This is a genomic window from Mycobacteriales bacterium (assembly GCA_035533475.1).
Taxonomy (GTDB): Bacteria; Actinomycetota; Actinomycetes; order DATLTS01; family DATLTS01; genus DATLTS01.
Genome location: DATLTS010000021.1, coordinates 1 through 40761, shown reverse-complemented (window position 1 = coordinate 40761; position 40761 = coordinate 1). Strand labels below are relative to the sequence as shown.

Here is a 40761-nt window from a genome sequence, read left to right as displayed (position 1 = left end):
GGCCGGTCGCGCGCGGCCCAAACATCCCGCCCGGCCACTCCCAGGCCAAAACACAGCCCGTCCAGCCCCACGCCAGCGCCCCGCCCGAAAATGTCACACCCTTCGGTGAACATGAACAGGCGACTTCGGTGAAGACGTCTTGGTGGGCGAGAGAGGACTCGAACCTCCGACCTCATCCGTGTCAGGGATGCGCTCTAACCAACTGAGCTACCCGCCCGGGTTTGCGGTTCGCATCGATCGCGCTCTGTCCACCCTCCGATCCGTCGAAGCCGTCTCGAGGCGGGAGCGGGAATCGAACCCGCGTACAGGGCTTTGCAGGCCCTTGCCTAAGCCACTCGGCCATCCCGCCGCTCGGGGCCGGGGCCCCTGCGGACACGCCCCGAGCGGACGACGGGATTCGAACCCGCGACCCTCACCTTGGCAAGGTGATGCTCTACCAACTGAGCCACGTCCGCACGGCCGGACCGGGTCCGGCGCTTCCGCAGACGATACAGGAGGAGCCCGGCCGGCGGGTCGCGCTAGGTTCCGGTCATGCGCACGGTCACGGTCACCGGCGACCCGCTGACCCTTGACGATCTGATCGACGTGGCCCACGGTCGGGCCCGCGCCGAGCTGGGCCCGGATGTGGCGGCCCGGATGGCCGCGAGCCAGGCTGCCGTCGCGGAAGCGGTCGCGGCCGATGCGGTGGTGTACGGGGTCACGACGGGCTTCGGTGCGCTGGCCGACACCCGGGTGGCCGGCGAGGACCTGATGGCCATGCAGCGCAGCCTGGTCCTGTCCCACTCTGCCGGGGTGGGGGCGGCGCTCGGGGATGCGGAGATCCGGGCGTTGCTGCTGCTGCGCGCCCGGACGCTCGCCGCCGGGCTCTCCGGGGTGCGGGTGGAGCTGCCGGCCCGGTTGCTGGAACTGCTCGACCGGGGCCTGCTGCCGGTCGTGCCCGGGCAGGGCTCCGTCGGTGCCTCCGGTGATCTGGCCCAGCTAGCCCACCTTGCGGCGCCGCTGATCGGGGCCGGCCGGCTCCGCGAGCCCGGCGGGGACCCGGCTGGTCGACCGGCGGCCGAGGTGCTCGCCGCGCACGAGATCGATCCCCTGGTGCTGGCCCCGAAAGAAGGGCTGTCGCTGCTCAACGGCACCGAGCCGATGCAGGCGCTGCTCGGGTTCTCCGTCCACGACGCGAACCTCCTGGTCACCGTCGCGGACCTGGCCTGCGCGATGTCCGTCGAAGCCTTGCTCGGGACCGACCGAAGCTACGACGCCCGGGTGCAGGCGCTCCGGCCGCACCCCGGGCAGCTCGAGTCGGCAGCCAACCTGCGGGCGCTGCTCGCCGACTCCCCGCTGCTGGCCAGCCATCGCGACTCCCGGCACGCGGTGCAGGACGCGTACTGCCTGCGCTGCGCTCCGCAGGTCCATGGGGCCGTCCGGGACCTGCTCGCCCACGTCCGGGGGGTCCTCGACATCGAGCTCGGGGCGGTCGTCGACAATCCGGTGATCATCGACGGCGAGGCGATGACGACCGGCAACTTCCACGGCGAGCCGCTCGCCTTCGCCGCGGACATCCTCGCGATCGGCCTGGCCGAGTTGGCGAGCATCTCCGAACGCCGGGTCGACCGGCTGCTGGACCCCGCGTTCAGCCGCGAGCTCCCGGCGTTCCTCGCCCGAGACCCGGGCATGAACTCCGGCTTCATGCTCGCCCAGTACACCGCGGCGGCGCTGGTCAGCGAGAACAAGGTGCTCGCGCATCCGGCGAGCGTGGACACCATCCCCACCTCGGGGAACCAAGAGGACCACGTGTCCATGGGATTCGGGGCGGTCCGGAAGCTGCGGGCCGTCGTGGCCAACGTGCGTCCCGTGCTGGCCATCGAACTGCTCTGTGCCGCGCAGGGCATCGACCTGCGGGCGGCCCTCGCCGGACCGGGGCCGGCCACCTCCGCGGTGCATGCGACGCTGCGCGCGGCGGTGCCGCCGATGGACGTCGACCGGGAGGTCGCGCCGCAGATCGAGGCGGTCGCCGCGTTGCTCCCCGACCTCTTGGCGGCTGCCGAATCCGTGACCGGTCGGCTGCGATGACCCTGCTGGCCTGGGTGGGGGGCGCAGTCACGCGCGGGGAGATCCCCTCGTTAAAGATCAACGACCACGGCGTGGTGGCCGGCGACGGGGTTTTCGAGACCGCAAAGGTCCTCGATCGCGTGCCGTTCGCCCTGACCCGGCACCTGCGCCGGCTCGAGCACTCGGCGGCCGGGTTGGGGCTGGTGGTCGACGCCGCCCAGGTAAGGGAGGGGATCGTGGCTGTCCTCGCCGATGTGGCGGCGCCGGACGGGCTGGCCCGGTTGCGGATCACCGTGACCGGCGGACCCTCACCGCTGTCATCGGAGCGCGGGGACGGCCCCGCGACCGTCATCGTCGGGCTTGCCCCCGCAGCGCCGGCGGCCCCCTTCGCCGATGTCGTCATCACTCCGTGGGTCCGCAACGAGCGCGCGGCGACCGCAGGGTTGAAGACGACGTCCTACGCCGAAAACGTTGTGGCGCTCCGGTACGCGCACGAGCGCGGCGGAACGGAGGCGATCTTCGCGAACACGGTCGGGATGTTGTGCGAGGGAACCGGCAGCAACGTGTTCCTCGGCCTCGACGGCCGGCTGGTGACACCGGCGCTGAGCACGGGTTGCCTGCGCGGGGTAACCCGGGATCTGTTGTTGGAATGGCTCGGCGACGTGGCCGAGGTCGAGGTTCCGTTGGACGCGTTACGGTCCGCGGACGAGGCGTTCCTGGCTTCGACTTTGCGGGACGTGCAGCCGGTGCGTTGGGTCGACGGGGCGGCGCTCGCCGCGACGCCGGGCGAACTCACGCGGCGGGCGGCCGAGGTCTTCGCGGAGCGAGCGGCGATCGATATCGACCCCTGACGGCATACCGTCGCGGGGACGGAGGGAGCGGGCCATGCAGGGAGCGCGGGTGGTGCGGGCGCCGCGCGGACCGGAGCGCTCGGCCCGAAGCTGGGGAGCGGAAGCGGCGCTGCGGATGCTCCAGAACAACCTCGACCCGGAAGTCGCCGAACGTCCCGACGACCTCGTCGTCTACGGCGGCTCCGGTAAGGCGGCTCGGGACTGGCGCAGTTTCGATGCCATCGTCGAGTCGCTTCGAACGATGGCCCCGGACGACACGCTCCTCGTGCAGTCCGGCAAGCCGGTTGCCGTCATGCGGACCCACGAGTTCGCCCCTCGGGTGTTGATCGCCAACGCGCTCGTCGTCCCGAAGTGGGCGACGCCGTCGTACTTCCGTGAGCTCGAGGATCTCGGCCTCACGATGTTCGGGCAGATGACCGCCGGGTCATGGATCTACATCGGGACCCAGGGCATCCTCCAGGGGACCTATGCGACCTTCGCGGAAGTGGCGGCCCGCCACTTCGGGGGCACCCTCGCGGGTCGGGTCGTGCTCACCGCCGGGCTCGGCGGCATGGGCGGGGCCCAGCCGCTCGCGGTCACCGGCAACGGCGGGGTCGCGTTGGTCGTCGAGGTCGACCCGGAGCGGGCCCGGCGCCGGTTGGCCGGCGGCTATCTCGACGAGATCGCGACCTCGCTCGACGACGCGCTGGGCCGGGTCGAGCGGGCGCGTGCCGCCGGCCGGCCCTTGTCGGTGGCGGTGATCGGGAATGCCGCCGAGGTCCTCCCGGACCTCCTCGCCCGGGGCTGGACCCCTGACGTCGAAACCGACCAGACCTCGGCGCACGACGCGCTGGCGGGCTACGTGCCGGCCGGCATCGACCTCGAAGCGGCGGTCGAGCTGCGCCGGGCCAAGCCGGGGGAGTACGTCGAGCGGGCCACGGCGTCGATGGCGGTGCACTGCCGGGCGATCCTCGAGCTGCAAGCGGCCGGCGCCATCGCCTTCGACTACGGCAACGGCCTGCGCGGCCAGGCCCTGGAAGCCGGGGTCACGGACGCCTTCGCCTACCCGGGCTTCGTCGTCGCCTACATCCGCCCGCTGTTCGCGCGTGGGGCCGGGCCGTTCCGCTGGGCCTGCCTGTCCGGCGACGACGCCGACCTCGCCGCGACCGACCGGGCGGTGCTGGAGGCGTTCCCGGACGACGACGGGCTCCAGCGCTGGGTCCGCTTTGCCCGCGAAAAGGTACGCGGTCAGGGCTTGCCGGCGCGGATCTGCTGGCTCGGGTACGGGGAGCGGCACGTCGCCGGGCTGGCCTTCGACGATCTCGTCGCCCGCGGTGAGTTGCGAGCGCCGGTCGTCATCGGACGAGACCACCTCGACGCGGGGTCCGTAGCGAGCCCGGAGCGGGAGACCGAGGCGATGCGGGACGGCTCGGACGCGATCGCGGACTGGCCGGTTCTCAACGCGCTGCTCAACACCGCGTCGGGGGCTTCCTGGGTTTCGGTCCACCACGGTGGCGGCGTCGGGATCGGGAAGTCGATTCATGCGGGGGTCGTGGTTGTGGCCGAGGGCGGCGCCGAGTCCCGGCGGCGGCTCGAGCTCGTGCTGACCAACGACCCGGGCACCGGGGTCGTTCGGCACGCCGACGCCGGCTACGACATCGCGCTGGACACGGCTCGCGGCGTCGGCGTCCGGATGCCGCTGGAGCCCGGCACGCACCCCCCGGCGTGGCAGGCCTGAGTCGGGTTTCCCCCCGGATCGGCGCTTCGGCCGACCCGAAACCGTCCGAACGGATGACCCCGAGTCGTCCGCAGATGAGGCCGTTTGACCGAATATCGGGGCCGATCGTCGAGTTACCGCGCGCCGGGTTCGTGCCGATAGTTGCCCTGACAGCAGCGAAGCTCCGCTCGGGAGGTACGCATGATTCGGGTCCAGGTGAGCCGGCCCGCGCCGCGCCCGAGTGCGCCGCCCATCGATCTGCGCACCCCCTCCGGTCGGCCGCTGCCGTACTGACGGGTGTCGCCCGCGTTGTGACTCCGGGGAATACGAAAGGCCCCCGCCGGTTGGCGGGGGCCTTTCGTATCGGGTTCGGTCAGCTCTCCTCGCCCCAGATCAGCAGGGCAAGCTCCGAGTCCAGGTCGACGAAGTCGCTTTCGCTGCCGGTAGGGACCGCGGCGTAGGTCTTGGTCAGGAACTCGACGAGCTCGGTGAGCGGCGCTTCGAACAGCGCCCGGCCGGACGGGCTGGACAGCGCGAGGCAGACGACCGGGCGCCCCTCCGCGTGCGACGGCCAAACCTGCACGTCGCCCTCGCCCACCGGGTGGGTGACCCCGTCGGTGAGCAGCTGCCGGGCGAACACCCACTCGACGATCTCTTCCTCGCCGGTGTGGAAGGCCACGTGGACCGCGTAGGGGTCGGCCGACTCGTAGGACATGTCCGCCGCGACCGGCAAGGAACCGCTGCCGGGGACGACGAGGCGCAGCTCGAGCTCTTCCTTAACGGACTCGGGTCGAGCGTTCATCGGGGCCTCGTCTTTCGTCGCGGTCGCGTGGTTAGTACTTCGACAACGACGATGCCCACCCTGCGGTTATGGCTAACTTAATTTCGGTCCGAAACACCCGCAAGAGCCCTGGAATGCCCGGGTTCTACCGGTTTTCCGGAGCCGGCGGCTCTGCCGGGCCCGAGCTGAACGCTAGACTTGCGCCGCCCGGCGTGAGTCAGCCGGGCCCGCGGGCGATTGGCTCAGTGGTAGAGCGCCTCGTTCACACCGAGGAGGTCACTGGTTCGAACCCAGTATCGCCCACCACTCTGAACTCCGGATTTCGGCCGGATATGGGACAGCCGTTTGGGAACAGTCACGTCAGCGCACCTCGACCACGTCGAGACCCGCGATCCGTCCGAAGTGACGTACGTTGGCCGTTGCCACTTGCCAGCCGAGGCTTATCGCGGTCGCGGCTACTATCCGGTCGTGTGGCCCGACGTCGGACCCGGTGTTGGCAAGGTCGGCCCACAGTCGCGCATGTGCTCGGGCCGCCAGCAGGTCGAAATCGAGAACGGGAACGACCGCGAGGATCGATTCGACAAAGGCCTCGCGTGTGGCGCGGTGTTTAGCGCTCGCGCGGTGTACGCCGTGGAGCAACTCGCTGGCGGTGATGGCCGCAATAGCTGCTTGTTCGTCAGGCCCGAGGCATTCCGTCAGGCGCTGGCCGATCAGTTCGGCGGAACGGGCGTGCCCCTCTCGCGAAGTTGAGCGCTCCAGGTCGATGAAGACCGTGGTGTCTACGACCGCTCCCACGGATCCTCCGGCGCGGGCCCGACGCTGTCCAAGACGGCGTCCATGTCCTTGGCGAAGTCCGGGTCGGGAGCGGGAGTTCCGGCGAGCAGCGCTGCGATCTCCCGTACTGCCCGACCACGACGCCGAGTGCCTAAGTGAGGCAGGTCGTCCGGGTGCACGATGGCGAGTACCGGCCGCTCCCTGTTGAGTACGACAACCTGTTCGTGGCGGGTCACCGCGTCCCGCACGCTCCGCGGAATCCTCACCTCGTCGGCGTTGATCGTGGCCATGGATCCAGTCTAGCGCGACCCGCACGGATTCGTACAGATCCGTACGGGTGTTGAATCTTGGGACTACCACTACGAGGTCCGGATTTTCGGCCGGCATGGGACAGGCACAGCAAGAAGCACGGCCCCCTCGGCTGCAATTACAGCTAACTGGTGGCGTGGTTCAGGTTGTTTTTAGCTGACCGCTGTCAGCGTCTGCTGCTCCGCCGAGGCGAGTGCCTCCAGCGGCACCGCAAGCGCCCGGGCCAGCGCTACGACGGTGAAGAACGCCGGGGTGACGATTCGGCCGGTCTCGATCTTGCGGAGTGTCTCGATCGCCACGCCCGAGACTGCAGCGACCTCGACCATGCTGCGGGGGCCTCGAACGGCGCGGAGGGCCGCGCCGAGTTGCCGGCCGCGTTCGCGTTCCTCCGGAGTCAGCATCGGTCGCACCATGCGTGCGATAGTAATACCGGGATAGAAATACCGGAAGGCGAAACGCGATGATCGAACTCAAGTCACCTGGCGAGATCGAGGCGATGCGCGCCGCCGGTGCCATCGTGGCCGACATCCTCACCACGGTCCGCGCCAAAGCCGCCGTCGGCGTGCGACTGGACGATCTGGACGGCCTGGCCCGGACCATGCTCGCCGCCGCGGGCGCCACCTCACCGTTCCTCGGCTACCAGCCCGCCTTCGCCCCCACGCCGTTTCCCGGCGTGCTGTGCCTGTCGGTCAATGACGCGGTCTTGCACGGGCCGCCGAGCCACTACCGGCTACACGACGGCGACATGCTCAGCGTCGACTGCGGCGTAACTCTCGACGGGTGGGCCGGCGACGCCGCCATCTCGTTCTGCGTCGGGCATTCCTGCGCTGACGATCTGGAGTTGCTGCGAGCCACCGAGCAGGCACTCCGCAACGGGATCGCCGCTGCGCAGCCCGGTGCTCACCTCGGCGATATCAGCGCCGCCATCGGTACCGTCGCCCGCGCAGCTGGCTACGGGCTGCACACCGACTTCGGCGGCCACGGTGTCGGCCGCACGATGCATGAAAGCCCCTCCGTGCCGAATGACGGCCACCCCGGACGCGGGCTACGCCTACGGACCGGCCTGACCATCGCCATCGAACCGTGGTTCCTCGGCGGCGGCCTCGACGCCTACCGCGTCGACCTCGACGGGTGGACCCTGCGCAGCACCGATGGCTCGCGCGGCGCCCACTTCGAACACACCATCGTCATCGCCGACGACGGGCCCGTCATCCTCACCGCGACCGAAGATCGATATCGGGACCCGCAGCCGTCACACGCCGGTTCGCATGCGGGTAAGTATCGCCCACCGGAAGTGCTGGGGGTCGAGCCCTGACGTCTGGTTGGCCAGCTCCGGCGCCCTTATGACGGCCGGCCCCCGTCCGCTAGTCGGGGTGTCCTGACCGCGTGCGTGCCCGAATGAGCCGCCCGCGGGGCCCTTGCGCTATTGCAGCGGCCCGGTGTCTTCGCCGATCGCGCCGTCGACCATCTCGCGGACGATGTCGAGGTGTCCGCAGTGGCGAGCGTATTCCTGCACGAGGTGCAGGAGTACCCGCCGAAGCGTCGCCGGCGGGTCACCATCCCAGCGCTCGCCCGGCTGCCCCACCTCGTCCAGACCGTGGTCCTCGACCACTCGCCGGCTCACCACCGCTTGCCGCTCCAGCTGTGCGGAGATTTCAGCGAAGTCCTCATCCGTGTGCCAGCGGTGGTCTCGGTGATCGGCCCACGGATCCGACATGGGGACCCCGCAGAAGCCCCACTCCAGCCAGCGCCGCTCCACATGACGAAGATGGTTGAGCAGCTCCAGCGGGGTCCAGCCCGAAGCCAACGGGCTGGCCGTCTGATCCTTCGGCGCCATGCCGGCGACCTTTGCCAATGCCACCTCGCGGAAGAAGTCCAGGTAGCCGAGCAGGACCTGCCGCTCGTCGCTGATCGGGATCGTCGGGCTCGGGAAAGCGGTTTCTGCCACGAGGTTGATCCTCTCGCGCCGCCGGGTCCGCGTCAGCCCGGCGCCAGCCACCCGCCCGACGCTGATTGACGGCCGACGTCCTGGCCTCCCAACCGTGCGTGCGCCAAGGTGGGGACCGGCGCGCGAACGATCCGCACCTGCTACGGGCAGGAGTTTCGTGGTCTGCGGCGAAACGGCATCGAGCTTGTCGAACGCAGCCCTGGAGGGCCCGTGGCAGAGTTCGTCGGAGATTTGCAGCGGGCACTGCTCTCCTGGCGGCGGCACCCTTTCCTTCCGCTGGTGACCGCGGCGGTTGCGGCAGCCAGCGGACTGTACCGGGCCTCGGCCGCGTCGATGACGCACGACTGCGTGGCTCCGGCGACATCTTGCGGTCATCACGCCGGCGTCTTGCTCGGTTTGAGCGAGCTGTCGTTCGGGGTCGGCGTGTTCCAGCTGGGGTACTTCGGTGCGGTCCGGTTGTGGTATCTGCGGATTTGGCGGGGCGCGTCGACGGGCCCCGCCCAGGTCTGGGTGGACAGCTGGGCCTACATCGGGCGATTCCTGCGACTCGGGGCCCTTGCGCTACTGATCGAGGTGCCGTTCTTCCTCGTGGTGGACCTGCTGGCCCGGCCGGTGCACGGCAATGCCCGACTAATCACGGCCGGAACCGTGTCGGCGGTCGTCCTTGACCTGATGTTGACCTTCGTCACTCCCGCTCTCGCTTACAGCACGGGCTCGGCGGTGACCGCGTTGCGCGACGGGCTGCGCATGTTGCGCCGGCACTGGCCCGCCGACGCCGGGTACGTTCTGGTGCCGCCGCTGGCATTGCAGGCGCTCGTGCGGCTCATTCGAGCAGTGCGCTCACTGGTAGCACCCTGGTAGCGCTTGTGGTCCTGGCCGGACTCGTCGACCTGACCGCCAAGGGGGCGATTGCTTCCTTCTACTTGCGGAACTGTTCGGAGCCCGTTCTCGAGCGGGGTTCGCTGTCCTTGCCTCCGGCTCCCAACTGGCCCGCTCCCTACCCCGGCTGGACGGCAGCCGACGCAAAGGTCGGCACGGCGCCGGCATGGCAGGGGCCGGCCGCGGACCCGCGTTTCGTCGGTTCGGCGGTGCGTCCAGCCAGGCGCAGGCACGACCCGCTCGGTCTGCCACGGGGCTCGTTCTCCGTGGAGTCAATGCCGGTCCCCGCGAGCGCGTCGTCGGGCACGACGTACGCGATCGCGATCCGCGGGCGCGCATTGTCCGGCGATCTGCGGCTCGGCGAGGAATTCGAGATGGCTGAGGGTCCCGTGGCGAGCTGGACCGGCTCGAGCGAGGACCAGCGTTCGATCCGGCTGCGCATCGCGGAGATCCGTATCGCCGACCATCTCGCAGCCGGGCTAAGCGTCGGCGAACTCGCCGAACTCGTCCTGGTCGGCGACGGCACGAGGATCGTCACCCGCGGCATGATCCTGCACTCGGCGCATCCGCAACGCTTCGAACAGGCGACACCGGACGTAGATCCCGGCAACCGCTAGGCGGGCGACCCGCGCCGATTCGTCGGATCACGGCTACCGGACTCCTTCGCGGAGATCGTTGGGCTGCATCGGCGCGCGAGGAACTGCTGGGCGGTGGCGTGCAGGCTATGGCCGACTCGCCCGATGACCTCCTGAGAATGCTCCGCTGAATTGCCGCGATTCCACGCGCGGCGCCACTGATGCGTTCGACACCGTGCGGGAGGGGACCCGGGGGGAGGCCCGTGCTGACCCTTGCCGGTATTGGGCAGGCGGATCCATGGTCATCCCCGGTAGATTAACGGCCCGTGGTGGTGGGCTTTCCGGATTTCCTGGAAGGGCGGAGGCATGCCCGCCGGATCGCGGAGCCCATCATCGCTTTCGCAGTTGTCGCCATGGCGTTTGCCATCGCGGTGACCTGGACGGTCGTGGGTCTTGCTCGCGAGCGCGATCTCGCCATGGCGCGGCCGACCTCCGCAGTGGTCGCCTCGGCCCGGCCCGGTGATGGGGGTTTCGGTTGCTCTGTGCGGGTGAAAGTGGTCGGCGTGACCGGGACCGTGCCCGTCGATTCGATCTGTGCCCCGGTGGGCACCCAGGTCGAACTCATGCTCAGCCCCCAGCATCGCGTACTCGTTGGGCCTGCCCCCAACCATGGCGAGCAGGTCGCCGCTGCGGCGTTCGACGGCGTACTCGCCTTTGGACTTGCGCTGGCCGCCGGGGTCCCGCTGGGTGTCGGAGCCGGACTGTGCATCCGCCGGCGTCGTTTCGGCTCCTACTGACGACGGGGCAACCGGTCGAGCCCCATGACCGGAACTGCGAGCCAAGGAGCCCGCAGCCGGGGCCGGCCAGCCTCGGCGCATTGCCGACCGACCTGCGCCCGCACACGGACCCAACGGTGCGCGCGTGGAGGCAGTGACGAGAACGGCGGATGGCCGGGGGTGGTTGTCCACCCCCGGCCATCCGCCGGGATCCCGTTCGCTCAGTTGGTGAACTTCGACGGGTTCGCAGCGGCGATGCCCTGGGCGAGCACCGCTCCGGTCCCGGCCATGTGCGATTCGGCCATGGCGAGGTCCGCCGACGTCGACGGGCTGTCCCCGACGATGTCGTTGATCGTGGCCTCGAGGGTCTGCACGTGACCCTGCAGGTCCGCGGCAACCGCGGACGCCGGCAGCTTCGTCGCAGAGCTGACGAACGCGGAGAACTGCGAGATGTAGCCGGACAGATCGCTCTGCGCCTGCGTCACCTGGCTGGCGTTCTTCGTCGCCTTGCCGAGCGTGTATTTGACGAAGAACCCGATGTGGGCGTTCCACAACTTGAGGAACTCCGCCTGCGCAGCGGGACCGTAGACGCTGCCGAGCGCCGCGCCGAGCTGGTTGGTGTTATCGGTAAGGGCCGAGATCGCACCCTGCACCTCGGGCGCCTTGAGGTTGCCGCCGTTGGCCACGGCGGTCTGGACGACGAAGGTGGTTGCCGCGACGTGCTGGATCAGCAGGCCGGTCAAGCCTTCACGAAGCGCGGCGCCCGCGCCGGTGGCGCTGCCGGAGATGTTCTTCGAGGTCGCGATGCCCTGGGCGAGAACCTGCGCGGTGCCGTCCATGTGCATGGCCGCCATCTCGATGTCCTTGCCGGCCTCGGGGCTCTTGGTCACGATCGCCTTGATCGCCGTTTCCAGGGTGGTCACGTGACCCTGTAGGTCAGCGGCAACCGCCGACGCCGGGAGCTGCGTCGCGCTGTTCACGAAGGCCGAGAACTGCGTGATGTAGCCGGCGAGGTCCTGGTTCGCGGTATTCACCATGGACGTGTTGTTGCTGGCCAGGCCGAGCGTGTAGTTGACGAAGAAGCCGATGTGTGCCCGCCAGAGCTTGATGAATGCGGTTTGGGCCGCCGGCCCGTAGACGCTGCCGATGGCCTGCCCGAGGCCGACCGTGTTGGCGTCGAGCGCGGCCAGGGCGTTCTTCGTGTCCGTCGACGACGGGCCCTTCGTGATGGCGGTCTCGACGACGTTGGCGGTGAGGTCGACATGCTCTCGGAGCAGTTGGTCGAGGCCGGCTTCGAGGGTGGCGGTCGGCGTCGCCGTGACGTCGGACGCCGTGGTGGCGGATGCCGGCGGCGGCGTCGACCCCGTGGTGGTGGTGGATGTCGGGGCGGCGGTGTTGCCGCCGCCGCAGGCGGCCAGGGCGAGGGCCAGGCTGGCCACCCCAACTCCGCCGCGAACCATTAGCGATGTGTGCATTTGCTTTCTCCAATCGGGAAGGGACTCGGGAAGGTCTTCGGACCGAAGGCCGAGGCGGTTCGCCTCACCCTCGAAAGTCTTTGGGATCGGGCCAAATCACAGCCAGGCAGGGAAATCTTCGACTCCTGGATCAGGAGACGACGAAGTCACCGACCATGCCGGCGCTGCTGTGGTAGTCGCACTTGAACGGGTACGTGCCGGCGTGGGGGAATGTCACGGTGAAGCTGGTTGAGGTGCCACCGGGATTGCCCGAGACCGAACCTGACGTCACCTTCAGCGACGGGATGTCGATGTTGTGCGGGTAGGCGCCCTGATCTGTCAGCGTGATCGTGACCGTTCCGGTATGCACGGCGATCGACATCGGGCTGAACCGGAACATCGAGTTGCCGTCGATGGTCACGTGCTGTCCGCCGGCCCCGGCCGCGGCCGGGGGGGCCACGTGAGATCCGCCGGAGCTCCCGCCGCAGGCAGTGGCGGCCGCCGCGAGCGCTACGGCCAGGGACGCGAGACGTAGTTTCATGGTGTTCCATCCTGTTGGCGTGCGACCGAACGGGCAGGTGTCCGCCGGCGTCTGAGTTGGGCGTCGGCCAGCCCGACCAGGGCGGCGGCTGAGGCCACGGCCTCCGCGATTGCGGAGACCGGCTTGCCGGTCGGGAACCAGCCGGGGTCGTACATGTTGGGGAGCGGGCCGAGCCGGCCGACGTCCGCGTATCGGTAGAGCAGCACGGCTCCAAGCGCGCTCGCCGCGACGAGGAAGGCCGCGGAGTAACCGACGCGACGCCCGACCACCAGGACGAGCAGCGCCACGGCGGCCGCAACTCCCGCCTCCGCCCGGAACAAATTGCCCTGGCTCACCGAGGCTCGGATCCCGTCATAGAGCGGCGCCAGCTTGGCGTGCTCGAAGGCGTCGACCGCAAGTGCTGCCGCGACGACGACTCGGAGCAGGATCTGCAGGGCGGAATTGACGTCCAGTGACCTGAGCCGATCCATGATCATCCCGCCCTTTCGAAGAGTGCCGGTGCCGTTGCCCAGCTGGGAGACGGCTGCTGACGGCCCGAGGTGACCGCGACGGGATACCGGGCGGTGGCCGGGACAGGTCGCCGGGCGTTGGTCGCCGCGAGTGCCGCGGCGAGCAGGACGAGCAACGGGCCGGTGTTCGGATCGGTGGCCTGTCCGGTCGAGATCCCGCCGAATGCCTGGCTAGAAGCCCACGCGGCCAGAGCGAGGGTGGCGCCCAGCGTCGCCGCGACAGTCCGGCAGCGGCCAGGCCGTAGGGCGAGGACCGCCGCCGCAATCCCGAGCGCGACGAGCACGGCCGCGACGAGGTGCCCGTGGGCGGAGGTGAATGTTGCCAAGGAGAGCACCACCGAGGCCACGGGCCCCGGCAGGCTGGCCAGATTCGAGGTGAGTTGCCCGGCGATGGAGCGTCCGTTGAACTGCCAAGGGAGCGCCCACAGCAGTGCTCCGAGGGCGAAGATGCCAGACCAGGCGGCCGGCAGCCAGCTCGCTGGAGCGGAGTCGCCGTCGCGTTGTGGCCAAGCCGCCGCCGCGAGCACCGCATAGATCAGTGCGGCGCCGGGGGCACCCAGCAGCAGGCTGGTGTGGCCACCGAAGACTCCGCCGAAGCCCTCGCCGAAGGCCCAGATCCCCAGTGCCCAGATAATCGACGCGGCGAGCGCGGGGCGAGCCGTCCGCCGGAGCAGAAGGCCGGCTCCGAGGGCCAGTTGCACGGTCGCGAAGAAGGTGTCCGCGAGGACGGGATGCAGGCCGATCAGGTGACCCGAGCCGGTGACCAGCAACCGCACCAAGGTGGGCTGACCGGCCGCCGCCGGGTCGATGACCTGGGTGGCGAAGCCTTTCCCGAACATGAACGGCTGAAGTTGCAGGGCGCCGTCGACCAGCCACAGGATCCCGAGCAGGATCTGCATACTTCGCCGGGTGATTCGCATGCGGGTCTTTCGCCCGGGGGCGGCTCGCGGTTCATTTATCGTCACGGGCCGGGTGACCCGGCCACTCCCCGGCAAGCGCACCGAAGCCGCCCCAGGAACTGGCCATGGGCGGCCGCCAGGCGACCGTCCCTCGGGCGCTTGGTCCCGCCCGGGCCGGGCAGACTTTCGGTAACCAGGCCCGAATGAACCGAACCGGCCCGGTGTCCGAACCAAGGTTGTGAGGTCGGTCCAGATGCTTTCGCGTCACCAGCCGGTCGCCGACGTCGGCGACCGCCCGGACGCACTCCTGATCGACGCGGTCACCGGAGGCGACCGGGATGCGCTGGGGGAGATATACCGGCGCTACGGCGCCGCCTGCTACGGCCTGGCCCGGCGCATCGTGGGGGACGAGGGGCTGGCCGAGGACGTGGTACAGGAGGTTTTCGTCGCGCTTTGGCGGCGGTCCTCCGGGTACGACCAGGCCAAGGCCAGCGTGAAGACCTGGCTACTCTCGATCACCCACCACAAGAGTGTCGACGCGGTCAGACGTGAGGACGTCCACCGGCGCCGGCGGGACAACTTCGACCTGCTGTACGAGGAGCCCGCGGGCGGCTCTGACGTCGCCGAATTGGCGGACGACAGCCTGCGGGCGAACCGGATACGAGCGGCGCTGCAGACCCTTCCCGAAGCGCAGCGGACCCCGTTGCTCCTTGCCTACTTCGGCGGCTACACGCAGCAAGAGATCGCGCAACTGATAGATGTGCCGTTGGGAACGGTGAAGACCCGCACGTTTGCCGGTCTGCGCCGGCTTCGTGATGCACTAGCCGGGGACGCCCCGGACTCCTTCGATTTTCTGCGAGGTGAACTCCGATGACTGGTCCAGCATCTCGCCACCATCAGGAGTGGGACGAACTGGCAGCGGGTTCCGCGCTGCACGCGCTCGAGCCGGCCGAGGAGAACGCCTTTCTCCGGCACCTGCTCGGTTGCCCGCAGTGCCAGCAGACCGTTGCCGGCTTCGAGGCGACCGTGACCGAGCTGGCGACGGTCGCCGAGCCGGCCCTTCCCCCGAAGTCACTGTGGGCTGCGATCGATGAGGAGATCGGACGTGATGCCCGGGCTGTGGTGGCGCCGGGTTCGGCCCTGGTCCGCCAGATCGGCTTCCGTCGGGGCGGTTACCGCAACTCGCTGCTCGCGGCGGCAGCCGGCGCAGCGGTAGCGGCGGCCATCAGCCTGCCGCTCACCCTGGGCGGCGGGTCGTCGAGCAATCCTTCGCTGCTCGCAAGCTCGCAGGTCCTCGGCTGTCTAGAGCAGACCGGTTGCCACACGGTCGTGCTGCACATCGCCGGCTCGGCGCAGCCCGCTGCGGCCGCCTTGCTGCGGGGGACCAGCGTGACCTTGGTCGCCGACCGGCTCAGTCCGACGACGGGGACCAGCATCTACGTGCTCTGGCGCATCGCGGACGGGGCCTTGCAGCCGGTCGGCGGCTTCCGGGTCACCGGAGCGGGACTGACGACGGTCGATGTCGGGTCGGTGACCGGGCTGGCGGGCACGTTTGCCATCACCGAGGAGAACGGGCCCGGGGTCCCGGCCCGCACGACCCGGACCCCGGTGGCCATCAGCGCCTGACGCTGAGATGGGCGGCCCGGCCAGGTGTGCCGCGACGGCCGCGACAGGGAGTCAGCGAGTCAGCGCGACCCGTCCGGCACCCAGCCCGGCCGGCGCCACCTCGGCCGCGGACCGGATCAACGAGACCGCGGACCACCGGCCAGGAACCTGGGCCGTCCAAACGCTCGCCGAGAGCCGGCGAACCGGAACCCGGCGACGGCTCAGGCCGTGCCAGCGTTGGAACCGCACCCACGGATCGCTCACTTCGGCGGCGACGAAGCCCCAGGCCCATGACAGGTCGTGACCGTCCTCGGACGAGACGCCGGCCAGCTGGACACCGTCGGTCCGGGGACAGTCCAGCCGGGTCACGCCGTCGGGGTGCAGGATCACCGGAGGGCCCGATGCGGCGTCGAGCAGCAGGGCCACCAGGAGGTCGGGGGGATGGGCGATCCACGACCTGGTCATGTGGGACATTCGCAGCAGCTACCCGGTCAGTTCACCGCGGCAACCGTCAGGGCGGGGAGGGATCAGGCCGCGACGGACGTTGGGTACTTGTCCAGGGCGCGGGTTACGAGCTGTAACCCGTCGAGGCCGGGGAGGCGGTCGATGTTGCGCTCGACGCGCTGGGCACAGCGGCGCCCAGCAGATCCCCCCATCAGGTAGTCGAGCAGGAAACGCGTTTCTACGGCAGGCATTACGGTGCTGCCGACCGGCGCCCAGAGCCGGCGGAGCGCCCAGCGGGTCCCGCGCTGTGCCTTCGCCGAGCGGGCCAACCGGCCCCGGGCCTGGGTGGCGTAGAACGCGATGTGCCGCGCCTCCTGCCGGGCGATCCTGCCGAGAAGTTCGGTGAGGACGGGATGTCCTTCGATTTCGGCGAGCCGGTCGTAGCCGGCCTGGGTCGACCACTCGTTGATGGCTCCCCAGGTCATGTGCAGCGCGACGAAGTCCTCACCCAGCAGGCTGGATCCGAGGGCGTGCACGAACGGCGCGAAGCGGTCCTTCGTTCCGAGCCGGGCCCGCATCGGTCCGATCCGCTCGGCCTCGGCGGGTTCCCCGTGCGCCTTGAGCACCCGGCCGAGGGCGACGCCGTGCCAGTACTCCTCGTAGTTCCACATGGTGAGGAAGGTCGTGATCTCCGGGTCCCGATGGCTGCTCGTCAGCAGGAGGTCGCGCAGATAGCAAACGGTGTGCGACTCCACGTCGTGCATGTAGCGCAGGCAGCGCAACGTGCCGGTGGACAGCGGCCGGTCGCGGAAGGCCCCGAAGTCGAGGTCATCCACCTGGACCGGCCGGACGGTTTGCCGATAGGCCGCTAGGTCGAAGCTCATGATCTGGTATTCGTCGCGCCGGCCGGTCCGGTTCGAACCATCCGTCAACGCCGAGGTGGCGCGCCCCGGTCCGGTGCCAGCAGGGCGGCGACTAACGCTGGGTCGACGTTGCCACCGGTGACGACGGCCACGACGGGCATCCCCAGCCCCCCGCGCAGCCCCGCAGCCACGGCGAGCCCACCGGTCGGCTCGGCGAGCAGCTTCGCGCCCATCCATAACCGGGGCAGCGCCTCCCGCAGCTCGTCGTCGCTCACCGTGACGATCGCGTCCACCAGCCCCTGCTCGAGCAGCACCTCGGCGGGCCGAGCCCCGATCTCCGGGGCGAGGGCACCGTCGGCGATCGTCGGCCCGGCGATCTGCCGCACGACCCGGCCGGCGGCGAGGCTCTGCCGGGCGTCGTCGGCCGCGGCGGGCTCGGCGCCCACCACCCGGACGTCGGGTCGGAGCGCCTTCGCCGCCATCGCAACCCCCGACAGCAGGCCGGCCCCGCTCACGGGGACGACGATCGTTGCGACCTCGGGCTGGTCGGCGAGGATTTCGAGCCCGATCGTGGCCTGGCCGTGGATGACCGACCAGTTGTCGAACGGGTGTACCGGGGCGAATCCGGTCTCCTCGACGACGGCGCGGAAACACTCCTCCCGGTTCTCCGGCGTGACGCCGTCGCTGACTACGCGCGCCCCCAGCCGGGTGACCGCGGCGACCTTCACCGGCGCCGCCGACGCCGGCATGACCACGACGACCGGGACGCCCAGGTTGCGGCCGGCATAGGCCAGCGCCTGTCCGTGGTTCCCCGAACTCACGGTCACCACCCCGGCGAGGTCCGGGCTCGCCGCGTGCAACTCCAGAAGGGCGTTGAAGGCCCCGCGGACCTTGAACGAGCCGGTCGGCTGGAGACACTCGGGTTTGAGCAGCACCCCCGCGAAATCAAGCGGGGCGAGCGTCGGGGTGCGCAGCACCCGACCGGAAATCCGCTCCGCGGCGGTCCGGATATCGGTCAGATGGTCGGCGAGGAAGAGCGGGTTCACGACGCAACGCTACGACCGCCCGCTGATTCCGCCATCCGGGTGAAATCCAGCGCTCCCCGGCAAACCGGGCGATCCGGACGGGTACCGTACCTGGACGATCAGCACACGACGAGAGGTGGCGCTGTGGGAGGCACCGATCCCGCCGGGGTGCGCCTCGACGCCGGCGGCGTAGCCGAGGTGCTCGAACTCCCCGGTGCCGGGGCCGTCCCCGTGCGCTACGAGCGCTGTCCGTCCGGCTGGTCCGCCCGCTTTACCCTGACCGACCCCGAAGTCGAGGACATCTCGGTCGTGCACCGGTTGGTGGCGTCGAGCCTGCGGGAGGCGCGGCGGGCGGTTCCGGCGGCCGTGGCCTTCCTCCGGGGTGAGCCGGTGGACCCGCGCGAGTTCGTCCGGTAGCGCCGCCCGCCCTTCGGCATGAACGCCGCCGGCTGTCGCCGGCCCGCTCGGTAGCATCGCGGCGACCCCCGCGTCTGCCCGAGGAGCCCTGCCGTGCCGGAGATCACCGTTGACCGCGAGGCGCGCAGCGTCCCGGCTGGGGCGACGGCCGCGGATCTCGTTGGCGGCGCGGAGGTCATAGCGGTCCGGGTCAACGGCGGGCAGCTCGCGGACCTGAGCTTCGTACCGGCCGAAGGCGACCGGTTGGAGTCGATCCTGCTCGGCTCGGCGGACGGGCGGGCGATCCTCCGGCACTCGACCGCACATGTGCTCGCCCAGGCGGTCACCGACCTGTTCCCCGATGCGAAATTCGCGATCGGACCACCGATCGAGAACGGCTTCTACTACGACTTCGATGTCGAACGCCCGTTCACCCCGGAGGACGTCGAGCGGATCGAGGCGCGGATGCGGGAGATCATCCGTGCCGACCAGCGCTTCTCCCGGCGGGTCGTCGAGCCGGCGGAGGCATCCCGGCTGTTCCGCGCCCAGCCGTACAAACTGGACATCATCGAGCGGGCCGCCGCCGGCAACGTCGAAGGCGACGAGGTGGTCGACGCGGCCGGCCCCGAGATCAGCGTGTACGACAACCTGGCCGACGAGGGGGCCGCGTTCACCGACCTCTGCCGCGGGCCGCATGTCCCGTCGACCGCCCGGATCCCGGCCTTCCGGCTGATGCGGACGGCCGCGGCCTACTGGCGCGGCGACGAGCACAACCGCCAGCTGCAGCGCATCTACGGCACCGCGTGGGAGAGCGACGATGCGCTCGCCGCCCACCTGCACCTGCTGGAGGAGGCCGAGCGACGCGACCATCGCCGGCTCGGAGCGGAGCTGGACCTGTTCTCCTTCCCGTCCGAGATCGGTTCAGGCCTCGCGGTCTTCCATCCGAAGGGCGGGATCCTGCGCCGGGTCATGGAGGACTACTCGCGGCTGCGGCACGAGGAGGCGGGCTACTCCTTCGTGTACTCGCCGCACATCACCAAGGGCCAGCTGTTCGAGACCTCGGGTCATCTCCAGTGGTTCGCCGACGGCATGTATCCGCCGATGCACATGGAAGGCGCGGACTACTACCTGAAGCCGATGAACTGCCCGTTCCACATCCTGGTGTTCCGGGCGCGCGGGCGCTCCTACCGTGAGCTGCCACTGCGGTTTTTCGAGTTCGGCAGCGTGTACCGGTTCGAGAAGTCAGGCGTTGTCCACGGGCTCACCCGGGTTCGCGGGATGACCCAGGACGACGCGCACATCTTCTGCACGCGCGAGCAGATGGCTGGCGAACTCAAGTCCCTCCTGCGGTTCGTGCTGGATCTGCTCCGCGACTACGGCCTGTCCGAGTTCTATCTCGAGCTGTCCACCCGCGACGACTCGGAGAAGTTCGTCGGCGCCGAGGAGGACTGGGTGGAGGCCACCGATGCGCTCCGAGCGGCAGCCGAGGGTGAGCAGCTCGACCTGGTCCTCGATCCGGGCGGGGCAGCGTTCTACGGCCCGAAGATCAGCGTGCAGGCCCGGGACGCGATCGGCCGGACCTGGCAACTGTCCACCATCCAGGTGGACTTCCAGTTGCCTCGGCGCTTCGAGCTGGAGTACCAGGCGGCTGACGGGGGCCGGCCATCGCCGGTGATGATCCATCGAGCGCTGTTTGGTTCGGTCGAACGGTTCCTCGGTGTCCTGACCGAGCACTACGCCGGCGCGTTCCCGGCCTGGCTGTCACCGGTCCAGGTCACCTGTATCCCGATCGCCGAACGCCACGTCGACTATCTCAGCGGGGTCGCGGACCGGCTGCGCAGCCATGGCATCAGGGTCGATGTCGATGACAGCGACGAGCGGATGCAGAAGAAGATTGTCAAGGCCCAGCAGGAGAAAGTGCCGTTCATGCTGATCGCCGGCGACCGCGACATCGAGGCCGGTGCGGTGTCCTTCCGCTACCGCAACGGGGTCGAGCGGCGCGGTGTGGCGGTCGACGAGGCGCTCGAGGAGATCCGCCGAGTCGTCGCCGAACGCCGCCCCGACCCCGACCCGCCGGCCGTCCCATGACGGTGGAGCAGCCCGCCCAGCAGCAGGGTGCGGGCAGCCCGGACGCCTTTCAGCGACTGTGGACGCCGCACCGGATGGCCTACATCCGGGGCGAGGGAAAGCCGACCGGGGCGGGCCCGGACGAGGGGTGCCCGTTCTGCCGGATCCAGCCCATGCCCGACGCCGAGGGGCTCGTTGTCGCCCGCGGCGATTTGGTTTACGCGGTGCTGAACCTCTACCCCTACAACGCCGGGCACCTCATGGTCGTGCCCTACCGGCACGTGTCGGACTACACCGACCTCACCGCGGAGGAGACGGCGGAATTGGCGGGTTTCACCAAGCAGGCGATGAGCGTTCTGCGTACCGCCAGCGGCGCGCAGGGCTTCAACGTCGGGATGAACCAGGGGGCGGTCGCCGGCGCGGGGATAGCCGCGCACCTGCACCAGCATGTGGTGCCGCGCTGGGGCGGTGACACGAACCTCATGCCCGTGGTCGGGCACACCAAAGTATTGCCGCAATTGCTGACCGAGACCAGACAGATGCTGGCGGCAGCATGGCCGAGTGGTTCGGCACCGGGGAACTTGCCGGGCTAGGCGTCGAGCCGCTCGGCCCGCACGATCCTTCCCGACCCGTCGTACCAGAGTCGCCAGCGCGTCCCGTCGACCAGTGCCGAAGGGCTGGCCGTACGGCCAGCCACCGTGAGTTGGGCTCGTGGCGCCAACGCCGCCTCGACCTGGCCCGGGCCGGCGGCCAAGACGATCTGCACACCAGTGAGGTCGGTCCGCACGGCGACGATCCGCCCAACGGTCGGTGCCTGACCGGGCACCGTGGCGCCGGCATTGACCGCAACGGCCAGCACCACCGCCGCCGCCAGCCCCAGTCCGCCACCCAGGACGACACGCACCGTGCGCGACGGATTGGCGGTGATGTCCACGAGGGAGCAGGGTCCCACCATCGAGCGGCCGAACCGCGCAGGCGCGGCGTCGGCGTGTCGCGGCCTACGGATTCTCCGCTAGAACCTTGGCGGCGACGTGTTGCGGCATCGGCTCGTAACGCAAGTAGTGACGGGTGAAAGTGCCCGTCCCGTGCGAGATCGACCGCAGGTCGACGGCGTAGCGGGTCACCTCGATCTCCGGCACCTCAGCCCGGATCAGCGTGCGTCCCGGGCCCAACGGCTCGGTTCCGGTGACTCGGCCGCGGCGCGACGACAGGTCGCTCATCGCCGCACCGACATATTCGTCTGCAACGAGCACCGCCACCGCCAAAACGGGCTCGAGCAGGTGGACCGTTGTTGCCTTGGCCGCATCCCGGAGCGCCAACCCGCCGGCCATCTGGAAGGCCATGTCCGAGGAGTCGACGGAGTGTGCCTTGCCGTCGACCAGGGTCACCTTGATGTCGACGACCGGGTAGCCGGCGACGACCCCGCGTTCCATCTGGGCCCGGACGCCCTTCTCGACCGACGGGATGAACTGATTCGGCACCGCGCCACCGAAGACCTTGTCGACGAATTCGAAACCGGCCCCGGACTCGTTGGGTTCGACGTCGAGGTCGCACACCGCGTACTGGCCGTGGCCGCCGGACTGTTTGACGTGCCGGCCGTGCCCGGTCGCCTTGGCGGCGAAGGTCTCCCGCAGTGGCACGCGCAGCGGTACCTGCGCGACCTCGACCCCGTACTTCGACCTCAAGCGGTCGATGAGCACATCCGTGTGCGCCTCGCCCATGCACCACAAGACCAGCTGGTGGGTCTCCGCGTTGCGTTCCAGCCGCACGGTCGGCTCCTCGGCGACGATCCGCGACAGCCCGGTCGAAAGCTTGTCCTCGTCGGCCTTGCTCTTCGCCTCGATCGCCACCGGAAGCAGCGGCTCCGGCATCTCCCAGGCGGCTACGAGCAGCGGGTTGTCCCTGTCGGAAAGGGTGTCCCCGGTCTCGGCCCGGGACAGCTTGGCGATCGTGCAGATATCGCCGGCGATGCACTGCGCGGCTGGACGCAATGTCTTGCCCAGTGGCGAGGAGATCGCGCCGAGCTTCTCGTCGAGGTCGTGGTCCTCGTGTCCGCGGTCGGCCAATCCGTGGCCGGATACGTGCACGATCGCATCCGCGCGCAGCGTTCCGGAGAACACGCGCACGACGGAGATCCGCCCGACGTACGGGTCGGTCGTCGTCTTCACCACCTCGGCGACGAGCGGGCCGTCCGGGTCGCAGCGCGGTGGTTCGACCGGGGCGCCGTCCGGGCTGGTGATCGTCGGCAGTGGGTGCTCGAGGGGGGAGGGGAATGCGCTGGCGAGTACCTCGAGCAGCTCGGCGCTGCCGAGGCCGCTGGGGGCCGCCGAGGCGAGGACCGGGTAGAAGCTGCCCCGCGCGACGGCCTTCTCCAGGTCGTCGATGAGCACCTTGGATTCGATGTCCTCGCCACCGAGGTATCGGTCCATGAGGGATTCGTCCTCGCTCTCGGCGATGATCCCCTCGATCAGGCTGTTGCGGGCGTCCTGGATGAGCGGCAGGTGCTCAGGGTCCGGCTCCCGGTCCGCGCGACTGCCCGAGGAGTAGTCGAAGACCCGCCGCGAGAGCAGGCCGATGAGCCCGGCCACGCCCTCCTCCGCATGCAACGGCAGGTAGAGCGGCAGCACGTTGTCGCCGAAACGTTGCTGGCAGGTCGCCAGGATGGCCTCGAAGTCCGCCCGCGGGGAGTCCAGCTTGGTGATGACGACCGCCCGCGGCATGCCGACGGTGGCGCACTCGTCCCAGATCATCTGCGTCGTCCCGTCGACCCCGTCCGCGGCGGAGACGACGAACAGCGCGGCGTCGGCCGCTCGGAGGCCGGCCCGCAGGTCGCCGACGAAGTCGGCGTAGCCGGGGGCATCCAGAAGATTGATCTTGATGCCGTTGTGCTCGACCGGGGCCACCGCCAGGGAGACCGACCGGTGTTGGCGGATCTCCGCTTCGTCGTGGTCGCTGATCGTGGTGCCGTCCTCGACGCGACCGGCCCGGGGGATCGTCCCGGTGGCGACGAGGAGGGCCTCGACCAGCGTCGTCTTTCCAGCCCCCGAGTGGCCGACCAGCACGACGTTGCGGACCGACGCCGGTGCCTCGGCCGCCGGTGCCCTGCCGGCGGCGGCTCCGGGGGTGCTCTTGTCAGCCATCTGGCTCGCCTCCTCGGTTCGGTGGCGATGACTCTCCACCCGGTATGCCGCTTCCGGCAAGGGTGTCCGGCTCGGCCGGCTCGGGCTGCACGTGGACGCCGGCGGCGGTCACGGTCTCGTACACTTGCACGATGGCGGCGGCGACGACGCTCCAGTCGAAGCCCTGCACGCGTTGCCAGCCCACCTCGGCGAACCAGGCCCGCGCCCCCGGGTCGTCGAGCAGCTCGCCGCAGGCGGCAGCCAGCGCCGCCGGGTCGCCGACCGGCACCAGCCGGCCGGCTCGGCCGTCGTCCAGGACCAACCGGAACGCGTCGAGGTCGCTGGCGAGGATCGGGGTCCGGGTGGCCATCGCCTCGAGCAGGATGATGCCGAAGCTCTCGCCGCCGGTGTTGGGTGCGACGAAAAGGTCGACGCTGGCATACACCTGGGCCTTCTCGGCCTCGGTCACCTGACCGAGCAGGACCACGTTGTCCCGAGCCGGGGCCGGGACCAGATCGCGGACCTCGTCGGTGTCGCCCGGGCCGGCGATCAGCAGCCGAAGACCCGGCGCATCCGCAAGCAGGCGGCCGAATGCCTCGAGCAGGACAGCCAGGCCCTTGCGTGGTTCGTCGATGCGCCCGACGAACCCGATCGCGCCCCCCGGTCCGGGCCAGCCGGGAAGCGGTTGGGCAGCGGAGAAGCGGGCGACCCGCACGCCATTGGGAATGATGACGGCGTCACCGCCGAGATGCTCGACGATGAGCTTGCGCGCGGCCGGTGACACCGCTATTCGCCCCTGCACCTTCTCCAGCTGGGTCTGCAACGGCGTCTGGAGCAGCGAGAGGATCCGCGACCGGGGCATCGCGGCGTGGAAGGTGGCGACGATCGGCCCGCGGGCGGACATCAGCGCGAGCAGCGACAGGGAGAACGTTTCCGGGGAGTGCACGTGCAGCACGTCGAAGTCGCCCTCCCGCAGCCAGCGGTACATCCGGGTTGCCGAGACCGGGCCGAAGATGAGCCTGGAGACCGACCCGTTGTAGGGAACCGGGACGCTGCGCCCGGCCCGGACGAGATAGTCGGGGACCTCCGCGTCCTCGTCGTCGACCGGGGACATGACCGACACGTGATGGCCGAGGTCGCGGAGCGCCTCGGCCAAGTCGCGGATGTGCGCGACCACCCCGCCCGGCACGTCCCACGGGTAGGGGCTGACCAGGCCGACCCGCACTCAGGGCCGTCCAGTCCGGGTGCTGGTGTCGGCCACCCACACGCGCTGGAGCATGTGCCAGTCCGCCGGGTGCTCGCTGATCGCTCCAGCGAACACGTCGGCCAGTTGCTGCGTCATCTCCGCGACCGCGTCGTCGCCGTTGGCGGAGGGGACGATCGGTTCGTGGAACCGGCCACGCATCGTCCGCGGTCCGTCGTACCAGAGGCTCACCGGGAGCAGGGTCGCCCCCGTGTCCAGCGCGAGTCTGACCGGACCGCCGGGCATGCGGGCTGGCTCGTTAAAGAGTTGAACACGTACTCCGGTGGTCGTCAGGTCGCGATCAGCCAGCAGCGCGAGCCCGCCGCCCGCGCGGAGTCGTTCGGCGAGAATCGCCGAGGGCGCGCGCTCGCCGCCGGTGAGCGGGATGACCTCCATGCCCATCGACTCGCGGAACGCGACGAAGCGATCGAACAGCTGCTCGGGGCGTAACCGCTCGGCGACCGTTGTGAACGGATGGCCGAGGTGGATCAGCCAGGCGCCCGCCAAGTCCCAGTTGGCGCTGTGCGGCAGGGCGAGGATGAAACCACGGCCGGCGGTGAGCGCCGCTTCCAACCGGTCCCTGCCGTCGAAGCTCACCCGGTCGAGGACCGTCTCGCGGCTCATCGCCGGCAGCCGGAAAACCTCGCACCAGTATCGAAGGTAGGAGTGCACGCCGGCCCGCGTGACCTCGTCGAGTTGGGCCGGGGGAGTGTCGGGGCCGAGGACGCGGGACAGGTTGGACCGCAGCCGTTGCACGCCGCGCCCGTCCCGGCGATAGGTCAGCTCGGCAATCGCGCCGAACTGTCGGTAGACCACCGATTCGGGGAGCGCGCGCAGGCTTGTCCAGCCGAGCCCGAACCCGGTGTCGACAGCGGTCTCGCGCAGGCTCACCGGGCTGGCTCGGGAGCATTGGCAGCCGAGCGGGCCGCCTGCCGGTGCACCTCGACGAGTCGCTGTCCGATGGTGATCGTCATCCCGGCGGCCAGGATCCAGAGCACAACCACCTGTAGCGCCGGCAGCCCGAGCATGCCGGTGAATCCGGTGGCGACGAGGATGGCGATCAGCCGTTCGGAGCGCTCGACGAGCCCGACGTTGCAAGTAAGGCCGAGCCCTTCCGCACGAGCCTTGATGTAGGAGGTGATCGCGGCGGCGGCGAGGTCGTAGAGGGTGACGCCCGCCATCAGGAAGGAGTGGCCGCCGCCGGCGAACCACAGCACCAGCCCGCCGAAGACCGCCGCGTCCCCGAACCGGTCGAGGGTGGAGTCCAGGAACGCGCCCCAGGGGCCGCTGCGGCCACCGGCCCGGGCGATCGCGCCGTCGAGGAGATCGCTCAGCACGAAGGCGGAGATTACGAACGAGCCAACGGTGAAACTGCCGCGCGGGTAGAAGCCGAGAGCCCCCCCCACCACGCCGAGCGTGCCGACGACCGTGACCACGTCCGGCGAGACACCGGCCCGCGACAGCCGGTGCCCAACCGGGTCGAGGACGTGGGCGAGGGCTGGGCGGATGTGGCTGAGCATGGCGGCCCCAGCGTACGGGCGGGCGGGCCAGCGGGCCCGCGGCGGCGGTTACCCTGCGCCGGTGGGTGCGGTCATCGGTGTTCTCGCGGCGATCGGCTTGCTCGGTCTCTACCTTTCGTGGACAGCCGGGCGGATCGACCGGCTGCATGCCCGACTGGAGGCCGCCGCGGCGACCCTCGACGCGCAGCTGGTCAGGCGGGCCGCCGCCGCCGCGGGGCTGGCGGGCTCCGGGCGGCTGCCGGTCGTCGTCGCCGAGCGGCTCGCGGCCGCCGCCCGCGCGGCGCAGGCGGTCGACGGGCTTCAGCCCGACCGGGAAGCCGCCGAGAACGCCTTGTCCCGCCGGCTCAACGCGTTGGCGGAGGAGACCCCCGAGGTGTTCGAGGCCTCGGCTGAGCTGGCCACGGCAAGCCTCAAGGTCGGGCTGGCCCGCCGATTCCACAACGACGCCGTCCGGGACACCCTCAACCTGCGCCGGCGGCGGATTCCCCGGCTGTTCCGGCTGGCCGGACGGGCCGCGTTGCCGGGATACTTCGAGATCGACGACAGCCCACTGCCTCCGCCCGGACGGTAGGATCGGGGGCGAGAGGAAGGTCGCCGTGCCCGAGCCCGAAGTTCCCGCAAGCCCCGCCGCCGGCGCTGTAGGTACTGCGCTGGTCAAGCGGGGGATGGCCGAAATGCTCAAGGGCGGCGTGATCATGGACGTCGTCACCGCCGAGCAGGCGAAGATCGCCGAGGACGCCGGGGCGGTCGCGGTGATGGCTCTGGAGCGCGTCCCGGCTGACATTCGAGCCCAGGGCGGGGTCGCCCGGATGAGCGACCCGGACATGATCCAGGGCATCGTCGAGGCGGTGACCATCCCGGTCATGGCCAAGGCCCGGATCGGTCACTTCGCGGAGGCGCAGGTCCTCCAGGCGCTCGGTGTCGACTACATCGACGAGTCGGAGGTGCTTACCCCGGCCGACGAGGCGCACCACATCGACAAGTGGCGCTTTACCGTCCCGTTCGTGTGCGGGGCGACCAACCTCGGCGAGGCGTTGCGGCGGCTGTCCGAGGGCGCCGCCATGATCCGGTCCAAGGGTGAGGCCGGCACCGGCAACGTTGTCGAGGCGGTTCGGCACATGCGCTCGATCACCGGCGAGATCCGCCGACTCGCCGGGCTGGACCCGGACGAGCTCTACGCCGCCGCGAAGGAGCTGCGCGCCCCGCTGGAGCTGGTCCGGGAGGTCGCCGCGAACGGCAAGCTTCCGGTCGTGCTGTTCACCGCGGGCGGAATCGCCACCCCGGCCGACGCGGCGCTGATGATGCAACTGGGGGCCGATGGCGTCTTCGTCGGGTCCGGCATCTTCAAATCCGGTGATCCTGCCCGGCGGGCCCGGGCGATCGTCGAAGCGACCACGATGTTCGACGATCCGCACGTCGTGGCCAAGGTCTCGCGTGGTCTCGGCGAGGCGATGGTCGGAATCAACCTGTCCGAGCTGCCCGCCGAAGCCCGCTACGCCGGCCGCGGCTGGTGACCCCGGCGCGCCCCCGGGTGGGCGTGCTCGCGCTGCAGGGTGACGTCCGCGAGCACCTGCGTGCCCTGTCGGCGGTTGGAGCGGACGGCCGCGCCGTCCGCCGGGCCGAGCAACTCGACGACCTCGACGGGCTGGTCATCCCAGGCGGGGAGTCGACCACGATCGGCAAGCTTGCGGCGACGTTCGGGCTCTTCGAACCGCTGCGCGAGTGCGTCCGGGAGGGATTGCCGGTCTTCGGCTCCTGCGCGGGGATGATCCTGCTGGCCGAGCGCATGACCGGCGGTCCGGACCAGCCGCGCATCGGGGGGCTCGACATGACGGTCCGGCGCAACGCCTTCGGCCGGCAGGTCGACTCGTTCGAGGGCCCGGTCGCGTTCGCCGGACTTGGCGACCCGTTCCACGCCGTGTTCATCCGAGCCCCCTGGGTCGAGGAGGTCGGACCGGCGGCCGAGGTTCTGGCCCGGCTTGGCGCGTCCGGACCGGGGTCCGACGCCGAGGCTGGCTCGGCGGGTAGGATTGTGGCGGTTCGCCAGGGCCACCTGCTCGCGACCGCATTCCATCCGGAGCTCACCGGGGACGTGCGCGTGCACCGGCTCTTCGTCGAGATGCTCAAGGGGCGGCGCACGAGATGAGCGGTCACTCGAAATGGGCGACCACCAAGCACAAGAAGGCGGTGGTTGATGCTCGCCGGGGAAAGCTCTTCGCCAAGCTGATCAAGAACGTCGAAGTCGCTGCCCGCACCGGAGGAGCCGACCCCGCCGGTAACCCCACCCTCGCCGACGCGATCGCCAAGGCCAAGTCGAGCTCGGTGCCGAACGACAACATCGATCGCGCGGTCAAGCGCGGCGCCGGTCTCGAAGCCGGCGGTGCCGACTACGAGCCGATCACCTACGAGGGGTACGGCCCGGGCGGCGTCGCAGTCCTCGTCGAGTGCCTCACCGACAACCGGAACCGAGCCGCCTCCGAGGTCCGGACGGCGATGACCCGGGGCGGGGGGACGATGGCCGACCCCGGCTCGGTGTCGTACCTGTTCAACCGGAAGGGCGTCGTCCTCCTCGCCGGCGACGGCTACACCGAGGACGACGTGCTCAGTGCCGTCCTGGATGCCGGCGCGGAGGAGGTCAACGACCTCGGTGACGGTTTCGAGATCGTCTGCGAGCCCGGCGGCACGCACGCGCTCCGGCTGGCCTGCGAGGCCGCCGGGTTGACCGTGGACTCGGCTGAGGTCGCCTGGTTGCCGAGCGTGAGCGTGCCGCTGGACGACGAGACCGGTCGTCGGGTGCTTCGGCTCGTCGAGGCGCTCGAGGACAGCGACGACGTGCAGAACGTCTGGGCCAATTTCGACGTGTCCGACGAGGTTCTGGCCTCGGTGTAGCCGTCGGCGCGTCGCGCGGCGGGGAACGTCGGGCGCTACTACGCTGTCCGAACAGATGTTCGGATGGAGGTGGCGGTGCGGGTCCTCGGCGTCGACCCCGGGCTCACCCGGTGCGGGCTGGGTGTCGTCGACGGTCGGAGCGGGCGCAAGCTCGGCTTGGTTGCCGTCGACGTGATCCGGACTCCCCCGGGCGCAGACGTGGCTCTCCGCCTGCTCGCGCTCGAGCAGGCGATCACCTCGTGGATCGCCGAGTACCGCCCGGATGCGGTCGCGGTCGAGCGAGTGTTCAGTCAGCACAACGTCCGAACCGTCATGGGGACCGCGCAGGCCGGCGCCGTGGCCCTGACCACCGCCGCCCGGGCCGGCCTGCCGGTCGCTCTGTACACCCCCAGCGAGGTCAAGGCGGCCGTTACCGGATCCGGTCGCGCCGGCAAGGCGCAGGTCGCGGCGATGGTCACCCGGCTGCTCGGCCTCCCCGCCGCGCCACACCCGGCGGACGCGACGGACGCGCTCGCGCTCGCCATCTGCCATGTCTGGCGCGGGGCGGCGGCCGCCCGGATCGCGGCCGCGCTGCTCCGGAGCAGCGCGTGATCGCCAGCGTGAGCGGGCGGGTCACCGCGCTGACCGCGGACGGGGCGGTGATCGAGGTCGGCGGCGTCGGCCTCTGCCTGGTCTGCACCCCGGCGACAAGGGCACGGTTGCGGATCGGCGAGCCGGCGCGACTCGCCACCTCGCTCGTGGTCCGCGAGGACGCGCTCACCCTCTTCGGTTTCCTCGACGATGACGAGCGGGCCGTCTTCGAGCTGCTCCAGAGCGCGACCGGCGTTGGACCCCGCCTCGCCCAGGCGGTGCTCGGCGTGCACGCCCCCGCGGCGGTCCGGGTCGCGGTCGCGACCGAGGACGTGGCCGCGCTCACCATGGTTCCCGGAATCGGTCGCAAGGGTGCGCAGCGGATCGTGCTCGAGCTCAAGGACCGGCTTGGTGCCGGGCCAGCCGCCCCCGCCGGTGGCCTGCCCGGTGCGCCGGGTCCGATCTGGCGTGAGCAGCTGCGCGGGGCCCTCACTGGCCTCGGCTGGACCAGCCGCGAGGTCGACGAGGCTTTGATCGCGGTGGGCCCCGAGGCTGACGCCGCCGAGGCGATCGGCGAGGCTCCCCAGGTGGCCGACCTGCTGCGCTCGGCGTTACGGATGCTGAGCCGGGCATGAGCGCGACCTCCGAGCTGGTTTCGCCCTACGCCGATGGCGACGAGCGGGTCGTCGAGGCCGCCTTACGGCCACGTCGGCTCGCCGAGTTCATCGGTCAAGAGCGGGTCCGCGAGCAGCTGGGCCTCGTTCTGGAGGGCGCCCAGCGGCGCGGCCGACCGCCCGACCATGTGCTGCTCTGCGGTCCACCCGGACTGGGGAAGACCAGCCTGGCGATGATCATCGGTGCTGAGCTGGGGGCTCCGCTGCGGATCACCAGCGGGCCGGCCATAGAGCGCGCCGGTGACCTCGCCGCGCTGCTCTCGACCTTGACCGAGGGTGAGGTGCTCTTCCTCGATGAGATCCACCGGATGGCCCGTCCCGCCGAGGAGATGCTCTACGTGGCGATGGAGGACTTCCGGGTCGACGTGGTCATCGGCAAGGGGCCCGGGGCGACCGCGATCCCGCTCGACGTCGCACCGTTCACCTTGGTCGGTGCCACAACTCGAGCCGGTCTGCTGCCCGGCCCGCTGCGCGACCGGTTCGGCTTCGTGGCTCACCTGGACTTTTACGATCCCGCCGAGCTTCGGCAGGTCCTGGTGCGTTCGGCGGGTCTACTCGGTCTGACGCTCAGTTCGGGCGGCGCCGATGAGATATCCGGCCGCTCGCGCGGGACCCCGCGGATCGCGAACCGGCTCCTGCGCCGGGTGCGCGACTACGCCGAGGTCCGGGGTGACGGCACCGTGTCCCGGGAGGTCGCCGAGGCGGCGCTCGCGCTCTACGAGGTAGACGACCTCGGCCTCGACCGGCTCGACCGCGGTGTTCTCGATGCCCTGCTGCGCCGGTTCGGTGGGGGCCCGGTCGGGCTGTCCACCTTGGCGGTGGCGGTGGGGGAGGAGCCGGAAACCGTGGAGGAGGTCGCCGAGCCGTTCCTCGTCCGCCAGGGGTTGCTCGCACGAACCCCGCGCGGCCGGGTCGCCACCCCCGCCGCCTGGCGTCACCTCGGGCTCAGCCCGCCGCCCTCGACCGGCCCGACCCTGTTCGATCAGGTCCGATAGCCGCGGCACGTAGGATCTCGCGGAGTCTCCCGGAGAGGTCCCTTCGTGCACATCGCCCACCTCGTCGCGCTGCTGGCGGCGACGACGACGCCAGCGAAGAAACAGTCGCCGGCCGTCTTCTTCATCCTGCTGCTCGGCATCGGCCTGGTCTTCCTGTTCATGCGGCCCGGCCGCAACCGGCGTCGCCAGCAGGTCGACTCGGTGCGCCAGCAGGTAGTTCCCGGAGCGGAGGTCCGGACGAACGCCGGGCTCTACGCCACCGTGGTCTCGGTGGACGCGGACTACCTCGTGCTCGAGATCGCGCCCGGGGTCCGGGCCCGTTTCGATCCACGGGTCGTCGTCGCGGTCGTAACCCCGGTCGAGGAGGTCCCCGAACTGCCCGAGCAGGAGCACGCCGCGGGCGATCCCACAGATCCGAGGGACGAGCCGGGCCCCGAGCCCGCGGAGGACCACGGCTTGCCGGATGAGCCGACGGCCGGGGTGGCGCCGGCCCCGGAGCTGCCGCACGGCTCCTCGGACACACCCGAACCGGGCTCCGGGTCGACCGGGGAGAAAACCGGCGACCCGCCGCCGGAGGAGAATCCGCAGGCCTGACCGACGGGATAAGGGCCGCGCGCCCGCCGTCCCCCGACCCGAAAGAGAACAGCTGTGGCCTCTCGCAGTCCGACGCCGCGCCCCGGCCGGTCCCTGGGCGTCGTGGCGCTCGTCGTGGTCGGGCTCTACCTCGGGGTGTTCCTCGGCCCCCAGCACGCGCCCCAGCTCGGCCTCGACCTGCGGGGCGGCACCAGCGCCGTCCTTACCGCAACCGTGCCGCACGGCCAGGTGACCAAGAGCCAGCTCCAGGAGACCGCGAACATCATCACCGCCCGGGTCAACGGCAGCGGGGTGACCTCGGCGACGGTGACCACGCAGGGCAACAGCGACATCAAGATCGAAGTCCCGGGTACCGGGAGGGAGGCCCTGATCAACAGCCTGGAGAAGGTCGCTCAGCTGCGCTTCCGGCTGGTCCTGGAGTTCGCCGCCGGAAGCGTCACCGCCCCGGCGCCAGTTCCGAGCCTGAAGGCAGTGCCGACCAAATCGCCGGCTAAGAAGAAGGCCGGCGCCGCGATCGTCACCCTGCCGACCGCTAGCCCGACCGCCCGGTCGAGCCCCAGCCCGAAGCCCGCCGCGACGCCGGCGGCGGCGACCCCGAGCCCGACGGCCAGCCCGAGCGGCATCCCGAGCGCCGCGCAGTTCACGCCGAACTCGCCCCTGTCGCAGGTGGCGTTCAATCAGCTGGACTGCGCGAAGGACCCCGACCCGATCTTCCCGCCCAACCTGAACAACCCCCCGCCGGACCTGCCGAGCGACTGGATCCTCGCCTGCGATTCGAGCCATACGATCAAGTACCTGCTCGGGCCGGCGACGGTCGAGGGATCGATGATCTCCAGCGCCTCCGCCGGGCTGGATCAGCAGGGCACCGGGCAGTGGGTCGTCAACCTCAACTTCAACGGCCAGGGCACCGGCCTGTGGGCGAACCTCACGGGGCAGGCCTTCAAGCTGCCGAGTCCGCAGGCCGCCGCCTGCCTCCCGCCGACCGGCTGCAACGAGATCGCGGTCGTTCTCGACGGGGTGGTCGACTCCGCCCCCACGGTGAACCAGGGTGCGATCACCAGCGGGCAGACCATTATCAGCGGCACGTTCACCGAGACCGACGCCAAGTTGCTCGCCAACGAGCTCTCGTACGGTGCCCTGCCGGTCCACCTGTCCAAGGCGACCATCGAGACGGTGTCACCGACCCTCGGGTCCGCTCAGCTGCGCGGCGGCCTGATCGCCGGGGCGATCGGGTTGGGCCTCGTCGTCGTCTACTCCCTGGTCTACTACCGCGGGCTCGGCTTCGTGACCGTCGCCAGCCTCGCCCTTTCCGCGGTCCTGCTCTACGCCCTGGTCACCGTGCTGGGCGACACCATCGGTTACACCCTGACCCTCGCCGGCATCGCCGGTTTCATCGTGGCGGTCGGAATCACCGCGGACTCTTTCGTCGTCTTCTTCGAGCGGCTCCGGGACTCGGTACGGGAGGGGCGCACGCTGCGCAGCGCGGTCGAGTTCGCCTGGCCGCGCGCGCGGCGGACGATCCTGTCCGCGGACACCGTCTCCCTGCTCGCCGCCATCGTCCTTTACCTGTGGTCGGTTAGCGACGTTCGCGGGTTCGCCTTCACCCTCGGTTTGTCGACGATCTGCGACCTGTTCATCGTCTTCTTGTTCACCAAGCCGATGCTGACCTTCCTCGTCCGAACCCGGCTGTTCCGGTCCGGCGGTGCTTTCTCCGGACTCGGGGCGGCCCGGATGGGGACGGCCCACGAAGAGGAGCGCCGGCTCCCCCCCACCGGCCGGCCGGCGGCGCCACGAGGGCGGGGCTGACATGGCGCGTCGTGGATTCGCCTACCGGCTCTACACCGGGCAGATCTCCTACGACTTCATCGGCCATCGCCGATGGTGGTATCTCGGTTCCGGCCTCGTCCTGCTGGTCAGTGTTCTCAGCCTGGCCCTCGTGGGGATCAACCCGACGATCGACTTCAAGGGGGGCGCGGAGTTCCGGTTCCCGACCGAAGGCCACTCGATCTCCGACGTGCGGACCCTGTTCGGCGGCCTCGGGCTGTCGGATTCCGTCGTGCAACAGGCCGGCAGCGGGTCGGCGACCTCGTTCATCGTCGACACGAAGACGCTCCCCGAAGGCGAGCTGACGACGGTCGAGCAGAGCATCCAGAGCAAACTCGGCGTTCCCACCAAGGGCCTCAGCTCGACGTCGGTGGGCGCCACCTGGGGAGGTCAGATCACGAACAAGGCGCTGGAGAGCCTGGCGGTCTTCCTCGTCGTGGTCGTCGCCTACCTGTCCATCCGCTTCGAGCCGAAGATGGCGTTCGCCGCGATCGTCGCCCTCATCCACGACTTGGTGATCACGGCCGGGATCTATTCGCTGTCCCGATTCGAGGTGAGCCCGTCGACGGTCATCGCACTGCTCACCATCCTCGGGTACTCGCTCTACGACACCGTGGTCGTCTTCGACAAGGTCCGGGAGAACACCCAGGGCTTGGCTGGCGGCAGCCGGATGACGTTCTCCGACGCGGCGAACCTGGCGGTTAACCAAACGCTGGTCCGGTCGATCAACACCTCCGTCATCGCCCTCCTCCCGGTGGCCGGGCTGCTCATCATCGGGGCCGGCCTGCTCGGGGCGGGCTCGCTGAAGGATCTTGCGCTCGCCCTGTTCATCGGGTTGGCTTCCGGGGCCTACTCCTCGATCTTCATCGCCACCCCACTGGTCTGCGACCTCAAGGAACGCGAACCGCAGTTCGTGGCCCTCGCGAAGCGGGTAGCGCTCAGCCGGAGCAAGCAGGCCGTCGCGCCGGCGGCGACCCGGGGTCCAGAGCCGGCCGTCGCGGTGGCGGGGGTCGGTGCGGTCGAGGATCCGACGACCGTTCCCCGCGCGCCGGCGGCGACCCGGCCGGCGGCGGGCAGCCGACCACGACCCGCACCGCCGCGACGCAAGGGTGGGCGGGGCCGGCCCGGCAAGAAGCGGCGACGGTGACGGCACGGCCGCCGACCGGCCGGTGGCCGTGATCCCCGACCTAGCGACCCGACTACGCGAGCTGATCCGCGAGGTTCCGGACTTTCCAACGTCGGGGATCCGATTCCAGGACATCACGCCCCTGCTCGCCGATCCCGTCGCGTTCGCCGGCGTGGTCGAGGCGATCGGTGCTCAGTACGGGCGGGGCGCTGTCGACAAGGTGGTCGGGATCGAGGCTCGCGGATTCATCCTCGCCGCCCCGGTCGCCTACCACCTCGGGGCCGGATTCGTGCCGGTCCGAAAGCACGGGAAGCTCCCGGCGGCGACCCTCGACGCGGACTACGCGCTCGAGTACGGCACGGCGACGCTCGAGGTGCACCGGGACGCGTTCGGCCCGGGGGACCGGGTGCTCATCGTCGACGACGTCCTGGCCACCGGCGGGACCGCTGCTGCCGCCGCCGGGCTGGTGGAACGAGCCGGCGGACAGGTGCTCGGGGTCAGCGTGCTGCTCGAGCTGCGCACCCTCGAGGGACGTCGGGCGCTACCTGCGTCGAATGTCCACGCGCTGCTCTCGATCTGAGCGACATCCGGAAGGTCCGGGGCCGGCCCGTCGTTATGCTCGGGTAGAGCCCTGCAGCCCGAGGAGCGGTGCGTGCCGGACGTCGTGCCGATCGACAACCCGCTGGCCGAAAGCCTGGTTCCGGCGGACCCGACGGATGCCCCATCGGCGACCGCCCGACGGGTCCGCAGCCGATTGGCCCGGCTCGGACCGGCGAAGAATGCCGGAACGCCGATCCTCGACCCGCTGATCAAGGAACTTCGGATCACCCACCCGAAGGTCGACCTTCGACCGGTCCACCGCGCCTACGAGGTCGCCGAACGCTGCCATGCTGGCCAGCTGCGGCGCAGCGGCGATCCCTACATCACGCATCCGGTCGCCGTGGCGACCATCGTGGCCGAGCTCGGCATGCCCGTCGACACCGTCGTCGCGGCGCTGCTGCACGACACGGTCGAGGACACGACGCTCAGCCTGGAAGAGATTCGCCGCGAGTTCGGCGAGGGCGTCGCCGAACTGGTCGACGGCGTCACCAAACTCGACAAGGTGAAATACGGCGACGTCGCCGAGGCCGAAACGATTCGCAAGATGGTCGTGGCGATGGCGCGCGACCCCAAGGTCCTCGTGCTGAAGCTCGCCGACCGGTTGCACAACGTTCGCACCATCGCCCACCTGCCCCCCGACAAGCAGCAGCGGACCGCCCGACAGACGCTCGAGATCTACGCCCCGCTCGCGCATCGGCTCGGGATGAACACGATCAAGTGGGAGCTCGAGGACCTCTCCTTCGCCACGCTGTACCCCAAGCGTTTCGACGAGATCGGCCGACTGGTCGTCGAGCGGGCCCCGTCCCGGGACGAGTTCCTTGCCACCGTGGTCGACCGGATCGGTAGCGAGCTGCGCACCGCGAAGATCAAAGCCACGGTCACCGGTAGACCCAAGCACTACTACTCGATCTACCAGAAGATGATCGTCCGCGGCCGGGACTTCGCCGACATCTACGACCTGGTCGGGATCCGGGTTCTTGTCGAGTCGGTCCGCGATTGCTACGCGGCGCTCGGCACGATCCATGCGTTGTGGTCCCCGGTCCCCGGCCGGTTCAAGGACTACATCGCGATGCCCAAGTTCAACATGTACCAATCGCTGCACACGACCGTGATCGGACCCGAAGGAAAGCCGGTCGAGATCCAGATCCGCACCGCTGAGATGCACCGCCGGGCGGAGTACGGCATCGCCGCGCACTGGAAGTACAAGGAGGTCACCGGCGGTGGGGCGCCGAGCACCGCCAACGGGCCGGGCGAGCGCGACATGGTCTGGCTGCGCCAGCTTCTGGACTGGCAGCGCGAGACGTCCGACCCCGGTGAATTCCTGGACTCGCTGCGTTTCGACCTGCACGCCCAGGAGGTTTTCGTATTCACTCCGAAGGGCGACGTCATCGCCTTGCCGTCGGGTGCGACCCCGGTGGATTTCGCCTACGCGGTGCACACCGAGGTGGGCCATCGCTGCATCGGCGCCCGGGTCGGGGGCCGGCTGGTTCCACTCGAGTCGACGCTGGAGAACGGCGACGTCGTCGAGATCTTCACCTCGAAGTCGGAGACCGCCGGCCCGAGTCGTGACTGGCTCTCGTTCGTCCGCGGGGCCCGGGCCCGGAACAAGATTCGACAGTGGTTCGCGCGCGAACGACGCGAAGACGCGATCGACAGCGGCAAGGACGCGATCAGTCGGGCCATGCGCAAGCAGGGGCTGCCGTTGCAGCGGCTGCTCGGCGGCGACGCGCTCGTCACCCTGGCCCGGGACCTGCGGTACGGCGACGTCTCCGGCCTCTACGCCGCCGTCGGCGATGGCCATCTATCCGCCCAGTCGGTCGTCATGCGGTTGGTGGCTTCGATGGGGGGGCCCGAGGGTGCCGTCGAGGACCTTGCCGAGACCGCCGTCCCGACCCGTTCACAACCACGAGTCCGGCCGACCGACGACCCGGGTGTGGTGGTCCGCGGGGTGACCGACGTCTGGGTGAAGCTCGCCCGTTGCTGCACCCCGGTCCCGGGCGACGAGATCCTCGGCTTCGTGACCCGCGGGAGCGGGGTGAGCGTTCACCGGGTGGATTGCGTCAACGTGTCGGCACTGTCGAACGAGCCGGACCGGATTGTGGAGGTCGAGTGGGCGCCCACCGCTGGGTCGGTCTTCCTCGTGGCCATCCAGGTCGAGGCGCTCGATCGCACCAGGCTGCTCTCGGACGTCACCCGGGTGCTCTCCGACGCGCACGTCAACATCCTGTCCGCGTCGGTGACCACGACCCGGGATCGCGTCGCGGTGAGCCGCTTCACCTTCGAGATGGGCGACGTCAAGCACCTCGGCCACCTGCTGGGCAGCGTCCGCGGAGTTCAGGGCGTCTACGACGCCTACCGGGTGACCTCCGGGGCTTGATTCCGAGCTGCGCCTTGCCCTGACCCGGGGGGCACGTCCAGCGCTGCCTGTGCCCACGGGGGCTCGCGTCTGCGCTGGGTTCACGAGCGGCCGGGTGGCGGCATCGTCGGTGCATTGGTGTGCGGCACATCGTTGGACTCGTGTATGCCATGGCCGGCTCACGCTCGCGTGGCCTGCCGCCCTTGACCGAGTGTGGGCCGTGATGCCGCTTCGCGCCCGGGCGTCGCGCGGGCTACATTTCAGGCCGGAACTCGAAGGGATAGGCAGCGGTGGAGGATCTCGACCAAGATCTGATCGGCACCGTAGGACATGTGACCGTTCCCATCCTGCCCGACCGTCCGGGCGAGGTGGTGCTGCCGGTGCGTGGAGGCACCGAAGCGTACGCGGCGTTCTCCGATGAGCCGATCCCGAAGTTCACCAGGGTCGTCGTGGTCGAGTGTCGTTCCGGACGGTCTGTGGATGTCACGCCTGTCTGACGAGGCCGGCACAAGGACTCTAAGGGGAAAACGATGTTGTTCTGGCAGGTCCCAGCACCTAACGAAGCCCTTCTCATCTCGGGGTCGAGACGGAAGGCTCAGGACACGCAGTTTCGCATCGTCACCGGACACGGCAGCTTCGTGCTGCCCGTCAAGCAGAAGGCCCGCATCCTGTCCCTGTCGTTGCGTGAGGCTGAGGTCGTCGAGGAATGCATCACTACCCAGGGCATCCGACTCAAGATCCGCGCTATCGCGGCGTTCAAGATCGGCGACGACCCCGTGTCGATTGCCAACGCCGCCCGCCGGTTTCTCTCCGAGCAAGATCGGATGGAAGAGCTAGTCGGTCGGATCTTCGCCGGCCACCTTCGCTCGATCATCGGCAGCCTGACGGTGGAAGAGATCATCAGGGAGCGCGACCGGCTGGCACAGGAGGTGAAGGACGGCAGCCACGGCGAGATGGAGAAGCTCGGCATCGTAGTGGACTCCCTTCAGATCCAGGAGATCGAGGACTCCACCGGGTACATCAACAACATCGCCGCGCCGCACGCCGCAGCGGTAGCTAGCCAGGCCCGGATCGCGGCGGCGAAGGCCGATCAAGAGGCGACCCAGCGCGAACAGGAGGCAGCTGCCCTGCGAGCCCAGTACGTGCGGGACACCGAGATCAAGCAGGCGGGCTTTGCGGCCGAGACCGAGGAGGCCAAAGCCAGAGCGGCGCAGGCTGGCCCTTTGGCTCAGGCGAAGGCGACCCAGGAAGTCATCACCGAGCAGACCCAGCTCGCCGAGCGGACGGCGCAGCTCACCGAAAAGCAGCTCGAGTCGGAGGTCCGTCGACCAGCCGATGCGGCGGCCTATAAGCAGCGGACCCTCGCCGAGGCCGACCGTGACACGACGAAGCTCTCGACCGAGGCCGAGGCATTCAAGCAACGGACCTTGGCTGAAGCCGGACGAGTCACCACCAAGCTCAACACCGAAGCCGAGGCCAACCGACGGCGCACGCTGGCGGAGGCGGAAGCAGACGCCCTGAAGGTTCAGGCAGCGGCGGACGCGGAAGCGAAGAAGGCCCATGCCGACGGGGATGCCTACGCGCAACGTGCCGTCGCTGCCGCGGAGGCAGAGGCGATCAACGTCCGAGCCGATGCGCTCACTGGCGGTAACCAGGCGCTCATTGCTGCGAACAAGCTGATCGACGTGTTGCCTGCCCTGGTCGATGCGGCTGCCAAGGGGATCGCTGGTTCCCACCTGACGGTGCTCAGCGGCACGGAGGGGGTGAATCAGGCAGTCGCGGGTGTGGTGGGCCAAGGCCTGTCGATCTATGAAGCGCTCCGGAGGTCGCTCGGAACGATCGACCCGGCTAGCCCAGACGGGCATGGCCATGTCGACTCGGCCCACCCCGATGGCGCGAGCGGCTCGACTCCTGCCCGGTCAGGTCGCGAGGTATCCGGCGCCTCATCGCCCCCGAGCTTGGCCTCGAAATCCTCGTCGGACGACGCGCCCAAGAAGTAGCTCACCAGCGCCGGCGTCGTAAACTGCGGGTGGGTTTGCCGCGTTAGCACGGGGGGATGCGAGCACCCGCCGTACCATGGGGCCATGCAGTTCACTGCGGCGGTCACTCACGAGGGCGGTTGGCGCGTAGCGCGCTGCCTCGAGGTCGAGGTGACAAGCCAGGGGAGCACTGTCGAGGAGGCGCTTGCAAACCTGCAGGAGGCCCTCGAGTTGTACTTCGAAGACCAACCGATTCCCGACGTAGTCGAGCCGCCGATCATCGCCACGGTCGAGCTCTCTGCGTGAGCCCGGCGCTCCCCGTCCGTTCGGGAGCTGACGTCGTCGCGGCGCTATCCAAGTCCGGTTTTGAACGGATCAGCCAACGCGGTAGTCATGTCAAGCTCCGGCGAGCTGAGCGGACAGTCGTCGTCCCGTTGCACCGCGACCTGGCGCCGGGCACACTACGGTCGATCCTGCGTCAGGCTGGTCTATCGGTTGAGGAGTTCGTGGCACTGCTGTGATCGGAGTGGGCCCGAGCGCGCTCACCGCGCTGGCCGGTCGGGGAAGATCGCTGAGTGACCCGATAGATTCGCCGTTTTCGCTCGGCTGCGGAACGTTCGGTAGGCGCGGGCGCACGCCGCTGGGCCGGAGCTACACGACGCGTACCGAGTGACGTCGGGAGCTTGATATTCGGTAACTACTCAGCCGCCCGCTCAGGCGATGGCGGGGATCCAGGGCCCACTGTCGTGGAGCATGCGTAGGACGGCCAGAGCTGGTTGGCCTTGTTTGCGGGCGGTGTCGAGGTAGGAGCGCAGCCGGCAGAAGGCTTTCGCG

44 protein-coding genes and 4 tRNA genes are annotated in these 40761 nt (G+C 69.9%); 28 read left to right on the top strand and 20 right to left on the bottom strand.

Features of this window, described 5'->3' with window-relative positions; translation table 11 throughout:
• Positions 1 to 140 precede the first annotated feature (140 nt).
• From VNG13_04555 to VNG13_04545, 3 genes are all read right to left on the bottom strand, one after another.
• A tRNA-Val gene (locus tag VNG13_04555) sits at positions 141 to 217 on the bottom strand.
• A gap of 60 nt (positions 218 to 277) precedes the next feature.
• Positions 278 to 349, bottom strand: a tRNA-Cys gene (locus tag VNG13_04550).
• Positions 350 to 382: 33 nt separating this feature from the next.
• A tRNA-Gly gene (locus VNG13_04545) sits at positions 383 to 455 on the bottom strand.
• Between the two features lie 76 nt (positions 456 to 531).
• Between VNG13_04545 and hutH the strand changes: the two genes are divergently transcribed.
• Genes hutH through hutU form a run of 3 tightly spaced genes read left to right on the top strand, consistent with a single transcriptional unit; the run spans position 532 to position 4614 of the window.
• Positions 532 to 2067 (top strand): histidine ammonia-lyase, encoded by a 1536-nt coding sequence (hutH, locus tag VNG13_04540; protein ID HVA59791.1) that lies wholly within the window; start codon positions 532 to 534, stop codon positions 2065 to 2067.
• On the top strand, positions 2064 to 2897 hold the full coding sequence (locus VNG13_04535; GenBank protein ID HVA59790.1) for an aminotransferase class IV: 834 nt from the start codon (positions 2064 to 2066) through the stop codon (positions 2895 to 2897). The genes hutH and VNG13_04535 overlap by 4 nt, the downstream gene beginning before the upstream one ends.
• Positions 2898 to 2931: 34 nt before the next feature.
• Positions 2932 to 4614, top strand: a complete 1683-nt coding sequence (gene hutU, locus VNG13_04530; protein HVA59789.1) for a urocanate hydratase — start codon at positions 2932 to 2934, stop codon at positions 4612 to 4614.
• A gap of 352 nt (positions 4615 to 4966) precedes the next feature.
• Here the strand turns inward: hutU and VNG13_04525 are convergent, their stop codons facing one another.
• Positions 4967 to 5395 carry an SsgA family sporulation/cell division regulator gene (locus VNG13_04525; GenBank protein ID HVA59788.1) on the bottom strand — a complete coding sequence of 143 codons (429 nt, stop codon included), beginning with the start codon at positions 5393 to 5395 and terminating at the stop codon, positions 4967 to 4969.
• A gap of 210 nt (positions 5396 to 5605) precedes the next feature.
• Here VNG13_04525 and VNG13_04520 point away from each other — a divergent pair.
• Positions 5606 to 5680 (top strand) — tRNA-Val (locus VNG13_04520).
• Between the two features lie 54 nt (positions 5681 to 5734).
• On the opposite strand, the gene VNG13_04515 is transcribed toward VNG13_04520, so the two are convergent.
• From VNG13_04515 to VNG13_04505, 3 genes are all read right to left on the bottom strand, one after another.
• Entirely contained in the window at positions 5735 to 6169 is a 435-nt protein-coding gene (locus tag VNG13_04515; protein HVA59787.1) for a PIN domain-containing protein, read from the bottom strand.
• Positions 6154 to 6438: a hypothetical protein gene (locus tag VNG13_04510; protein HVA59786.1), complete on the bottom strand. Its 285-nt coding sequence runs from the start codon at positions 6436 to 6438 to the stop codon at positions 6154 to 6156. The genes VNG13_04515 and VNG13_04510 overlap by 16 nt, the downstream gene beginning before the upstream one ends.
• A 171-nt stretch (positions 6439 to 6609) precedes the next feature.
• Positions 6610 to 6870, bottom strand: a complete 261-nt coding sequence (locus VNG13_04505; protein HVA59785.1) for a helix-turn-helix transcriptional regulator — start codon at positions 6868 to 6870, stop codon at positions 6610 to 6612.
• A gap of 47 nt (positions 6871 to 6917) precedes the next feature.
• Here VNG13_04505 and map point away from each other — a divergent pair, with 47 nt between their 5' ends.
• Positions 6918 to 7772: a type I methionyl aminopeptidase gene (gene map / locus VNG13_04500; GenBank protein ID HVA59784.1), complete on the top strand. Its 855-nt coding sequence runs from the start codon at positions 6918 to 6920 to the stop codon at positions 7770 to 7772.
• 108 nt (positions 7773 to 7880) lie between these two features.
• Here map and VNG13_04495 read toward each other — a convergent pair whose 3' ends face one another.
• Positions 7881 to 8405: a DinB family protein gene (locus tag VNG13_04495; GenBank protein ID HVA59783.1), complete on the bottom strand. Its 525-nt coding sequence runs from the start codon at positions 8403 to 8405 to the stop codon at positions 7881 to 7883.
• 210 nt (positions 8406 to 8615) lie between these two features.
• Between VNG13_04495 and VNG13_04490 the strand changes: the two genes are divergently transcribed.
• The 3 genes from VNG13_04490 to VNG13_04480 all read left to right on the top strand — a co-directional run bounded on the left by VNG13_04490 (position 8616) and on the right by VNG13_04480 (position 10656).
• Positions 8616 to 9266, top strand: coding sequence for a hypothetical protein (locus VNG13_04490; GenBank protein HVA59782.1), 651 nt, complete (start codon positions 8616 to 8618; stop codon positions 9264 to 9266).
• A gap of 5 nt (positions 9267 to 9271) precedes the next feature.
• Positions 9272 to 9901, top strand: a complete 630-nt coding sequence (locus tag VNG13_04485; protein HVA59781.1) for a hypothetical protein — start codon at positions 9272 to 9274, stop codon at positions 9899 to 9901.
• A 371-nt stretch (positions 9902 to 10272) separates the two neighbouring features.
• A complete protein-coding gene (locus VNG13_04480) occupies positions 10273 to 10656 on the top strand; it encodes a hypothetical protein (protein ID HVA59780.1) in 384 nt (127 codons plus the stop codon).
• A 200-nt stretch (positions 10657 to 10856) separates the two neighbouring features.
• On the opposite strand, the gene VNG13_04475 is transcribed toward VNG13_04480, so the two are convergent.
• The 4 genes from VNG13_04475 to VNG13_04460 all read right to left on the bottom strand — a co-directional run bounded on the left by VNG13_04475 (position 10857) and on the right by VNG13_04460 (position 14059).
• Positions 10857 to 12074 (bottom strand): hypothetical protein, encoded by a 1218-nt coding sequence (locus tag VNG13_04475; protein HVA59779.1) that lies wholly within the window; start codon positions 12072 to 12074, stop codon positions 10857 to 10859.
• Positions 12075 to 12240: 166 nt separating this feature from the next.
• Entirely contained in the window at positions 12241 to 12630 is a 390-nt protein-coding gene (locus VNG13_04470) for a plastocyanin/azurin family copper-binding protein (GenBank protein HVA59778.1), read from the bottom strand.
• Positions 12627 to 13100, bottom strand: a complete 474-nt coding sequence (locus VNG13_04465; protein HVA59777.1) for a hypothetical protein — start codon at positions 13098 to 13100, stop codon at positions 12627 to 12629. The genes VNG13_04470 and VNG13_04465 overlap by 4 nt, the downstream gene beginning before the upstream one ends.
• Positions 13101 to 13102: 2 nt before the next feature.
• Positions 13103 to 14059 carry a hypothetical protein gene (locus VNG13_04460; GenBank protein ID HVA59776.1) on the bottom strand — a complete coding sequence of 319 codons (957 nt, stop codon included), beginning with the start codon at positions 14057 to 14059 and terminating at the stop codon, positions 13103 to 13105.
• Between the two features lie 232 nt (positions 14060 to 14291).
• Here VNG13_04460 and VNG13_04455 point away from each other — a divergent pair, with 232 nt between their 5' ends.
• Both VNG13_04455 and VNG13_04450 read left to right on the top strand, forming a co-directional pair.
• On the top strand, positions 14292 to 14912 hold the full coding sequence (locus VNG13_04455) for a sigma-70 family RNA polymerase sigma factor (protein ID HVA59775.1): 621 nt from the start codon (positions 14292 to 14294) through the stop codon (positions 14910 to 14912).
• Positions 14909 to 15664, top strand: a complete 756-nt coding sequence (locus VNG13_04450; protein HVA59774.1) for an anti-sigma factor — start codon at positions 14909 to 14911, stop codon at positions 15662 to 15664. The genes VNG13_04455 and VNG13_04450 overlap by 4 nt, the downstream gene beginning before the upstream one ends.
• Before the next feature lie 51 nt (positions 15665 to 15715).
• Here VNG13_04450 and VNG13_04445 read toward each other — a convergent pair whose 3' ends face one another.
• The 3 genes from VNG13_04445 to VNG13_04435 all read right to left on the bottom strand — a co-directional run bounded on the left by VNG13_04445 (position 15716) and on the right by VNG13_04435 (position 17996).
• On the bottom strand, positions 15716 to 16108 hold the full coding sequence (locus VNG13_04445; protein ID HVA59773.1) for a hypothetical protein: 393 nt from the start codon (positions 16106 to 16108) through the stop codon (positions 15716 to 15718).
• A 62-nt stretch (positions 16109 to 16170) separates the two neighbouring features.
• The gene (locus tag VNG13_04440) at positions 16171 to 16971 is read right to left on the bottom strand and encodes a hypothetical protein (protein HVA59772.1); all 801 of its coding nucleotides are present in this window, start codon (positions 16969 to 16971) and stop codon (positions 16171 to 16173) included.
• 44 nt (positions 16972 to 17015) lie between these two features.
• Positions 17016 to 17996: a threonine/serine dehydratase gene (locus tag VNG13_04435; GenBank protein ID HVA59771.1), complete on the bottom strand. Its 981-nt coding sequence runs from the start codon at positions 17994 to 17996 to the stop codon at positions 17016 to 17018.
• Between the two features lie 123 nt (positions 17997 to 18119).
• Between VNG13_04435 and VNG13_04430 the strand changes: the two genes are divergently transcribed.
• The 3 genes from VNG13_04430 to VNG13_04420 all read left to right on the top strand — a co-directional run bounded on the left by VNG13_04430 (position 18120) and on the right by VNG13_04420 (position 21031).
• Complete coding sequence (locus tag VNG13_04430) at positions 18120 to 18392, top strand: hypothetical protein (protein HVA59770.1); 273 nt, start codon at positions 18120 to 18122, stop codon at positions 18390 to 18392.
• A gap of 93 nt (positions 18393 to 18485) precedes the next feature.
• Entirely contained in the window at positions 18486 to 20459 is a 1974-nt protein-coding gene (thrS, locus tag VNG13_04425; GenBank protein HVA59769.1) for a threonine--tRNA ligase, read from the top strand.
• Positions 20456 to 21031 carry an HIT domain-containing protein gene (locus tag VNG13_04420; protein ID HVA59768.1) on the top strand — a complete coding sequence of 192 codons (576 nt, stop codon included), beginning with the start codon at positions 20456 to 20458 and terminating at the stop codon, positions 21029 to 21031. Before thrS ends, VNG13_04420 begins: the two co-directional genes overlap by 4 nt.
• Here the strand turns inward: VNG13_04420 and VNG13_04415 are convergent.
• From VNG13_04415 to VNG13_04395, 5 genes are all read right to left on the bottom strand, one after another.
• Positions 21028 to 21372 (bottom strand): hypothetical protein, encoded by a 345-nt coding sequence (locus VNG13_04415; GenBank protein HVA59767.1) that lies wholly within the window; start codon positions 21370 to 21372, stop codon positions 21028 to 21030. The two genes, VNG13_04420 and VNG13_04415, sit on opposite strands and share 4 nt — an antisense overlap.
• Before the next feature lie 64 nt (positions 21373 to 21436).
• Entirely contained in the window at positions 21437 to 23578 is a 2142-nt protein-coding gene (locus tag VNG13_04410; protein ID HVA59766.1) for an elongation factor G-like protein EF-G2, read from the bottom strand.
• Positions 23571 to 24782: a glycosyltransferase family 4 protein gene (locus VNG13_04405; protein HVA59765.1), complete on the bottom strand. Its 1212-nt coding sequence runs from the start codon at positions 24780 to 24782 to the stop codon at positions 23571 to 23573. Before VNG13_04405 ends, VNG13_04410 begins: the two co-directional genes overlap by 8 nt.
• Positions 24783 to 25691: a phosphatidylinositol mannoside acyltransferase gene (locus VNG13_04400; GenBank protein ID HVA59764.1), complete on the bottom strand. Its 909-nt coding sequence runs from the start codon at positions 25689 to 25691 to the stop codon at positions 24783 to 24785. It abuts the gene before it with no gap.
• Entirely contained in the window at positions 25688 to 26320 is a 633-nt protein-coding gene (locus VNG13_04395) for a CDP-alcohol phosphatidyltransferase family protein (protein ID HVA59763.1), read from the bottom strand. Before VNG13_04395 ends, VNG13_04400 begins: the two co-directional genes overlap by 4 nt.
• A gap of 61 nt (positions 26321 to 26381) precedes the next feature.
• On the opposite strand from VNG13_04395, the gene VNG13_04390 reads away from it, so the two are divergent.
• The 15 genes from VNG13_04390 to VNG13_04320 all read left to right on the top strand — a co-directional run bounded on the left by VNG13_04390 (position 26382) and on the right by VNG13_04320 (position 40233).
• Positions 26382 to 26891 (top strand): NUDIX hydrolase, encoded by a 510-nt coding sequence (locus VNG13_04390; GenBank protein ID HVA59762.1) that lies wholly within the window; start codon positions 26382 to 26384, stop codon positions 26889 to 26891.
• A gap of 25 nt (positions 26892 to 26916) precedes the next feature.
• Positions 26917 to 27834 (top strand): pyridoxal 5'-phosphate synthase lyase subunit PdxS, encoded by a 918-nt coding sequence (pdxS, locus tag VNG13_04385; protein HVA59761.1) that lies wholly within the window; start codon positions 26917 to 26919, stop codon positions 27832 to 27834.
• The gene (gene pdxT / locus VNG13_04380) at positions 27828 to 28466 is read left to right on the top strand and encodes a pyridoxal 5'-phosphate synthase glutaminase subunit PdxT (protein ID HVA59760.1); all 639 of its coding nucleotides are present in this window, start codon (positions 27828 to 27830) and stop codon (positions 28464 to 28466) included. Before pdxS ends, pdxT begins: the two co-directional genes overlap by 7 nt.
• Complete coding sequence (locus tag VNG13_04375; protein ID HVA59759.1) at positions 28463 to 29209, top strand: YebC/PmpR family DNA-binding transcriptional regulator; 747 nt, start codon at positions 28463 to 28465, stop codon at positions 29207 to 29209. The genes pdxT and VNG13_04375 overlap by 4 nt, the downstream gene beginning before the upstream one ends.
• A gap of 75 nt (positions 29210 to 29284) precedes the next feature.
• On the top strand, positions 29285 to 29800 hold the full coding sequence (ruvC, locus tag VNG13_04370; GenBank protein HVA59758.1) for a crossover junction endodeoxyribonuclease RuvC: 516 nt from the start codon (positions 29285 to 29287) through the stop codon (positions 29798 to 29800).
• The gene (gene ruvA, locus VNG13_04365; GenBank protein HVA59757.1) at positions 29797 to 30414 is read left to right on the top strand and encodes a Holliday junction branch migration protein RuvA; all 618 of its coding nucleotides are present in this window, start codon (positions 29797 to 29799) and stop codon (positions 30412 to 30414) included. Before ruvC ends, ruvA begins: the two co-directional genes overlap by 4 nt.
• On the top strand, positions 30411 to 31448 hold the full coding sequence (ruvB, locus tag VNG13_04360; GenBank protein HVA59756.1) for a Holliday junction branch migration DNA helicase RuvB: 1038 nt from the start codon (positions 30411 to 30413) through the stop codon (positions 31446 to 31448). The genes ruvA and ruvB overlap by 4 nt, the downstream gene beginning before the upstream one ends.
• Before the next feature lie 45 nt (positions 31449 to 31493).
• Positions 31494 to 32042: a preprotein translocase subunit YajC gene (locus tag VNG13_04355; GenBank protein HVA59755.1), complete on the top strand. Its 549-nt coding sequence runs from the start codon at positions 31494 to 31496 to the stop codon at positions 32040 to 32042.
• A 102-nt stretch (positions 32043 to 32144) separates the two neighbouring features.
• Positions 32145 to 33848: a protein translocase subunit SecD gene (secD, locus tag VNG13_04350; GenBank protein ID HVA59754.1), complete on the top strand. Its 1704-nt coding sequence runs from the start codon at positions 32145 to 32147 to the stop codon at positions 33846 to 33848.
• A gap of 1 nt (position 33849) precedes the next feature.
• A complete protein-coding gene (secF, locus tag VNG13_04345; GenBank protein ID HVA59753.1) occupies positions 33850 to 35013 on the top strand; it encodes a protein translocase subunit SecF in 1164 nt (387 codons plus the stop codon).
• 22 nt (positions 35014 to 35035) lie between these two features.
• Entirely contained in the window at positions 35036 to 35572 is a 537-nt protein-coding gene (locus tag VNG13_04340) for an adenine phosphoribosyltransferase (protein HVA59752.1), read from the top strand.
• 90 nt (positions 35573 to 35662) lie between these two features.
• On the top strand, positions 35663 to 37969 hold the full coding sequence (locus tag VNG13_04335; GenBank protein ID HVA59751.1) for a bifunctional (p)ppGpp synthetase/guanosine-3',5'-bis(diphosphate) 3'-pyrophosphohydrolase: 2307 nt from the start codon (positions 35663 to 35665) through the stop codon (positions 37967 to 37969).
• Positions 37970 to 38238: 269 nt separating this feature from the next.
• The gene (locus tag VNG13_04330) at positions 38239 to 38445 is read left to right on the top strand and encodes a hypothetical protein (protein HVA59750.1); all 207 of its coding nucleotides are present in this window, start codon (positions 38239 to 38241) and stop codon (positions 38443 to 38445) included.
• Positions 38446 to 38478: 33 nt separating this feature from the next.
• On the top strand, positions 38479 to 39948 hold the full coding sequence (locus tag VNG13_04325) for an SPFH domain-containing protein (GenBank protein HVA59749.1): 1470 nt from the start codon (positions 38479 to 38481) through the stop codon (positions 39946 to 39948).
• Between the two features lie 84 nt (positions 39949 to 40032).
• Positions 40033 to 40233, top strand: coding sequence for a type II toxin-antitoxin system HicB family antitoxin (locus VNG13_04320; GenBank protein ID HVA59748.1), 201 nt, complete (start codon positions 40033 to 40035; stop codon positions 40231 to 40233).
• Positions 40234 to 40761: the final 528 nt, after the last annotated feature.

Excerpts from the sequence above, each read along its gene's own strand:
- VNG13_04455 (HVA59775.1), top strand. The coding sequence starts at position 14,292 with ATGCTTTCGCGTCACCAGCCGGTCGCCGACGTCGGCGACCGCCCGGAC.
- VNG13_04465 (HVA59777.1), bottom strand. The coding sequence starts at position 13,100 with ATGGATCGGCTCAGGTCACTGGACGTCAATTCCGCCCTGCAGATCCTG.
- VNG13_04410 (HVA59766.1), bottom strand. The coding sequence starts at position 23,578 with ATGGCTGACAAGAGCACCCCCGGAGCCGCCGCCGGCAGGGCACCGGCG.
- VNG13_04450 (HVA59774.1), top strand. The coding sequence starts at position 14,909 with ATGACTGGTCCAGCATCTCGCCACCATCAGGAGTGGGACGAACTGGCA.
- VNG13_04320 (HVA59748.1), top strand. The coding sequence starts at position 40,033 with ATGCAGTTCACTGCGGCGGTCACTCACGAGGGCGGTTGGCGCGTAGCG.
- map (HVA59784.1), top strand. The coding sequence starts at position 6,918 with ATGATCGAACTCAAGTCACCTGGCGAGATCGAGGCGATGCGCGCCGCC.
- VNG13_04525 (HVA59788.1), bottom strand. The coding sequence starts at position 5,395 with ATGAACGCTCGACCCGAGTCCGTTAAGGAAGAGCTCGAGCTGCGCCTC.
- hutH (HVA59791.1), top strand. The coding sequence starts at position 532 with ATGCGCACGGTCACGGTCACCGGCGACCCGCTGACCCTTGACGATCTG.
- VNG13_04470 (HVA59778.1), bottom strand. The coding sequence starts at position 12,630 with ATGAAACTACGTCTCGCGTCCCTGGCCGTAGCGCTCGCGGCGGCCGCC.
- VNG13_04420 (HVA59768.1), top strand. The coding sequence starts at position 20,456 with ATGACGGTGGAGCAGCCCGCCCAGCAGCAGGGTGCGGGCAGCCCGGAC.
- VNG13_04375 (HVA59759.1), top strand. The coding sequence starts at position 28,463 with ATGAGCGGTCACTCGAAATGGGCGACCACCAAGCACAAGAAGGCGGTG.
- VNG13_04505 (HVA59785.1), bottom strand. The coding sequence starts at position 6,870 with ATGGTGCGACCGATGCTGACTCCGGAGGAACGCGAACGCGGCCGGCAA.
- VNG13_04535 (HVA59790.1), top strand. The coding sequence starts at position 2,064 with ATGACCCTGCTGGCCTGGGTGGGGGGCGCAGTCACGCGCGGGGAGATC.
- secF (HVA59753.1), top strand. The coding sequence starts at position 33,850 with ATGGCGCGTCGTGGATTCGCCTACCGGCTCTACACCGGGCAGATCTCC.
- VNG13_04325 (HVA59749.1), top strand. The coding sequence starts at position 38,479 with ATGTTGTTCTGGCAGGTCCCAGCACCTAACGAAGCCCTTCTCATCTCG.
- ruvB (HVA59756.1), top strand. The coding sequence starts at position 30,411 with ATGAGCGCGACCTCCGAGCTGGTTTCGCCCTACGCCGATGGCGACGAG.
- VNG13_04395 (HVA59763.1), bottom strand. The coding sequence starts at position 26,320 with ATGCTCAGCCACATCCGCCCAGCCCTCGCCCACGTCCTCGACCCGGTT.
- VNG13_04440 (HVA59772.1), bottom strand. The coding sequence starts at position 16,971 with ATGAGCTTCGACCTAGCGGCCTATCGGCAAACCGTCCGGCCGGTCCAG.
- VNG13_04510 (HVA59786.1), bottom strand. The coding sequence starts at position 6,438 with ATGGCCACGATCAACGCCGACGAGGTGAGGATTCCGCGGAGCGTGCGG.
- VNG13_04480 (HVA59780.1), top strand. The coding sequence starts at position 10,273 with ATGGCGTTTGCCATCGCGGTGACCTGGACGGTCGTGGGTCTTGCTCGC.
- VNG13_04460 (HVA59776.1), bottom strand. The coding sequence starts at position 14,059 with ATGCGAATCACCCGGCGAAGTATGCAGATCCTGCTCGGGATCCTGTGG.
- VNG13_04445 (HVA59773.1), bottom strand. The coding sequence starts at position 16,108 with ATGACCAGGTCGTGGATCGCCCATCCCCCCGACCTCCTGGTGGCCCTG.
- hutU (HVA59789.1), top strand. The coding sequence starts at position 2,932 with ATGCAGGGAGCGCGGGTGGTGCGGGCGCCGCGCGGACCGGAGCGCTCG.